The 56,414-nt window shown below is 62.3% G+C and carries 55 protein-coding genes and 1 riboswitch (2 of these 56 cut by a window edge); of the genes, 33 read left to right on the forward strand and 22 right to left on the reverse strand.

Features of this window, described 5'->3' with window-relative positions; all coding sequences use genetic code 11:
- The 3 genes in view from DL86_RS04970 to DL86_RS04980 are tightly spaced (at most 52 nt apart) and all read left to right on the forward strand, a layout consistent with a single transcriptional unit that may run on beyond the window.
- Positions 1-163, forward strand: the end of a protein-coding gene (locus DL86_RS04970; RefSeq protein ID WP_036258867.1) for a hydrogenase 4 subunit F. Its footprint begins 1,298 nt before the window's first position; only the last 163 of its 1,461 coding nucleotides appear in the window; its start codon lies off the left edge, out of view; the stop codon is at positions 161-163.
- Between the two features lie 47 nt (positions 164-210).
- Positions 211-1,722, forward strand: a complete 1,512-nt coding sequence (locus DL86_RS04975; protein WP_036258868.1) for a hydrogenase large subunit — start codon at positions 211-213, stop codon at positions 1,720-1,722.
- A 52-nt stretch (positions 1,723-1,774) separates the two neighbouring features.
- Positions 1,775-2,281 (forward strand): NADH-quinone oxidoreductase subunit B family protein, encoded by a 507-nt coding sequence (locus DL86_RS04980; protein WP_036258870.1) that lies wholly within the window; start codon positions 1,775-1,777, stop codon positions 2,279-2,281.
- Between the two features lie 18 nt (positions 2,282-2,299).
- On the opposite strand, the gene DL86_RS20255 is transcribed toward DL86_RS04980, so the two are convergent.
- Positions 2,300-4,897: a caspase family protein gene (locus DL86_RS20255; RefSeq protein WP_051952724.1), complete on the reverse strand. Its 2,598-nt coding sequence runs from the start codon at positions 4,895-4,897 to the stop codon at positions 2,300-2,302.
- A gap of 340 nt (positions 4,898-5,237) precedes the next feature.
- Between DL86_RS20255 and DL86_RS04990 the strand changes: the two genes are divergently transcribed.
- Complete coding sequence (locus DL86_RS04990) at positions 5,238-5,447, forward strand: cold-shock protein (RefSeq protein WP_012590813.1); 210 nt, start codon at positions 5,238-5,240, stop codon at positions 5,445-5,447.
- 190 nt (positions 5,448-5,637) lie between these two features.
- On the opposite strand, the gene deoA is transcribed toward DL86_RS04990, so the two are convergent.
- The 5 genes from deoA to DL86_RS19665 all read right to left on the reverse strand — a co-directional run bounded on the left by deoA (position 5,638) and on the right by DL86_RS19665 (position 9,834).
- Positions 5,638-6,969, reverse strand: coding sequence for a thymidine phosphorylase (gene deoA, locus DL86_RS04995; protein WP_036259120.1), 1,332 nt, complete (start codon positions 6,967-6,969; stop codon positions 5,638-5,640).
- Positions 6,970-7,003: 34 nt separating this feature from the next.
- Positions 7,004-7,414 (reverse strand): cytidine deaminase, encoded by a 411-nt coding sequence (cdd, locus tag DL86_RS05000; RefSeq protein ID WP_036258871.1) that lies wholly within the window; start codon positions 7,412-7,414, stop codon positions 7,004-7,006.
- A gap of 61 nt (positions 7,415-7,475) precedes the next feature.
- Positions 7,476-8,546: a coiled-coil domain-containing protein gene (locus DL86_RS05005; RefSeq protein ID WP_156964480.1), complete on the reverse strand. Its 1,071-nt coding sequence runs from the start codon at positions 8,544-8,546 to the stop codon at positions 7,476-7,478.
- Positions 8,547-8,972: 426 nt separating this feature from the next.
- A complete protein-coding gene (locus DL86_RS05010; RefSeq protein WP_084572727.1) occupies positions 8,973-9,584 on the reverse strand; it encodes a fasciclin domain-containing protein in 612 nt (203 codons plus the stop codon).
- Positions 9,585-9,618: 34 nt separating this feature from the next.
- Positions 9,619-9,834: a hypothetical protein gene (locus DL86_RS19665; protein ID WP_156964481.1), complete on the reverse strand. Its 216-nt coding sequence runs from the start codon at positions 9,832-9,834 to the stop codon at positions 9,619-9,621.
- Positions 9,835-10,173: 339 nt separating this feature from the next.
- Between DL86_RS19665 and DL86_RS05020 the strand changes: the two genes are divergently transcribed.
- From DL86_RS05020 to DL86_RS05090, 14 genes are all read left to right on the forward strand, one after another.
- Entirely contained in the window at positions 10,174-11,625 is a 1,452-nt protein-coding gene (locus DL86_RS05020) for a circularly permuted type 2 ATP-grasp protein (protein ID WP_051952762.1), read from the forward strand.
- 134 nt (positions 11,626-11,759) lie between these two features.
- Positions 11,760-12,719: an alpha-E domain-containing protein gene (locus tag DL86_RS05025; RefSeq protein ID WP_036258877.1), complete on the forward strand. Its 960-nt coding sequence runs from the start codon at positions 11,760-11,762 to the stop codon at positions 12,717-12,719.
- A gap of 409 nt (positions 12,720-13,128) precedes the next feature.
- Entirely contained in the window at positions 13,129-13,980 is an 852-nt protein-coding gene (gene rimP, locus DL86_RS05035; RefSeq protein ID WP_245276244.1) for a ribosome maturation factor RimP, read from the forward strand.
- Between the two features lie 10 nt (positions 13,981-13,990).
- Positions 13,991-15,592 carry a transcription termination factor NusA gene (nusA, locus tag DL86_RS05040; protein ID WP_036258882.1) on the forward strand — a complete coding sequence of 534 codons (1,602 nt, stop codon included), beginning with the start codon at positions 13,991-13,993 and terminating at the stop codon, positions 15,590-15,592.
- Between the two features lie 9 nt (positions 15,593-15,601).
- A complete protein-coding gene (locus tag DL86_RS05045) occupies positions 15,602-16,270 on the forward strand; it encodes an RNA-binding protein (protein ID WP_036258884.1) in 669 nt (222 codons plus the stop codon).
- 177 nt (positions 16,271-16,447) lie between these two features.
- The gene (gene infB / locus DL86_RS05050; protein ID WP_036258887.1) at positions 16,448-19,105 is read left to right on the forward strand and encodes a translation initiation factor IF-2; all 2,658 of its coding nucleotides are present in this window, start codon (positions 16,448-16,450) and stop codon (positions 19,103-19,105) included.
- Positions 19,106-19,240: 135 nt separating this feature from the next.
- Complete coding sequence (gene rbfA, locus DL86_RS05055) at positions 19,241-19,651, forward strand: 30S ribosome-binding factor RbfA (protein ID WP_084572713.1); 411 nt, start codon at positions 19,241-19,243, stop codon at positions 19,649-19,651.
- Positions 19,648-20,550 (forward strand): tRNA pseudouridine(55) synthase TruB, encoded by a 903-nt coding sequence (truB, locus tag DL86_RS05060; RefSeq protein WP_036258891.1) that lies wholly within the window; start codon positions 19,648-19,650, stop codon positions 20,548-20,550. Before rbfA ends, truB begins: the two co-directional genes overlap by 4 nt.
- An 85-nt stretch (positions 20,551-20,635) precedes the next feature.
- Positions 20,636-23,689, forward strand: coding sequence for an O-linked N-acetylglucosamine transferase family protein (locus DL86_RS05065; RefSeq protein WP_036258892.1), 3,054 nt, complete (start codon positions 20,636-20,638; stop codon positions 23,687-23,689).
- Between the two features lie 136 nt (positions 23,690-23,825).
- Positions 23,826-23,990 carry a hypothetical protein gene (locus DL86_RS20260; RefSeq protein WP_202899164.1) on the forward strand — a complete coding sequence of 55 codons (165 nt, stop codon included), beginning with the start codon at positions 23,826-23,828 and terminating at the stop codon, positions 23,988-23,990.
- Between the two features lie 172 nt (positions 23,991-24,162).
- The gene (purE, locus tag DL86_RS05075; RefSeq protein WP_051952764.1) at positions 24,163-24,699 is read left to right on the forward strand and encodes a 5-(carboxyamino)imidazole ribonucleotide mutase; all 537 of its coding nucleotides are present in this window, start codon (positions 24,163-24,165) and stop codon (positions 24,697-24,699) included.
- 7 nt (positions 24,700-24,706) lie between these two features.
- Positions 24,707-25,804 (forward strand): 5-(carboxyamino)imidazole ribonucleotide synthase, encoded by a 1,098-nt coding sequence (locus DL86_RS05080; RefSeq protein WP_036258898.1) that lies wholly within the window; start codon positions 24,707-24,709, stop codon positions 25,802-25,804.
- Positions 25,805-26,115: 311 nt separating this feature from the next.
- Positions 26,116-26,358, forward strand: coding sequence for a 30S ribosomal protein S21 (gene rpsU / locus DL86_RS05085; protein ID WP_036258901.1), 243 nt, complete (start codon positions 26,116-26,118; stop codon positions 26,356-26,358).
- Between the two features lie 187 nt (positions 26,359-26,545).
- Positions 26,546-27,394 carry a tetratricopeptide repeat protein gene (locus DL86_RS05090; protein WP_156964491.1) on the forward strand — a complete coding sequence of 283 codons (849 nt, stop codon included), beginning with the start codon at positions 26,546-26,548 and terminating at the stop codon, positions 27,392-27,394.
- A 250-nt stretch (positions 27,395-27,644) separates the two neighbouring features.
- On the opposite strand, the gene DL86_RS05095 is transcribed toward DL86_RS05090, so the two are convergent.
- Both DL86_RS05095 and gap read right to left on the reverse strand, forming a co-directional pair.
- On the reverse strand, positions 27,645-28,865 hold the full coding sequence (locus tag DL86_RS05095) for a phosphoglycerate kinase (RefSeq protein ID WP_036258903.1): 1,221 nt from the start codon (positions 28,863-28,865) through the stop codon (positions 27,645-27,647).
- Positions 28,862-29,869 carry a type I glyceraldehyde-3-phosphate dehydrogenase gene (gene gap / locus DL86_RS05100; RefSeq protein WP_036258904.1) on the reverse strand — a complete coding sequence of 336 codons (1,008 nt, stop codon included), beginning with the start codon at positions 29,867-29,869 and terminating at the stop codon, positions 28,862-28,864. The genes DL86_RS05095 and gap overlap by 4 nt, the downstream gene beginning before the upstream one ends.
- Here gap and DL86_RS05105 point away from each other — a divergent pair.
- Both DL86_RS05105 and DL86_RS05110 read left to right on the forward strand, forming a co-directional pair.
- Positions 29,859-30,227 carry a hypothetical protein gene (locus DL86_RS05105; protein ID WP_036258905.1) on the forward strand — a complete coding sequence of 123 codons (369 nt, stop codon included), beginning with the start codon at positions 29,859-29,861 and terminating at the stop codon, positions 30,225-30,227. The genes gap and DL86_RS05105 overlap by 11 nt on opposite strands.
- Before the next feature lie 217 nt (positions 30,228-30,444).
- A complete protein-coding gene (locus DL86_RS05110) occupies positions 30,445-30,735 on the forward strand; it encodes a DUF4164 family protein (protein ID WP_342585853.1) in 291 nt (96 codons plus the stop codon).
- 141 nt (positions 30,736-30,876) lie between these two features.
- Here the strand turns inward: DL86_RS05110 and DL86_RS05115 are convergent, their stop codons facing one another.
- From DL86_RS05115 to DL86_RS05125, 3 genes are all read right to left on the reverse strand, one after another.
- Positions 30,877-32,004: a nickel/cobalt transporter gene (locus tag DL86_RS05115; RefSeq protein WP_245276246.1), complete on the reverse strand. Its 1,128-nt coding sequence runs from the start codon at positions 32,002-32,004 to the stop codon at positions 30,877-30,879.
- A 19-nt stretch (positions 32,005-32,023) separates the two neighbouring features.
- Complete coding sequence (locus tag DL86_RS05120; RefSeq protein WP_036259137.1) at positions 32,024-32,674, reverse strand: DUF1007 family protein; 651 nt, start codon at positions 32,672-32,674, stop codon at positions 32,024-32,026.
- Positions 32,675-32,985: 311 nt separating this feature from the next.
- Positions 32,986-33,495: a globin domain-containing protein gene (locus DL86_RS05125; protein ID WP_036258906.1), complete on the reverse strand. Its 510-nt coding sequence runs from the start codon at positions 33,493-33,495 to the stop codon at positions 32,986-32,988.
- A 313-nt stretch (positions 33,496-33,808) separates the two neighbouring features.
- Between DL86_RS05125 and ykgO the strand changes: the two genes are divergently transcribed.
- A complete protein-coding gene (gene ykgO, locus DL86_RS05130; protein WP_012590802.1) occupies positions 33,809-33,934 on the forward strand; it encodes a type B 50S ribosomal protein L36 in 126 nt (41 codons plus the stop codon).
- Positions 33,935-34,185: 251 nt separating this feature from the next.
- Positions 34,186-34,998 carry a tetratricopeptide repeat protein gene (locus DL86_RS18610; RefSeq protein ID WP_156964483.1) on the forward strand — a complete coding sequence of 271 codons (813 nt, stop codon included), beginning with the start codon at positions 34,186-34,188 and terminating at the stop codon, positions 34,996-34,998.
- 78 nt (positions 34,999-35,076) lie between these two features.
- Here the strand turns inward: DL86_RS18610 and DL86_RS05140 are convergent, their stop codons facing one another.
- The 3 genes from DL86_RS05140 to DL86_RS19670 all read right to left on the reverse strand — a co-directional run bounded on the left by DL86_RS05140 (position 35,077) and on the right by DL86_RS19670 (position 36,602).
- Positions 35,077-35,670 (reverse strand): L,D-transpeptidase, encoded by a 594-nt coding sequence (locus DL86_RS05140; protein ID WP_084572714.1) that lies wholly within the window; start codon positions 35,668-35,670, stop codon positions 35,077-35,079.
- A gap of 145 nt (positions 35,671-35,815) precedes the next feature.
- Positions 35,816-36,244 carry a hypothetical protein gene (locus DL86_RS05145; protein ID WP_156964484.1) on the reverse strand — a complete coding sequence of 143 codons (429 nt, stop codon included), beginning with the start codon at positions 36,242-36,244 and terminating at the stop codon, positions 35,816-35,818.
- A gap of 169 nt (positions 36,245-36,413) precedes the next feature.
- A complete protein-coding gene (locus DL86_RS19670) occupies positions 36,414-36,602 on the reverse strand; it encodes a hypothetical protein (protein ID WP_156964485.1) in 189 nt (62 codons plus the stop codon).
- On the opposite strand from DL86_RS19670, the gene DL86_RS05150 reads away from it, so the two are divergent.
- The gene (locus DL86_RS05150) at positions 36,583-37,098 is read left to right on the forward strand and encodes a DUF1269 domain-containing protein (RefSeq protein ID WP_036258910.1); all 516 of its coding nucleotides are present in this window, start codon (positions 36,583-36,585) and stop codon (positions 37,096-37,098) included. The two genes, DL86_RS19670 and DL86_RS05150, sit on opposite strands and share 20 nt — an antisense overlap.
- A gap of 260 nt (positions 37,099-37,358) precedes the next feature.
- A complete protein-coding gene (locus DL86_RS05160) occupies positions 37,359-38,006 on the forward strand; it encodes a hypothetical protein (protein ID WP_036258915.1) in 648 nt (215 codons plus the stop codon).
- Between the two features lie 71 nt (positions 38,007-38,077).
- On the opposite strand, the gene dctA is transcribed toward DL86_RS05160, so the two are convergent.
- The gene (gene dctA / locus DL86_RS05165; protein ID WP_036258918.1) at positions 38,078-39,403 is read right to left on the reverse strand and encodes a C4-dicarboxylate transporter DctA; all 1,326 of its coding nucleotides are present in this window, start codon (positions 39,401-39,403) and stop codon (positions 38,078-38,080) included.
- Positions 39,404-39,633: 230 nt separating this feature from the next.
- On the opposite strand from dctA, the gene uvrA reads away from it, so the two are divergent.
- From uvrA to DL86_RS05190, 5 genes are all read left to right on the forward strand, one after another.
- Complete coding sequence (uvrA, locus tag DL86_RS05170) at positions 39,634-42,660, forward strand: excinuclease ABC subunit UvrA (RefSeq protein ID WP_084572715.1); 3,027 nt, start codon at positions 39,634-39,636, stop codon at positions 42,658-42,660.
- Between the two features lie 32 nt (positions 42,661-42,692).
- Entirely contained in the window at positions 42,693-44,423 is a 1,731-nt protein-coding gene (locus DL86_RS05175; RefSeq protein WP_245276248.1) for an AAA family ATPase, read from the forward strand.
- 142 nt (positions 44,424-44,565) lie between these two features.
- Positions 44,566-44,665: riboswitch (TPP riboswitch) on the forward strand.
- A 75-nt stretch (positions 44,666-44,740) separates the two neighbouring features.
- Positions 44,741-46,573 carry a phosphomethylpyrimidine synthase ThiC gene (gene thiC / locus DL86_RS05180; RefSeq protein ID WP_036258919.1) on the forward strand — a complete coding sequence of 611 codons (1,833 nt, stop codon included), beginning with the start codon at positions 44,741-44,743 and terminating at the stop codon, positions 46,571-46,573.
- Between the two features lie 216 nt (positions 46,574-46,789).
- Entirely contained in the window at positions 46,790-47,278 is a 489-nt protein-coding gene (locus DL86_RS05185) for an acyl-CoA thioesterase (RefSeq protein WP_036258922.1), read from the forward strand.
- A gap of 25 nt (positions 47,279-47,303) precedes the next feature.
- Positions 47,304-48,161: an oxygenase MpaB family protein gene (locus tag DL86_RS05190; RefSeq protein ID WP_051952730.1), complete on the forward strand. Its 858-nt coding sequence runs from the start codon at positions 47,304-47,306 to the stop codon at positions 48,159-48,161.
- Positions 48,162-48,246: 85 nt separating this feature from the next.
- Here the strand turns inward: DL86_RS05190 and phbB are convergent, their stop codons facing one another.
- Both phbB and DL86_RS05200 read right to left on the reverse strand, forming a co-directional pair.
- Positions 48,247-48,972 (reverse strand): acetoacetyl-CoA reductase, encoded by a 726-nt coding sequence (gene phbB, locus DL86_RS05195; protein ID WP_036258924.1) that lies wholly within the window; start codon positions 48,970-48,972, stop codon positions 48,247-48,249.
- 227 nt (positions 48,973-49,199) lie between these two features.
- Positions 49,200-50,375 carry an acetyl-CoA C-acetyltransferase gene (locus DL86_RS05200; protein WP_036258927.1) on the reverse strand — a complete coding sequence of 392 codons (1,176 nt, stop codon included), beginning with the start codon at positions 50,373-50,375 and terminating at the stop codon, positions 49,200-49,202.
- A 455-nt stretch (positions 50,376-50,830) separates the two neighbouring features.
- Between DL86_RS05200 and phaR the strand changes: the two genes are divergently transcribed.
- Positions 50,831-51,427 carry a polyhydroxyalkanoate synthesis repressor PhaR gene (phaR, locus tag DL86_RS05205; RefSeq protein WP_036258928.1) on the forward strand — a complete coding sequence of 199 codons (597 nt, stop codon included), beginning with the start codon at positions 50,831-50,833 and terminating at the stop codon, positions 51,425-51,427.
- Between the two features lie 151 nt (positions 51,428-51,578).
- Here phaR and DL86_RS05210 read toward each other — a convergent pair whose 3' ends face one another.
- Both DL86_RS05210 and gloB read right to left on the reverse strand, forming a co-directional pair.
- Entirely contained in the window at positions 51,579-52,037 is a 459-nt protein-coding gene (locus DL86_RS05210; RefSeq protein ID WP_036258931.1) for a cupin domain-containing protein, read from the reverse strand.
- A gap of 41 nt (positions 52,038-52,078) precedes the next feature.
- Entirely contained in the window at positions 52,079-52,849 is a 771-nt protein-coding gene (gloB, locus tag DL86_RS05215) for a hydroxyacylglutathione hydrolase (RefSeq protein ID WP_036258932.1), read from the reverse strand.
- A gap of 290 nt (positions 52,850-53,139) precedes the next feature.
- Here gloB and DL86_RS05220 point away from each other — a divergent pair, with 290 nt between their 5' ends.
- The 3 genes from DL86_RS05220 to DL86_RS05230 are packed head-to-tail and all read left to right on the forward strand — an operon-like array spanning position 53,140 to position 55,045.
- Positions 53,140-53,577 carry a universal stress protein gene (locus DL86_RS05220; RefSeq protein WP_036258934.1) on the forward strand — a complete coding sequence of 146 codons (438 nt, stop codon included), beginning with the start codon at positions 53,140-53,142 and terminating at the stop codon, positions 53,575-53,577.
- A 43-nt stretch (positions 53,578-53,620) separates the two neighbouring features.
- Positions 53,621-54,328 carry a dienelactone hydrolase family protein gene (locus DL86_RS05225; protein WP_245276250.1) on the forward strand — a complete coding sequence of 236 codons (708 nt, stop codon included), beginning with the start codon at positions 53,621-53,623 and terminating at the stop codon, positions 54,326-54,328.
- Positions 54,329-54,373: 45 nt separating this feature from the next.
- Positions 54,374-55,045 carry a phosphoribosyltransferase gene (locus tag DL86_RS05230; RefSeq protein ID WP_036258937.1) on the forward strand — a complete coding sequence of 224 codons (672 nt, stop codon included), beginning with the start codon at positions 54,374-54,376 and terminating at the stop codon, positions 55,043-55,045.
- A gap of 16 nt (positions 55,046-55,061) precedes the next feature.
- Here the strand turns inward: DL86_RS05230 and DL86_RS05235 are convergent, their stop codons facing one another.
- The 3 genes from DL86_RS05235 to DL86_RS05245 all read right to left on the reverse strand — a co-directional run.
- Positions 55,062-55,541: a ferritin-like domain-containing protein gene (locus tag DL86_RS05235; RefSeq protein ID WP_036258940.1), complete on the reverse strand. Its 480-nt coding sequence runs from the start codon at positions 55,539-55,541 to the stop codon at positions 55,062-55,064.
- 68 nt (positions 55,542-55,609) lie between these two features.
- Positions 55,610-56,101: a lipocalin-like domain-containing protein gene (locus DL86_RS05240; RefSeq protein ID WP_162180396.1), complete on the reverse strand. Its 492-nt coding sequence runs from the start codon at positions 56,099-56,101 to the stop codon at positions 55,610-55,612.
- A gap of 195 nt (positions 56,102-56,296) precedes the next feature.
- Positions 56,297-56,414 carry the final stretch of a hypothetical protein gene (locus DL86_RS05245; RefSeq protein ID WP_036258944.1) on the reverse strand. 143 nt of this gene lie beyond the right edge of the window, so 118 of the gene's 261 nt are visible here — the last part of the coding sequence; its start codon lies off the right edge, out of view; it ends in the stop codon at positions 56,297-56,299.

Raw genomic sequence — 56,414 nt, forward strand, 5'->3', positions numbered from 1 at the left:
GGCTTTCGGCGCGCCGTCGGCGCGAAGCGTCCCTGCGCCGACATCGCGGCAAGCGTCGCACTTGCCGATGATCGCCCATTTCGCCTTGGTCCTGATGGCCGGGCTCTATCTGCCGCCGCCGCTCGTCGCGTGGTTCCAACATGTCGCGGGCCTGCTCGGATGAAGTTTGCTCGGGTAAGCTGCATAGCGCGGTTGTAAGGAGAGGCAACAATGCCGGCGCTCGCCGAGATGATCGCCAGAGGCCGCCTCATTGAGGCGCATAGGCCCTGCCCGCGGATCGCAGTGGAAGAGGATCTGTGGCGCGCTTTCGCCTCGATGCTGGCGGAGGGCCGCGCGACTCTGCTCGGGCTCTGGGGCGAGGCCGGGGCGGTTCATATGGGCCTTCTCGATGAAGCGGAGAGCGCCGCCTGCATCGTCACGCGCCCGTGCCCCGAGGGACATTTCCCTTCGGTCGGACGCGCGCATCCGCCGGCCATTCGCCTTGAGCGGACGATCCGCGATCTCTTTGGCCTCGAGCCAAGAGGCCTGCCCGATCCGCGCCCCTGGCTCGACCATGGGCGTTGGGGCCTGCGCCATCCCCTGGCAATCCATCCGGCGCCGGTCAGCGCGCCCGAGCCCTATCCATTCCTTACCAGCGAGGGCGAAGGACTGCATCAGATCCCGGTCGGGCCGGTCCATGCCGGCGTGATCGAGCCAGGCCACTTCCGTTTCACCGCGAATGGCGAAGCCATCGTCCGGCTCGAGGAGCGGCTCGGCTACGCCCATAAGGGCGTCGACTCGTTGACAACCGGCGCGCCCATCGAACGCGCCGCGCGCCTCGCCGGGCGGATGTCCGGGGACAGCACGGTCGCCTATGCACTGGCCTTCGCCCGCGCCGTAGAGGCGGCTCTGGCCATCGAAATTCCGCCCCGCGCCATCTGGCTGCGCGCCCTGATGGCGGAGCTCGAACGCCTCGCCAACCACTTCGGCGATATCGGCGCGATCTGCAACGACGTCGCCTTCGCGTTGATGCACGCCCATTGCGGCGTCCTGCGCGAGCGCGTCCTGCGCGCGGCGGCGGCATCGTTCGGGCATCGGCTGATGATGGACTGCATTGTTCCGGGCGGCGTCGGCGTCGATCTGGCTGAGGGCGCCGCCGCGCCGGTCCGGGAACTGCTCGATGTCGCTCGCGGCGCGTTTCCGGCATTGATCGAGCTTTACGACAATACCGCTTCGCTCCAGGACCGGACCGTCGGCGCCGGAGTCTTAAGCATGGCGCTCGCTCGGCAATATGGCTGCGGCGGCTTTATCGGCCGCGCGTCGGGCCGGAATTTCGACGCGCGGCGCAATCTTCCCTATCCGCCCTATGATGCGCTGGCCTTCGAGGTTCCCGCGCTAAGCGATGGCGATGTCAACGCAAGGGTGTGGATTCGCATCCGCGAAGTCGAGCAGAGCCTCTCGCTCGTCGAGCAGATCCTCGACGCCATGCCCGAAGGCCCGATCAGCGTTCCCCTACCAGCCAATAAGAGCGGCGAGGGCATGGCTCTCGTCGAGGGGTTTCGCGGCGATGTTCTCGCTTCTGTGCGCCTTGACGCGGCGGGCCGCGTCGCGTGCTCCCGACTGCGCGACCCCTCCTGGTTTCAATGGCCCCTGCTCGAGGCCGCCATCGAGGGCAATATCGTCGCCGACTTCCCTCTCTGCAACAAATCCTTCAACTGCTCCTATTCGGGGCATGACCTTTGAAAAAGCGCTTCCGCCGGCCTTCCAGCTGGGCGAAAATGAATAGGCTGCCGCCATGCGAAAGATCCTGCTTGAAAGCCTCCTGAAAGGGCCTCTCGCCGAGCCTTCGCCTGGCGCCGAAGACCCGGAGTTGCTTGCCTTCGCCGCCCAAGTCGCCAGCGCCGCTCGGGCCAAACTCGGCCGCAGCCTGTCGATCCGCGAAATCGACGCTGGATCGTGCAATGGTTGCGAGCTTGAAATCAACGCCCTCGGCAACGCGTTCTACGATCTGGAGCGGTTCGGCCTGCGGTTCGTGGCCTCGCCGCGCCATGCCGACATACTCCTCGTGACCGGGCCCGTCACCAAGAACATGGGCGAAGCCTTGCTGCGGACCTATCAGGCGACGCCCGCGCCAAAATGGGTTGTCGCGGCCGGCGCCTGCGCCCTCGATGGCGGTCTCTTCGCCGGCAGCTACGCTTGCCTTGGCGGCGTCGCTGCGGCGATTCCCGTAGACCTTTACATCCCAGGCTGCCCGCCGACGCCGACCGCATTGCTCGAAGGGCTTCTCGCGCTCATGGGGTGATGCCGCGATGTGCGCCTTTCATTGCGGCTGGCCGGGGATCGGCTGAACCCTTCTCTGCTGTTGTTGCGGCGGCGCTTGGATTTGGCGCTGCGGCATTTGTTGTTGCGGCGGCGCCTGAAACTGGCGCTGCGGCATGTGCTGTTGCGGCGGCGCTTGGTACTGACGCTGTTGCATTTGCTGTTGCTGCGGCGCCTGGAACTGGCGCTGCTGCATGTGCTGTTGTTGCGGCGCCTGGAACTGGCGCTGCTGCATTTGTTGCGGCGGAGCCTGATACTGGCGCTGCTGCATTTGCTGCTGCGACGGAGCCTGATGCTGGCGCTGCTGCATGTGCTGTTGCGGCGGAGCCTGGATCTGGCGCTGCTGCTGCTCCATAAGCTGTTGGCGCTGTTGCGTTGCGTTCAGCGGCTGCTGATGAATCTGGCCCTGGCGCGGCGCTGTTTCTTGCAATCGTGGACCGGCATGCGGCTGACCTCCGCCGGCTCCGCTCGACGGCCCTTGCCTGACGCCATGCCCTTGCGGACTGGCGACGCCATCCCTGCGCCCCGCTCCAGCGCCTCGAGCTCGCTGTGCGCCGCTGGCGTCGGGCGGATTGCCAATGGCCTCCGGCGCAGGCTGACCGCTTGCGCCTGGCAAAGCTTGCCCCCTGGCGCTTGAGGGCGGCTGGCCTCTCCGCGCGCTGCTCCCGCGCCTGTGTCCCTGCTCTTGCGAACCAATAAGGCCTTCCTTGGGAATAGCGCCCGCGCCGACGCTTTGAGCATCCGGCGCCCCGCTTGAGCCTGGCCGGGCGCCGATGGTCCCCGGCAGAGGGCGGCCGCCCACTGCCGGCAGTTGATGACCTCGGCGAGCGCCATTCGACAGAGCGTCGTTCTTGGGCAATTCCTTCAGCCCTTGCTCCTTCGAACCGGCGACGCCATCTCTGAGAACCGGGGTCCCGCCTGTTGGCGCATTGAGCGTCCCGCTTGAGCTTGGCAGGTTGCCCCTGGCTCCTGGAGGGGGCTGAAGGCCACCCGGCGGTCGTCCATGCAAACCTTGACCGAAATTGGCGCCGCTCCCCGGCCCTATTCCCGTTCCGAGGCCTGGCGTGGACTGGCCGCGCCCGCCCGCCCTTTCCCGAACAGCAGCCGGCAGACCGACGAAGGGCCGCGCCACAACCGGACCGGGTCCGTTGGGAATGCCGGGCGAAGGCGCTGGGGCGTCGGCGACCGGGGCGGCGACAACCGGCAGATGCCTGTTCCTGAAGTAGAAATCATTGGACGGCGCGGCCACATAAACCGGCGGATTGACATAGACCGGGAGCGGCACAAAGACCGGAACCGGCAGCAGGAAGGGCTGGACCGGCCACGGCGGCGGCGCGATCACGATGACGGTCGGCGGCGGCAGGAAAAAGACCGGCGGCGGCGGCGCGAAATCGTAGAAGGGATCGCTGAAGACGAGCACCGGCCTGTCGACATAGACAATTTCGGCGGGCGGCGGCGGCGCGATGTCGTAGCTCATCATCTCAAAGGAGGGCGGCGGCTCGAGCGCGGCGGAGAAATGCGCCAGCCGGCGGCGCGCGTCGGAGACATGCGGTCCGCGCGGGTAACGCCGCAGATAGGACCAATAGGCGTCGGGACTATCGGCGAGCGCGGTCTGCCGCCAGGTGATCGCCTCACGGCGCGCCGCCAACAGCGCGCGCACCCGCCGCGCCATCGGATCATCCGGATAGGCCGCGAGAAACGCCTCGTAGCCTTGCACGCTGTCACGCTCGAGCGCGGCGGCATAGGCCTCCTGCGCCGGGAAGTCGCGGATGGGCTTCTCTCGCAAGAACGCCGCTTCGGGCCCCGGAGCGGCCACAGGCGGCGCATCGGCCGCGCGTTCGAAAAAGGTGAAGGGCGCGGTGATTTTCGAGGCGTCCCAGGCCACTTGCCCGCCCTTCGTGACCTCGTTGACGCGGAGGCGGACGCGATCGAAAACATCGTCGATCGGAAGCCCGCCCTCGCGCATCATTTCGGCCAACGCCTGCGCATAAGCGCCATAAGCGCCCTCCGTTTGCCCTGGCGCGACCGTCCCGGGCGTCGCGTTGAAAGCGATCAGCGCGCCCGGATCGGGATCGGCCAGCGCGAGTCCGCCGGCGAGCGGCGGTCCCGATTTCGCGAAAGGGTTTTCGCGCGCGGCGTCGAAAACAAAAATGCGCGCCTTGAGCGGGACTGCGGCAAGCGGCTTCGTCAGATCACTAAAGCGGAGCGCTTCGATCGGGACATCGGAAGCGGCTGCGATCCGCGCCCCGATCGGCGCGAAATAATTTTCGCCCTCATATTGCAGGCCGTACCCCGAAAGATAAACGAATACGACGGCGTCGGGACCAGCCTCCGCAGCCTTTTGCAAGAATTCGCGATAGGATTGGCGCAGGACATCATATTCGAGATCGCGGGCGCCCATAACGTCAAATCCAGCCGCCTGCAAGGTTTGCGCGATGAGGCCGGCGTCATTGGCTGCGGTCGAAAGCTTCGCGCCAGGATAGTCGCCATTGCCGACGACGAAAGCGAGCCGCTTCTCGGTTTCCTCGGCGAAAACCGCCGTCGGGCCGAGAAATCCGACCACCAACCCCAACAGCAAAACTGCCAGACTGCCCCGCATTGCGATCCTCCCCGCCCGGCGATGGCGGGCACATTCGACGCGTTATCTGCGTCCCGCCCTGAACCGATCATGAACGATCACTCAAATCAACCCGCAAAGGGCCGGCATCGCCCTACGCGCCCCGCCCTCCTTGACGACCAGCGGCCGGAATCAAAAGTGACGAAAAGCCCCCTTGTTTTGATCTCGATATAGACATATGTTAACGGGTGTCGTGTTTTTGCCGACGACTTGGCCTCGCATTTATGCGTCTGCTGACGACCTCCTCCTTAAAAACAACGATGCAACACAGGCGTCCACATTGATGGGCGCCAGTCTTTTTACGATTCAAGGATAGCCTATTATGACTACGGGAACTGTGAAGTGGTTTAATCCGGACAAAGGATACGGCTTCATACAGCCAGACGACGGCGGCAAGGACGTGTTCGTTCACATCAGCGCCGTGGAGCAATCAGGGTTGCGCCATCTGCAGGAAGGCCAGAAGATCAATTACGAAGTGATTGCCGACAAGCGGACCGGCAAATCTTCGGCGGGCAATCTTCGCGCGGCCTAAGGCACGACGACCCCCCATGCACATGAGCCCTGGCGGCAAAGCCGGGGCTTTTTTTTGCGTTTTTTCTTAGACTCTTCTTGCGTTTTGTCCACGGACGTGCGGGACGCCTTTAGCGGAATCGACTTGCTCCTTAACTCTTTGTTCGACGCATGATCTATCCAAGAAACCGGCGCCTTTTTGGGATCATGCTCTAAATTCCCGCCGCGCCGGCCGGCGCAATGATGCAGGGACGCGGGGCTCGCGGCGCTTCCTCCTCGATTGCATAGGCTTTGACGATCGTTTGCGCCGCGGCGGCGGCCGACTCAGGGTCCGCCGCGTGGATCAGGCAGAGAGGCGCGCCGCTCTCGACGAAGGCTCCTTTTCCCATGATCTCGCTAAGGCCAACGCTCGGATCAATTTTTCCATCCGCCGCGCGCCGCCCGCCGCCGAGGCTCACAACGCAAAGGCCAAGCGCTCGCGCATCGATTTTCGAGACATAGCCGCTCCGGGGAGCAGGGACGGGCGCGACGGTCCCGGCGCGGGAAAAATGGCGCTCCGGCCGCTCAAGAAGATCAGCTGGCCCCCCCAGCGCCGCCGCCATGCGGGCGAAACGCTCCGCCGCGGCGCCGCTTGACAGCGCCGCTTGCACGGATCGCTCGGCTTCCAATGGACTCAGGGCCTTTTTCGCGAGGAGAAGCATCTCGGCGCCGAGATGCAAGACGACCTCGCGCAAACGCAGACCGATTTTTTTCCCGGTCAGAAAGTCGATCGCCACGGCCACTTCGAGCGCATTGCCGGCCGACGAAGCCAAAGGCTCGTCCATGTCAGTGATCACCGCGCGCACCGCCAAACCGGCCCGCCCCCCGACCGAAACGATCGAATCCGCCAGCGCTTGCGCTTCGGCATGGGAGGGAAGGAATGCCCCGGAGCCGACCTTGACATCCATGACCAGCGCATCGAGCCCGGCGGCCAGCTTCTTGGACAGAATCGAAGCGGTGATGAGCGGGATCGACTCCACGGTGCCGGTCACGTCGCGGATGGCGTAAAGCTTCTTGTCGGCGGGAGCGAGATCTTCCGTCTGTCCAACGATGGCGCAGCCGCAGCGCCGCACGACGTCGATGAAGCGATCCTTGCCGGGCTGCGTGCTGTAGCCGGGGATCGATTCAAGCTTGTCGATCGTGCCGCCGGTGTGGCCAAGGCCCCGCCCGGCGATCATCGGGACGTAGACCCCGCAGGCGGCGACTGCCGGCGCCAGGATGAGGCTCACGACATCGCCGACGCCCCCGGTCGAATGTTTGTCCACAGCCGGTCCGGGCAGATCCGCTGCACGCCAATCGATCATGTCGCCCGAGCGCGCCATGGCTCGGGTCAAGGCTGCGCATTCGTCAATGTCCATGCCGCGAAGGCAGATCGCCATCGCCAGCGCCGCGGCTTGCGCGTCGCTGATGCGGCCATGCGTCAATCCAGCAATGAAAGCAGCGATTTCATCCTCGCGCAGCGCGGCGCCGTCGCGCTTCTTGCGAATGATTTCCTGCGGCAAAATCACGCCCGCGGCCCTGGCTGAAATCCCACCGGGCTCATGGCGCATGCGCTTTGGCGATGCCGGGACCAAAGGCCTGGGGCAGAAGCTCGGCTAGGGTGAAGCTGGCGCGAACGCCATTAGGTCCAGCGACATGGATCATGGCGTCGTCGCTGGCGAATTCGCGAACTCTTTGGCGGCAGGCGCCGCAAGGCGTGACCAGGGCTTCTCCCTCGCCCAGAATGAGAATTTCGGCGATCCGCCGCTCCCCCGCGGCGACCATCGCGGAAATCGCGCCGGCCTCGGCGCAGGCCCCGACCGGATAGGCGGCGTTTTCGACATTGGCGCCGGCAAAGATCGCGCCCGACGGCGTGCGGATCGCCGCGCCCACGGAAAACCCCGAATAAGGAGCATAGGCATTGGCCCGCGCCGCCGCCGCCGCGCCAAAAAGCCTCTCGATTTCGCCCATGAGCCGCCTTCCGCGCCAAACATCCGGGCGGCAAGCCGCCGCCGCTTGACGATCGAACCTCTTACTGGACCGAACCGCCGCTCCCGGCCTTGGCCAGGATCCGGCTGGAAGGTTTGCCCGCCGTCTCGGCGAGGACGTCCTCGGGCGGCGGGGTTTCTTCGAGCGCCGGTCCGGCGACGCCGCTCGCCATGCGAATGATAGCCGCTCCAATTTCATTGATGTTCTGGCGCAAAATCGCATTTTCCTCGCGTTCCGAAGCGGCCGGCGCGGAAAATCCAAGGCGCAGCGCCGCCAATTCCCGCGTGAGGCTGTCGCAATTGGCGCGCGAGGCTTCAAGCGCGGCATGGGCGGCGGCTTCCGCGACGCGGAGCCGCTCGACCTTTTCGAGCAGCCTGCGCTCGACGGCGCGCGTCGTTTCGATTTGCTGCTTGCGGCGCCAATGCAAGTCCATTTCCCGGTGCTCGGCGGCCTTGAGCGCCTGCTCGCGGTCCGCCAACTTCGTCGCCGTCGCCTTGAGCGTCGCCAAATCGGCGTCATGTTCGAGCCGCATCGACTGGATCTGTTGTTCGAGGCGGGCGACCGTCGCAGTTTCCGCCACGAGTTTTTTCTGCTGGTCCGCGATGTCGCTCTCCAAAGCAGACATGGCTGTGCGCCGATCGTCGGCCAGCGCTTGCAACGCCCGGAACTCGCTCCACAGAGCGATAAGCTGCGCGTCCCTGCGCTCGAAGAGTCCATGCGCGCCATGGAGCGCCGTTTCCGTCGCGGCGCGTTCAGCCGAGGCTTCCGCCAAGGTGCGCCGCAGCGCCGCGAGTTCTGCGTCCTGTTCGCTCTTTCTCTGGCCGAGCGCAGCGATTTCCGCCTGCTGCGCGACGATCGCCGCAGCCCGCCGCCCGATTTCACTGAGATCCTTGGCGTGGGTCTCGTTGAGGGATTGGGCCTTTTGTTCGAGCCGCCGGCGCTCCACTGCAAATTCCGCCCGAATGAGATCGCGATCGGCGAGGATCTCCCGGGCGGACAGCGGGATCTGCATTTCGATCCGCCGCGTCGTCAGCCGGAGGGCGCGATGCCAAAACGCCGGCGCGATCGCCAGGGCAATCAGCCCTGCGATCAAAAATCCGAGCGCGAATATCATCGCCTGTTCGATCACGCCGCCAAGCCCAATCTGGAACGAAGCATCATCTCCAAAAAGCCATCGCCTGTTTCGGAGAGAATTGATGCTGAGTCAAAAAACGCCGCGCTTGATTGCATCAGCCGGCCGACGCAAACAGCTTAAGAACGCCAAATTATGACATTCCCCGCCAATAGAATCAAAACAAACAGCATGGGAGTGAAAATATTTCACCCTAGGGGGTCTTCCCGATCAGACAGAATCGCTTGATCTCGCCGGGCTCACTCGGATTCCAAGAATTTGAAGATCTCCGAATTGAATAAGTCGATCGCTTCTTAAGGAACATGCTCAAAATTCAGGTTTCGACGCCAATTTCAGCGCAGGATCGTGTCGATTCGGCGCGCTCCCCAGCGCCGCGCTGTTCTGCGCTCGGACCTCAGATCTTAGGCCTCAGATCTTGGGCGAAAGCACCGAGTCGACCACGTGAATGACGCCATTCTTCTGATTGACGTCGGGGATCGTCACGATCGCCTTGCCGCCCCTGGCGTCGATGACTTCGAGCTTGCGGCCGTTCTGCTCGACGGTCAGATCCTCCCCTTCAATAGTCGTGAACACAGCCTTGCCGCCGGCCTTCTTGACCGCCGCTACAAAATCGGCCACGGAATATTTGCCGGGCACGACGTGATAGGAAAGGACGCCCGTCAGGGCGGCCTTGTTCTCCGGCTTCAGGAGATTGTCGAGCATCCCTTTCGGCAGCTTTTCAAACGCTTTGTTCACTGGAGCGAAAACCGTGAACGGGCCGGCGCCTTGCAAAGTGTCGACGAGATCGGCCGCCTTCAGCGCCGCCGCCAGAATCGTGTGGTCCTTCGAATTAACCGCGTTTTCGACGATGGTCTTCGATGGATACATCGGCGCGCCGCCGACCTCGACGCTCATTTCCAGACCGGGCGCCAAAAGTTGCGGCGCCCGGTCTTGGGGCGCGGCCGCGTCTTCGGCGATGGCTACCCCGGCGAGCGCGGCCAAGCTTCCGGCGGCTAAAGCTGCGATGCGAATAAATCTCATGGACAGCTCTCGCTCTTTGTCTTGTCGCGCGTCCCTAATGCGAACCGGCATCCGCTTTGCTCGAAAATGCGTCCGCGCCGGCGAGCGCGGCATGGCCCACGCGCGGCAGCATCGCCAAGCCAATGGCGAACGCCATAAGGGCGACAATGAAGACAACGCGCAAGACCTGTCCCAGCGAATTGCCCTTGGCCCGCCTGCGCAGGGATTCCTCACCAAAGACGGCGGCTCTTGTCATCTGCGCGAAACTCATCGCTGCGCTCCTTCTGCTGGCTGTGAGGAGACGAGGCGCAAAGCCATCGCGCGCCGGCGTCTCGTCGGTCGGCGAAGGACTAGAGGCGAAGGGTTTCCGAATTGTTAACCATAAGCGCCCGGCTTCCGGTCCGATGCGCCAGCGCAAGTTTGGCGCAAGCTCGGCGCTCTCCCGCGAAAGCTCGGCGCAAGTTTGGCCCTTCGCTGCGCGTCCATGACGCTGACAATTACGCCAGCCTCTGGTATGCAAAATGCTTCGTCGTCAATAATCCTGACCAATAGCCGGGTGGGTCTCGAACAGGAGCGCAAGCGATTGCAGCAAAGCCGGTGCTTCGATGAAATGACCGTGGCGGACGGCGCGATCCGCGCGGTCTATGGCAAGATCGCCCGCTGGCTCGCGGCGACTCCGGCCGAAACGCTGGCCTCCCGCCGGTCGCAAGCCGAACTCCTGTTTCGCCGCATCGGCATTACTTTCGCGGTCTATGGCGAGAAAGACGCGGGCGAGCGCCTGATCCCCTTCGACATCATTCCGCGCGTGATGCTGCGTTCGGAATGGTCCCGAATCGAGGCCGGCCTCGTGCAACGGGTCAAGGCGCTCAACCTGTTCCTCGCCGATATTTACGGCGGCCAGGACATCATCAGAAGCGGGAAAATCCCGGCGGACCTTATTTTGCGCAATCCGCAATTCCGGCCGCAAATGGCGGGACGGCGAATCCCGCATGATATTTACGTCCATATCGCCGGGATCGATATCGTCCGCACTGGCGAAGACGATTTCTACGTGCTGGAAGACAATGTCCGCACGCCCTCCGGCGTCTCCTATATGCTGGAAAATCGCGAGGTCATGATGCGCCTCGTTCCGGATCTTTTCGCGGAGCATCGCGTCGCCCCGGTCGAGAATTATCCGGACGCGCTGCTCGCCTCCTTGCGCTCGGTCGCCCCAATCGCCGCCGCCGAGGAGCCGACGATCGCGCTGCTGACGCCCGGCCGGTTCAACTCCGCCTATTACGAACATTCCTTCCTCGCCGATAAGCTTGGCGTTGAACTGGTCGAAGGCCGCGATCTCCTCGTCAACGACGACAGGGTCTATATGCGCACGACGCAGGGGGCCAAGCAGGTCGACGTGCTCTACCGCCGCATCGACGACGACTTCCTCGATCCGGAGACGTTCCGGCCAGATTCGATCCTCGGCGTCCCCGGCCTGATGCGCGCCTATCTTGCCGGCAATGTCACTCTCGCCAACGCCGTCGGGGCGGGAGTCGCCGACGACAAGGCAATTTACACCTACATGCCCGAGATCATTGAATTCTACCTCGGCGAAAAGGCGATTTTGAAAAATGTCCCGACCTGGCGCTGCCGGGAGCCGGCGTCGCTCCGCTATGCGCTCGACAATCTCGCTGAGCTCGTCGTCAAGGAGGTCAATGGCTCCGGCGGCTATGGGATGCTCGTCGGGCCGCATGCCACAAAAGCGGAACGCGAGGTTTTCGCGGCCAAGCTTGCCCATGATCCGGATAATTTCATCGCCCAGCCAACGCTCGCCCTATCCACCGCGCCGACTTTCTTCGACGCCGGCATCGCGCCCCGCCACGTCGATTTGCGGCCCTTCGTTCTCACCGGCGCGAATGGCGTGCGCGTCGTGCCCGGCGGTTTGACGCGAGTCGCCTTGATCGAGAATTCGCTCGTCGTCAATTCCAGCCAAGGCGGCGGCACCAAGGATACCTGGATCGTCGACGATGCGATTTTCGACGAAGCGGCTCCCTGGCAAAGCCAGCTCCAAAACCAGGCCGGATGATTTGCCGAAGCCAAGGGCGCTTGGCGCGCTTTCGTGACAGCGGAACAGAAACATGCGCGAAGTTCCCGCTTTATGTCTTAGTCTGGCCCGGAAGCGGGTTCCGCTTCGCTTGAAAATGAACTAGAAGCAAAGCGATGCTTTCCCGTACAGCCGACCATTTATTCTGGCTTGCGCGCTACGTGGAGCGCGCCGATTTCCTTGCCCGCATTGTAGAGGCGACGCAAAGGCTCGCCGCATTGCCGATGAGCTATTCGGGAACCGGCACCGAATGGGAAAGCGCTCTTGAATCCTCTGGCGCCGCCGACGGGTTCCACGCGACCCGCGCCGCCGCCGAAGAGGCCAGCGTCGTCGAATATCTCACCTTCGCGCCCGATAACCCTTCATCGATCCGCAATTGCATCGAATTCGCCCGCGCCAATGCGCGCGCGGTGCGCACCGCCTTGACGGTCGAGATTTGGGAAGCGATCAACAGCGCCTGGATCGAACTCAAGCGGTATGAAAACAGCAATATCGCGCGCGGCCGCTATGACCGCGAGGAACTGTCGCGCTTCCTCGAATTGGTGAAGAAGACCTCTCTCGATTATGACGGCTCGACCGATCGGACCATGTTGCGCAACGACGCCTATTGGTTCTCGCGCCTCGGCCTCTATATCGAGCGGGCGGACAACACCGCGCGCATTCTCGACGTGAAATACCATGTGCTTTTGCCCATGGACGAAGCGGTCGGAGGATCGCTCGACTATTTCCAATGGACAGCGATTTTGCGCGCCGTCTCCGCGCTCACCGCCTATCATTGGGTATATCGCGAAAACATCAAGCCATGGCTGATCGCCGACCTCCTGATCCTCAAGATGGAAATGCCGCGATCCCTGATCGCCTGCTACGACAATATCGTCCGTTTCCTCGATGCGATCGCCAAGGCCTATGGCCGCCCGGGGGCGTCACAACAGCAGGCCCACGAGGTCATGACCAAGCTCGAAAGCGCGACGACGAAGGAAATTTTCCGGATTGGGCTGCACGAATTCATCACCGACTTCGTCGAAGACAATGATCGTTTGGGCCGGACCATCACCGAGCAATATTTGCTGTATTAAATCATGCGCCCAAAATTCGCGGAATTTTGGATGAGATCATGACTTGAAAAGACCAAAAAGCCCGATCGATTGACGCTGCGCCTCTTGCGCTTTGTTGTGGCTTCGTCGGAGCGGACGCCCGCCGAGGTCTCGAGGGCGATCCTCGCCGCCCCAGCTTTCGAGCCCCGTTTGCCCGCCGCGGCCCGGCTCGGGCTTGCCCCTTGCGCAGGGCGCCCGAATTCCCTATATTGCAGTTTCATCCTTCTCATAACGTTTGTCTCAGTGAGACCATCGCTATATGGAGAGTGGGCCCTGCCGGACCCGCTCTTTTTTATTGCCTTCGAAGCATGGTTTCATGCGTCTTGAAGGCAAGAGCGAACCGGCCGAGGCCGGGAGGGATGGAAATCGATTAGATTGGGATCGGCCAAGTTTGGATAAAGACAGCAAGGTCTTGGAGCAGGAAACGCAAAATCTCGTCGATGAACCTCGTTTCGTCGAAGAGACTGGCGTGGCCGCCCGGGTCGCGCATATCGCCCAACCGGTTCTTGCCGGACTCGGCTATCGGCTGGTGCGGGTGAAACTTTCGGCGCAGGCGGGGATGACCGTGCAGATCATGGCCGAGCGGCCGGACGGGTCGATGAATGTCAATGATTGCGAGGCCGTGAGCGCAGCTCTTTCCCCGGTCCTCGACGTCGAGGACCCTGTGAAACAGGCCTATCGGCTTGAGATTTCCTCGCCCGGGATCGACCGCCCCCTGGTGCGCCGTTCTGATTTTCGCCGCGCTGTGGGGCAGGAGGCGCGCATCGAATTGAGCCACGGCGTCGATGGACGCAAGCGCTTCCGCGGCTTCATCGGCTTACTTGAAGGCGAGGGCGCCGCCGCGATCGTGAGGTTCGAGCGCAACGACGCCAAGCCCGGCGAAACCGCGGATGTCGCGCTGCCCTTGCGCGACATCGCCGAGGCAAAGCTCGTCTTGACCGAAGCCCTCATCCGGCAATCGCTGCGCGCGGCGAAGGCCGCGCTCGACGAGGATCGCGGGCTGGAAAGCCAAGAAGACGAAGGCGATCTCGGCGGCCTTTCCGGCGGCTCCGGCGAGGCCGAACCGCCGCCGCGCGGCCCCGGCCGGTTCAAAGCGCGGAACATGGCCAAGGCCAAACCCGTTTTGCCGGCGGGAGTGAAGACCGAATTCAAGCAGTCGAAATTGAAGAAAACGCCGGACGGCAAGCCGGGACGGCCGCAGGGGCCCGCATCGCGCGGTCCGCTTCGCCCGTCGCCGAAATAGGAGAGACAGAATGGCAGTCAGCGCCAACAGGCTCGAACTTTTGCAGATTGCCGATGCGGTCGCGCGGGAGAAGTCGATCGACCGGCAGATCGTCCTCACCTCGATGGAGGACGCCATCCAGAAAGCGGCGCGCTCCCGCTACGGTCAGGAAACCGAAGTCCGCGCCGAGATCAATCCGAAAACCGGCGAAATCCGGTTTTCACGGCTGCTTCTCGTTGTCGACGAGATCGACAATGACGCCATCCAGATCACCGTCGCCGAGGCGCGCAAAAAAAACCCGGCGGCCCAGGTCGGCGACTGGATCGCCGAAACCTTGCCGCCGTTCGATTTCGGCCGGATCGCCGCGCAGTCGGCGAAGCAGGTCATCGTTCAAAAAGTCCGCGAAGCCGAGCGCGACCGGCAATATCAAGAATATAAGGACAGGATCGGCGACATCGTCAACGGCGTCGTCAAGCGCGTCGAATATGGCAATGTGATCATCGATCTTGGCCGCGGCGAGGCGACCATCCGCCGCGACGAGATGATCCCGCGCGAGGTTTTCCGCCCCGGCGACCGCGCCCGGGCCTATGTCTACGACGTCCGCCGCGAGCAACGCGGACCGCAGATTTTCCTCTCGCGCACGCATCCGCAGTTCATGGCCAAGCTGTTCCGCCAGGAAGTGCCGGAAATCTACGACAATGTCATCGAGGTGAAGTCGGTCGCGCGCGATCCCGGCTCGCGGGCCAAGATCGCGGTGGTTTCGCGCGATGCGTCGATCGATCCGGTCGGCGCCTGCGTCGGCATGCGCGGCTCGCGGGTGCAGGCGGTCGTCAATGAATTGCAGGGCGAAAAGATCGACATCATCCCCTGGTCGCCGGACGCCGCGACTTTCATCGTCAACGCCCTGCAGCCGGCCGAGGTCGTCAAGGTCGTGCTCGACGAGGATTCCGCGCGGATCGAAGTCGTCGTCCCCGACGATCAATTGTCTTTGGCGATCGGGCGGCGCGGCCAGAACGTGCGGCTCGCCTCGCAGCTCACTGGCTGGGACATCGATATCCTGACCGAGGCCGAGGAATCGGAGCGCCGCCAAAAGGAATTCGTCGAACGCACGAATATCTTCATGAAAGCGCTCGACGTCGATGAAGTCGTCGGCCAATTGCTCGCCTCCGAAGGATTCCGGTCGGTCGAGGAACTGGCGTTCGTAGAGACGGGCGAACTTGCGACGATTGAAGGGTTCGACGAGGACACGGCCGCCGAAATCCAGGCCCGCGCGCATGATTACCTCGCCAAACTCGAAGCCGAGCAGGACGCCCGGCGCATTGAACTTGGCGTTTCCGACGAACTCCGGGAAGTCGCCGGCGTAACGACGGCGATGCTTGTCAAATTCGGCGAAAACGACGTCAAGAGCGTCGAGGATCTCGCCGGCTGCGCCACCGACGATCTCATCGGCTGGAGCGAGCGCAAGGACGGCGAGACGATCAAGCACGCCGGCATTCTCGACGGATTCGAGATTTCGCGCGAGGAGGCGGAGACTCTCATCATGACTGCTCGCGTCAAGGCGGGCTGGATCGACGCCCTGCCGGAGCCGGAGCCGGCGGCGGAGGAAGCCTTCACCGACGAGACCGGGCAATAGGAGGACTCCATGCTGGCGAAGGCCGAGCGCGGCGATGCGGAAGCTGGCCCCGAGCGAACCTGCATCGTCACGCGGACGAAAGGCGCGCCCGAGGACATGATTCGTTTTGTCGTCGGGCCGGGCGCCGTCGTGGTTCCGGACATCCGGCGCAAGTTGCCGGGGCGCGGGGTTTGGGTGACGGCCAGCGCGGATCGGGTCAACGAGGCGGTGAAGCGGCAGGCTTTCGCGCGGGGGTTCAAGACCAAGGTCACCGCCTCGGCGGCCCTCGCAGCCGAGACCGAGGCCCTTTTGGCGCAAGATTGCTTGCAGGCCCTTTCGATCGCCAATAAGGCCGGACAAGTCGTCACCGGGTTCGGTAAAGTCGAGGAAACGATCGCCGCGGGGGCGGTCGCCGGCCTTGTTCATGCGTCTGGATGCGGCGCCGACGGCGTCCGCAAGCTCGGACAAAGCTTGCGGCGCCGTTTCGGGAGCGAGTCCGCCAGGCCAAGAATCGAACTCTTCGAATCCGGCCAATTGGATTTGGCATTGGGGCGGGCAAATGTGATACATGCTGCTCTGATCGCCGGCCCAGCGAGCGAAGCGTTCCTTGGGCGATGCCGCAGATTGGCGCTCTACCGGTCAGCGCCGCCCGTGGCGGGAGCGTCGAATCCGTCCGATTTGGAACAGGACGGAAATTGAGGCTGGAGCTTTTTCGTGTTTTCGTGGAAACACGAAAAAGCTCCAGGAATTTTAGATAGGCGCATTTTCGGTCGCGAACCGGCGGCGGCTTCGCCTGAAAAAGCGCATTCGGGCCGGACCTCCGCGTTCCGGCGTGACGAAATTTGAATGGGCGCGAGCCCTGGGAACGCAAGACTGATGAGTGAAACCAAGAACCCCGGTGACCATACGCTGACTGTCGCTCCGACCAAGACGCTGTCCTTGAAGCGCCCGGTCGAAGCTGGCGTCGTGCGCCAGAGCTTTTCGCATGGGCGCACGAAAGCGGTCGTCGTCGAGAAGGTGAAGCGCCGCGCGGTCGTGGTTGGCGAGCCCCATCCCCATGCGCGCGAGGCCGCCGCCGCGCCCGAACCGGCGGCGCCGGCTCCCGCGCCCCAGCCGCGTCCGCAGCCCAAGGTCGCCCGCCCGCCAGCCGCTCCGCCGCGTTCGGCGTCCGGCGTCATCCTGCGTTCGCTGACGGAAGAAGAGCGCGAAGCCCGTTCCCGCGCCCTCTCTGGCGCGCATGAGCGCGAGGTGGAAGACCGCAAGCGCGCCGAGATCGAGGCCAAAGCGCGCGAAGAGCGGGAAGCCCGCGAACGCGAAGAGCGCGCGGCGGCCGAGGCCCGCAAGCAGGAGGAGGAGGCGCGGCGCACGCAGGAGGCGGAAGCCAAGCGCCGCTCCGAGCAGGAGGCCAAGCGCCGGCTGGCCGGCGGCGAACCCGCGCCCGCGCCAGCCCCATCGGCCGCGCGCAAAGCGCCGGGCGCGGTCGTCGCTCCATCGCCGGCCAACGCCTCGCCCAGCGCTCCGGTCGGCCTTACTCCGGCAGCGCGGCCCGCGACCGCGGAGGAAGAGGAAGCCAAGCGCATTGTTCGCCGTCCCGGCATGCCGACGAAGGTCATCGTCGCCCGCCCGGTCCGACCCGCGGAGCAAAAGAGCCGCGGTCGCCTGACGGTCGCCAACGTCACCGGCGAAGAGGATGAACGCACCCGCTCGATCGCGGCTTTCCGCCGGCGGACGCAAAGGCTCAAGGGTCATGTCAGCGAGGTCAAGGAAAAGCTCGCCCGCGAGGTGATCCTGCCCGAAACGATCACGATCCAGGAACTCGCCAACCGCATGTCGGAGCGCGGCGTCGATGTCATCAAGCTCTTGATGAAACAAGGCCAAATGGCGAAGATCACCGATGTGATCGACGCCGACACCGCGCAGCTCATCGCCGAGGAGCTGGGCCATACGGTCAAGCGCGTCGCCGAGTCTGATGTCGAGGAAGGCCTGTTCGACACTCCGGACGACCACGGCCATCTCCTGCCGCGCCCGGCGGTGGTGACGATCATGGGCCATGTCGATCATGGCAAGACCTCGCTGCTCGATGCGATCCGCCACGCCAATGTCGTTTCGGGCGAAGCTGGCGGCATCACCCAGCATATCGGCGCCTATCAGATCGTCGCTCCCAATGGCGCGCCGGTCACTTTCATCGACACGCCCGGCCACGCCGCCTTCACCGCGATGCGCGCCCGCGGCGCCAAGGTGACCGACATCGTCGTGCTGGTCGTCGCCGCCGATGACGGCGTCATGCCGCAAACCGCCGAGGCGATCGCCCATGCGCGCGCCGGTCATGTTCCGATCATCGTGGCCATCAACAAGATCGACAAGCCGGACGCCAAGCCGGAGCGCGTGCGCAGCGAATTGCTGCAATACGAGGTTCAGGTGGAGTCCCTCGGCGGCGACACGCTTGAGGTCGAGGTTTCAGCGACGAAGAACATAAACCTCGACCGGCTGCTCGATCTGATCGCATTGCAGGCCGAGTTGCTCGACCTCAAGGCGAATCCGTCGCGTCCGGCGGAAGGCACCGTCATCGAGGCGCGGCTCGACAAAGGCCGCGGCCCGGTCGCAACCGTGCTGGTGCAGCGCGGCACCTTGCGGGTCGGCGACCTCATCGTCGGCGGTTCGCAATGGGGCCGGGTTCGCGCCCTGCTCGACGACCAAGGCGAGAACCGGCAGGAGGCCGGCCCCTCGATGCCGGTCGAAGTGCTCGGCTTTTCCGGCTCGCCCGAGGCGGGCGATCGCGTCGCCGTGGTGGAGAGCGAAGCGCGGGCCAGGGAAATCACCGAATATCGCGAGCGGCAGAAACGGGAAAAGGCCGCCGCCCGCGGCAGCCTGGCGCGCGGGTCGCTCGCCGACATGATGAGCCAGTTGAAGACGGCGGGCCGCAAGGAATTTCCGCTCGTCATCAAAGGCGATGTGCAGGGCTCGGTCGAGGCGATCATCGCGACGCTCGAAAAGCTCAATACCGAGGAGGTCGCCGCCCGCGTCATTCACGCCGGCGTCGGCGGCATCACCGAGTCGGACGTCACCTTGGCGGAAGCTTCGGGGGCTGCCCTGATCGGCTTCAACGTGCGCGCCCACAAGGAAGCGCGCGCTCTTGCCGAGCAATCGGGTCTTGAGATCCGCTATTACAACATCATCTATAATCTCGTGGATGATGTGAAGGCGGCGATGTCGGGCCTTCTCGCGCCGACCTTGCGCGAAGAAATGCTCGGCAATGCGGAGATCCTCGAAGTCTTCAATATTTCGAAGGTCGGAAAGGTTGCCGGCTGCCGGGTCACCGACGGAACGGTGCAGCGCGGCGCCAATGTGCGGCTCATCCGCGACAATGTCGTCGTGCACGAAGGCAAGCTATCGACGCTCAAGCGCTTCAAGGACGAGGTCAAGGAAGTGGTCGCCGGCCAGGAATGCGGCATGGCTTTCGAGAACTACCAGGACATGCGCCAGGGCGATGTCATCGAATGCTACACCGTGCAGGAGATCAAGCGCTCGCTGTAAGGCGGGCGCTGCGGCCCCGGCGTTTCACGACACAACGCGAGAGAAAGAAGCAATCCGCGCTATCGAGCGGTCGATTGCTATTTAGGGTGACATAAAACCCAAGATATCAGCGCCGCGAAGGCGCCGGAGTTCTTCATGTCTAGAGTCCATCAACAGGGCGGCCAGCCGTCGCAACGGATGCTGCGCGTCGGCGAACTTGTCCGCCACGCGATGTCCGAGCTCTTAACCCGCTCGACGATCAACGATCCTGTCCTCGACGGCCAGGTCGTCACGGTTCCCGACGTCCGCATGAGCCCCGATCTCAAGCTCGCGACGGTCTATGTCATGCCGCTCGGCGGCAAGAATGTCAGCGACGTCCTGGCTGCGCTCGACCGGCACAAGAAAGTTCTGCGCGGCGAGATCGCCCGCCGGGTCAATCTCAAATTCGCGCCCGACGTCCGCTTCAAGCCCGATCCCAGCTTCGAATATGGCGCGAAGATCGACGCCCTGCTCGATTCGCCCGCTGTGAAGCGCGATCTGGACAAAGAGTCGGATCACGTGGAATGAATGCGCCGGCGTCCAAACGAACCGAAGTCAATGGCTGGGTCGTGCTCGACAAGCCGGTCGGGATGACCTCGACCCATGCCGTCTCGCGGCTCAAGCGCATTTTCAACGCCAAGAAGGCCGGCCATGCGGGCACGCTCGACCCGCTCGCCTCGGGCATTTTGCCGATCGCTTTCGGCGAGGCGACCAAGACCGTGCCATTCGTCCAGGACGGCGAAAAGGCCTATCGCTTCACGGTGCGCTGGGGCGCCGAGACCGACACCGACGATTCCGACGGCAAGGTCACGGCGCAATCCGACATTCGCCCGGCGCAAGCGGCAATCCTTGATCAGCTGCCGCAGTTCATCGGGACCATCCAGCAAAAGCCGCCGGCCTTTTCCGCCATCAAAATCAACGGCGAGCGCGCCTATGACCTCGCCCGCGACGGCGAGACTCCCGATCTCGCCTTCCGTCCGGTGACGATCCACAGCCTCGATCTCGTGCATGCGGGCCCGGACGAAGCGATCTTCGAGGCGCGCTGCGGCAAGGGCACCTATGTCCGCGCGATCGCGCGCGACCTCGGCCGGCTGCTCGGCTGCTTCGGTCATGTCACGGCCTTGCGCCGGACCCGCGTCGGGCCCTTCGTCGAGGCCGACGCCGTCGCCTTAGCCGATCTCGCGGAGGGTCCGATCGAGGCTCGAACCTTGCGCCGGGTCGAGGCCGGGCTCATGGAAATGCCGCGCGTCGTGGTCGATCGCGACGCCGCGGCAAAATTGCGGCGCGGCCAATCCGTGCTGTTGCGAGGCCAGGACGCGCCGCTGGACGGCTCCGCCTATGCCGCCTGCGGCGGCGTGGTGATCGCCGTCGGCGCGGTGGAAAAAGGCGAACTGGTCCCCGGCCGCGTCTTCAACCTGCCCTTTTAATCCCGCGCCGGCTCGGCACGTTTGAGGCAAGCAAGACCTCGTATTCCTTGCGCTCTCCGATCAAATCTCGGCGCAGGAAACGGCGATGGCAGCGATCAAATGCGAATTGGAGTCCGCGGCGAGACAGGACGCGAGCGCGTCCGCTTCGCCTGTTTTGGATTTACTGCGGCTCGCCCTCGAATATTTTCGCGCGGGCCGAATCGATGAAGCCTCGGACATCTATGCGCAGGTCCTTGCTGACGAGCCCGATCATTTCCTCTGCCTGCATCATCTTGGCCTGATCGCGCATCGGCGCGGCGACCTTGAGAGCGCGGAAAGATTGATCGCCCGAGCCGTCGCCGTCAAACCCGATTATGTCGAGGCGCTCTCGAACCTTAGCGCAATCTATCGGGCCCTGGGCAAGACCGATGGCGCCCTCTCCGCGGCGCGGCGGGCGATCGCGCTGGAGCCGGCTTTCGCGCACGCCCACTCCAATCTCGGCAATGCGCTCGAGGATCAAGGCCTTCTAAACGACGCCTTGGCGGCTTACCGGCGGGCGGCTTCGCTCAATCCAAGCTTTGTCGAGGCGCATTCGAACACGGCCAATATTTTGCGCAAACTCGGACGCCGCGAAGAGGCGATCGCGGCCTGCGAGGGCATCATCGCTCAAAGGCCCGATGCGGCCGAGCCCTATTTCAGCCTCGGCAATATTCTGAAGGAGCTCCATCAGCCTGGACAGGCGATTCTGGCCTATCGGCGAGCGATTGCGCTGCGGCCGAATTTCGCCGAGGTCTACGCCAATCTCGGCAACGTTCTGCAAGGCGAGAAAGCCTTTGAGGAAGCGGTCGAGGCCTATCGAGAGGCTCTGGCCTTGAATCCGTCGCTCTCCGAAGCCCATGCCAATATGGGCGCCGCGCTCGAAAACCTCGGCCGGCTGGGCGAAGCGATTGCGTCCTATGCAACCGCCGTCAAACTCAATCCGAAACTTGTCGCGGTGCGGGTCTGGCTGCATCATAAGCGGCGCCTCATCTGCGATTGGGATGGCGTCGAAGCCGACGAAGCCGAGTTGCGCGCCCTGATGGAGTTTGCGCCCGAGCCGGCGCATCCTTTTCCGACGCTCAGCATGGCGACGACGCCGGCCGAGCAGTTGCGCATCGCCCGCCAATACGCCGCGGGATTCCCGGTTGCTGACCGGGATTTTCGCTCCCGCCAAGGAGACCGCACGCGCAAGCTGCGGATCGGCTATCTCTCCGCCGATTTCCGCCGCCATGCGACGGCGATGCTCATGGTCGAACTAATCGAGCGCCACGATTCCTCCCGGTTCGAGGTCGCCGCCTATTCGCATGGCCCCGATGACCACAGCGAGTTGGGAACGCGCTTGCGCAGGGCGTTCCACCGCTTCGTCGACCTTCAGGAAATGAGCGATGAAGAAGCCGCCGAGCGCATCCATGCCGATCGAATCGATATTCTCATCGAATTGAAAGGCTACACCAAGGATGCTCGCACGGGGATTTCGGCGCGAAGGCCAGCGCCGGTGCAAGTCAGCTTCATCGGATTTCCGGCGACCATGGGGGCTGGCTTCATCGACTATGTGCTCGCCGATCCCTTCGTGCTGCCAATGGATCAGCAAGCCGCCTTCTGCGAAAAGATCGTGCACCTGCCCCATTGCTACCAGCCCAACGACAGCCAAAGGCTGATTTCCGACGCGACGCCGACGCGCGCGCAATGCGGCCTTCCCGACCAAGGCTTCGTCTTCTGCTCTTTCAACAATACCTACAAAATCACGCCTGAATTTTTCGACATCTGGATGCGTCTTCTACACGCGGTTCCAGGCAGCATCGTCTGGCTTCTCGACGCCAATGATCTCGTCAAAGCCAATCTCCGCAAGGAAGCGGCCAAGCGCGGCGTGGATCCGGATCGCCTCGCGTTCGCGCCAAAGCAGGCCTCGCCCGAGCATCTCGCTCGGCACCGGCTGGCTGACCTTTTCCTTGATACATTGCCCTATAACGCGCATACGACCGCGAGCGACGCTTTGTGGGCCGGACTTCCGGTGCTGACTTGCGCGGGCGAGACTTTCGCGGGCCGGGTCGCCGGCAGCCTCCTCCATGCGGTCGGCCTGCCGGAACTCGTCGCCTCTTCGACCCGCGACTACGAGGCCATGGCCTTGCGGCTCGCGCGCGAACCCGGCCTGCTGCAAGGTTTGCGGCACAGGCTTCTCGGCAATCGACTGACGGCCCCCTTGTTCGACAGCGCTGGCTATGCGGGAAGCTTCGAGGCGGCGCTGACGCAGATGTGGGAAATTTTCGCGAAGGGCGGCGAGCCGCGCGGCTTCGCGGTTTCGCCTTCGCTGCTTCCGAACCCGCCGGTCGAGGGCCCAGCTCCCCTACAAAGGCTGGCCTATCTCGCCTGCCCGCTTTGTGAAGGCGAGGATGCGCCCCTTGTGATCAGCGCCGATTGCTCGAGACATGCGCTCTACCAGCCGCGGATTCCGGCAATGATGAACTGGCGCGAATGCCGCGACTGCGGCCATGTTTTCACCGACGGCTATTTCGACGCGCCCGCCGCCGCCGTCGTCTTCGCCAAGACGCATCCCAATCAGACGGTCGGCTACGACATGGAGCGGCAGCGGCCGGTTTCGGCGAAGATCGTCGCGCGCGTTGCCCGCCACGCGCCGAGTGGGAGCTGGCTGGATGTCGGGTTCGGCAATGGCTCGCTGCTCTTCACGGCCGAGGAATGGGGCTATGCGCCGGTCGGACTGGATCTCCGCAAGGACAATGTCGACGCCATGAACCTGCTCGGCTTCGAGGCCTATTGTCTGCCGATCGAGGAGCTTGCTCACGACGCCCGCTACAGCGTCGTCAGCATGGCCGATGTGCTTGAACACCTGCCCTTCCCGAAAGCCGGGCTCGTCGCCGCCCGCTGGCTGCTGCGCCCCGGCGGCGCTCTTTTTCTCTCGATGCCGAACATGGACAACATGGTCTGGCGGCTATTGCACGCCAATAACGTCAATCCCTATTGGGGCGAAATCGAGCACTACCACAATTTCACCCGCAAGCGGCTCTACGCCTTGCTGGAGGAGCACGGGTTCCAGCCGGTCGAGTATCATGTCAGCGAACGCTACCGCGTCTGCATGGAAGTGATCGCCGTCAAGCGGGACTGAGCAATCCTTCGTCCGCTGGGAAAGGCGCTGCATCGAGGGTTCTACCCGCCAAAGCCCTATGGTATGGAGGAATGGTCGCGGAGGACTGGCGCAGGCCAGCCCATTTTTCGATGGATCACGGGCCAAGGAGACAAGGTTGGGATTTATCGTTCGGCTGCTGTTAGGGATCGGCGCGGCGATTACAGGCTTGTTCGTGGCCGAGGACGCGCCCAATTTCGGCGTGGTGCAAGGAATGGTCACGATAGGCGTGCTGGCGGCGATTGTTTTCGTCGTCGCGCTATGGCCAAAGCGCTGGACTTAAAGCATTTTCGAGTGAAGCGACCGCCGGTTCGCGTAAAAAATGCGGATCCGCAAGCATTCGAAAGCCGCGGGCTCGGCGCAAGGCGCTCGATCCGGCGCAACCTTTCTGGCCCATGCTGGGTCCATCCAACGGCCTCATTCGCGGCGCCTTGCGCGCCGCCCCCCCTTCGTCTATGCCGCAGCCTTCGCCGGATCAATTTTTGGGCCGCCATTTGTCCGCCACCGAAAAACCCGTCTCCATCATTATGGGTAGCGAATCGGATTGGGAGACGATGCGGCACGCCGCCGCGCTCCTCGACGAACTCGGGATCGGCTATATTACCTTGATCATTTCGGCGCATCGCACGCCCGATCGGCTTTTCGCCTTCGCCAAGGGCGCCAAGGCCGCAGGGGCAAAAATCATCATCGCCGGGGCGGGCGGAGCGGCCCATTTGCCAGGGATGACGGCCGCGCTGACGGAACTTCCGGTGCTCGGCGTGCCGATCGAAACCAAGGCTCTGCACGGGCAGGATTCACTTTACTCCATCGTTCAAATGCCTGCCGGCGTTCCGGTGGGAACCCTAGCGATCGGCAAGCCTGGCGCGATCAACGCCGCGCTGCTCGCGGCGGCGGTCCTCGCCTTGGCCGACCCCGCAATCGAAGCGCGGCTGTCCGCCTGGCGCGCGGCCCAAACCGAAGCAGTCGCCAAACGTCCCTCGAGCGAGGATTGACCGCGCCATGCCGTTTTCACTCGCTCCCGGCGCGACGGTCGGAGTCCTGGGCGGCGGCCAATTGGGGCGGATGCTCGCGCTCGCGGCGGCGCGTCTCGGGCTCAAGACGCATATTTATACGAATGAGCCGGATAGCCCGGCGTTCGACGTCTGCAGCGCGCGAACCATCGCCGGCTATGAGGACGCTGCGGCCTTGGCGGAGTTCGCCGACAATGTGGACGTCGTGACCTATGAATTCGAGAACGTGCCCGCCCGCGCCGCGGCGATCCTCACAGAGCATTGCCTCGTGCGCCCCGGCCCGGAGGCTCTGGCGGTCTGCCAGGATCGCCTCGCGGAGAAGGAGTTCTTGGGCGCCAACAGGATCGCGACGGCGCCCTATATGCGGGTCGACGACGCTGGATCGCTCGCCAGGGCCGTAGCCCAGGTCGGCCGGCCATCGATCCTCAAGACGCGGCGCTTCGGCTATGACGGTAAAGGCCAGGTCCTCGTCCGCGAAGGCGCCGATCTCGCGGTGACGTTCCGCTCGCTTGGCGGGGCGCCGGCGATCCTCGAGGGCGTCGTGCCATTCGCCAAGGAGATTTCGGTCGTCGCGGCGCGCGGCCAGCGGGGTGAATTCGCCGCCTATGACGTCTGCGAGAACAGGCACGAGAATCATATCCTGAAATTCACCCGCGCCCCCGCGCTTCTGGCTCCGGAGAGCGCCGTCGAGGCGGTGCGGATCGCCAAGGCGATCGCCGATGCGCTCGATTATGTCGGCGTTCTTGCTGTGGAAATGTTCGTCGTCGAGGAAGCCGGGGCGCCGCCGCGGCTGATCGTCAACGAGATCGCGCCACGGGTTCACAATTCCGGCCATTGGACGCTCGATGGGGCCCTCACCTCTCAATTCGAACAGCATATCCGCGCCATCGCCGGCTGGCCCCTTGGCGCTACGAACCGCCACGGCGCGCATGTCGAAATGTGGAACCTGATCGGCGAAGAGGTCCTGGCTTTCGAGCAGATCCTGCGCGAGCCCGGCGCGAGCCTTCACCTTTACGGCAAGGCGGAAGCGCGGCCGGGCCGCAAGATGGGCCATGTCACACGCATCGCGGCCAAGGCCGAAGGGTGATCGCCGCCAGGCCAGAGCCGCAACATGAGGGTCGCGATTTGGCCTTTTCACGGCGGCGACCCTAGAGCGCGTTCCGATTGGATGGAATCATCCAATCGATAAGAACTCGCTCCAGATCAATAAGTTGGAGCATGTCCTGATCGAAAAGTCGGTCAACTTTTTCGGGACATGCTCTAGACAGAAACCGACTTGTCTGGTATCGGCTGTTTTCCAATGTCCCGGTGCTTTTCAGCGCCGGGCTTCGTGTTCCATGAAATCAGTCAAGTTTGTCGCGTGAAGCGATGGCGTGACGCCACATCAAGGACTTATGCGTGCAAGTTCTCGTTCGCGACAATAATGTCGATCAGGCTCTCAAAGCGCTCAAGAAAAAGATGCAGCGCGAAGGCATTTTCCGCGAGATGAAACTCCGCGGCCATTATGAAAAGCCTTCGGAAAAACGAGCCCGCGAGAAAGCCGAAGCGGTGCGCCGCGCCCGCAAACTGGCCCGCAAGAAAATGCAGCGCGAAGGACTCTTGCCGATGAAGCCCAAGCCCGTTCTAGGGGCGCCGCGCTGATTTCTTGCTATTTCTGCAAGACGCGATCGAGCCGGCGGCGAGGGCCTTTAGAGCGCCCCCTTCGTCTAGAATTGCCCCGCGCATGAAACGAGGCCGCGCCGCAATCGCAGGGATGCGCGCCTATCCTTGGATGGCGGACAAGGATGACCGGATAATGGCCTTCGCAACGATGTCGGTCAAAAGCACAATGCGGGAGCGGCGGCGCGCGGCCTCGCGCGCAATGATCCTGATTGCGGCGACCGTCCTTGCTGGGTGCGAATCGACCAACAATATCATCGCAAGAAGCGGAACCGGCGTCGCCGAGGTCGCCACCCAGTCGCCGCAAGAGGCCTCCGCCAATATCGCCTCGCTGACCGAGGTCGTGCAACGCAACCCAAACAGCGCCGAAGCCTTCAATACGCGCGGCGTCGCCTATGCCCGGATTGGGAAGTTTCCAGAGGCGATCGCGGATTTCAACCAGTCGATCAAGCTCGCTCCCAACAATGCCGCCTCCCTCACCAATCGCGCCCTAGCCTATCGGCAGGTGAACCGCAATGACGCCGCCCTGGCCGATTTCAATCGCGCCATCGCGGCGGACCCAGGCCATGCGCCGGCCTATCTCGGCCGCGCCAATCTGCTTCGCGCCCAGGGCAATCTCGAAGAGGCGCGCGTTGATCTCGATCAGGCGATCAAGCTCAATCCGGAAAGCGCCCAGGCCTTCCACGCCAGAGGCTTGATCTACCAGCGCGAAGGCAACCACCCGCAGGCAATCACCGATTTCGACAATGCGATCGATCGCGATCCCTTCGCCGGAGCGCCCTATCTGGCGCGCGGTCAAAGCCTCCTCGCCATCGGCAAGAGCGACAAGGCGATCGAGGATTTCAACGCCGCGCTCAATGTCGACAATAAGAACCCCGATGCCTGGGCTGGCTTGGGGCTGGCTTATGAAAAATCCGGCAATCGCGCCAAGGCGGCGGAATCCTACCAGCGCGCGCTGACCTTCGATCCAAACAACCAGCTCGCCAAGGACGGCGTCGCGCGCGTCGGCCGGGCCTAAGGGCCGTTTCGGCGGAAACCGCCCCTAGAGCCGGATGATTTTGGACGGAATCGCGACGCGATCTCGTCCAAAGTCTGAATCCGCCTCTCATCAAAGAGTTAGAGCATGATGTCGTCCGAAAACCGGTTCCCACTTTTCGGCATCATGCTCTAGAGCACGATTCCTTTAAGCGAAATCGAACTCATTCTCGATCGCTTTGTCTTGATGCATGACGTCATCCCAAACGTCTGCGGCTTTTTGGCATCATTCTCTAAGCCGCCTTCGCTCCGCGCAACGCTTCCACGCCGGGCAGGAGCTTTCCTTCGAGCCATTCGAGAAACGCGCCGCCGGCGGTCGAAACATAGGTGAAATCATCATAGGCGTCGGCCTTGTTGAGCGCCGCGATCGTGTCGCCGCCGCCTGCGATCGTCTCGAGGGCGTTTACCTTGGTGAGCTGCGCCGCGACCTTGGCGATCGTCACGGTGCCAACATCGAAAGGCGGAATTTCAAAGGCGCCGACAGGCCCGTTCCAAACGACGGTCCGCGCCGCGGCGAGAATGCCGACGACCTTCGAGATCGTGCGGGGGCCGATGTCGAGGATCATGTCATTTTCGCCGACCGCGTCGATGTCCACGGCGTGAGAGGGCGCATTCGCCTCGAGCTTCGCGGCGACGATGGCGTCGACCGGCAGCACCAACTGGCAATGCGCCGCGTCGGCGTCGGCCATGATTTTTCGGGCGACATCCGCAAGCTGCATCTCGCAGATCGATCTGCCGATCGCATTTCCGCTGGCGGCGAGGAACGTATTGGCCATGCCGCCGCCGATGAACAAATAGTCGACCCGGCGCATCAGGTTGCCGAGCAGTTCGAGCTTGGTCGAGACCTTGGCGCCGCCAACGATGGCCGCCAGGGGCCGCTCCGGATCCGCCAGCATGCTGGTCAGCATTTCCAGCTCGTGCTGCATCGTGCGCCCGGCGAAGGCGGGCAGTTTGCGCGCGATTCCCTCCGTCGAGGCATGGGCGCGATGCGAGGTCGAGAACGCGTCATTGACGTAAAGATCGCCAAGTTCGGCGAGGGCGGCGACGAAGGATGGATCGTTCTTGATCTCGCCCGGATGGAACCGGGTATTTTCCAGCAGGAGGATGTCGCCGTCGCGCAGGGCTCTGACCGCGGCTTTCGCGACATCGCCGACGCAATCGGAGGCGAAGGACACCATGCGGCCGAGCGCATGCTCGATCGCCACCGCCACCGGCTTGAGCGAAGTCTCCCGTTCGGGACCCTTCGGCCTGCCGAGATGCGACAGGATGATGACCTTGCCGCCCTTTTGAGAAATCTCGCGGATATTGCCGAGAATTCGCTCGATGCGGGTGGTGTCGGTGATCCGGCCATCCTCCATCGGCACATTGAGGTCGACGCGGACGAGGACCCTTTTGCCGTTCACCACGGCATCGTCGAGAGTTGGAAAAGGAGACAATGGCGCGGATTTCGTCATGCAAGCTTCCCCATTGCGACAGCGGTATCGACCATGCGGTTCGAATAGCCCCATTCGTTGTCATACCAGGACACGACGCGGACGAAGGTCCCCGACATCACCCTTGTCTGATCGGTATGGAATATCGATGAATGCGAATCATGGTTGAAATCGATCGACACATTGGGGCTGTCGGTGAACCCCAAAATCCCTTTCAATTGCTGCGCGGCGGCGCGTTTCACGATTTCCGCGACCTCCTCCACGCTCGTCGCCCGGCTGGCGACGAATTTGAGATCGATGACCGAGACATTGGGCGTCGGGACCCGGATCGCCGCGCCATCGAGCTTGCCATTGAGTTCGGGTAGGACGAGGCCGACGGCCTTGGCGGCGCCTGTCGATGTCGGGACCATCGAAAGAGCGGCGGCGCGGGCCCGATAGTGATCCTTGTGCATGGTGTCGAGCGTCGGCTGGTCGCCGGTATAGGAATGGATCGTCGTCATGAAGCCTTGCTCGATGCCGATCGCATCGTTCAACACTTTCGCGATCGGCGCGAGGCAATTGGTGGTGCAAGAGGCGTTGGAGACGACAAGATGATCCTTGGTGAGCTTGTCGTGATTGACGCCGAAGACGACCGTGAGATCGGCCTTGTCGCCGGGGGCCGAGATGAGGACGCGCCTGGCGCCCGCCTTCAAATGCGCGGCGGCTTTATCCCTAGAGGTAAAAATGCCGGTGCATTCGAGCGCAATATCGACGTCCAGATCCTTATGCGGCAATTCGTGCGGATCCCGGATTGCCGTGACCCTGATTGGCCCGCCGCCTATATCGATCGAGTCGCTGGTGACTTTGACTTCGCCCGGAAACCGGCCATGCACGGAATCGAAGCGCAGGAGGTGGGCGTTGGTCTCGACTGGACCGAGATCGTTGATCGCCACGACCTGAATGTCCTTGCGTCCGGATTCGGCGATGGCCCGCAAGACATTGCGGCCGATGCGACCGAAACCGTTGATAGCGACTTTGACCGCCATCCGTGCTGCTCCTTTTCCGCCGGCGGATCGAACCTCCGGCCTGATGATGGAATTGATTTTATGGCTCGGCCGCGATGCCGGTCAACTAATGCTGCGCCGCAGCGCAAGCTTCGGCTACATCTTTTCGGGCATATCCCAAGATGTGCGATCTTTATTACAAGGCGCTGACGCCGAAACTCTTCGATTCCGGTCAAAAATCATTTTCGCCGCCAATCTGGTCCAGGGTTTCGTCCGGGAACTTGTCTCATGCCTGCCGCTTCCCATAATCCTAGGGCAAAAACAAGACCCTGCGAGGTCAAAGCGCCGTGGAAATAGGCTGATTGGACAATATGGCGCGGATCCGCCGCCATTTCGATAGAGCGCCTCCCGATCGGATGGACTTATCTGATCGAAAGGGAGTCGCTCAGATGCATAAAATCGGCGCATATTCGAAAAAGCGCCGACCTTTGGATAAGTTCATGCCGGAACGCCGCCGCTGCCGAATATAGCGATCAACAGCGATCGAACGCTTTTATCGACCCGAGAAACGTGCAAGCAAATTGACGGCGCCAACGGACTTCAAAGCGACGATGATCATGCCCGAACCTCTCCAGGCCGCGCTCAGGCGGCTCGCGGCCGCGCTCGATCAACTTGAGGCCGCAAGCGAGCGGCGCATCAAGGCTGATGTCCTGCGCGCCAATCTCGAAGAAGAGCTGGCCGTCATGCAGGACGATCGTTCGCGCCTGGCGGTTGAACTCGATGGCGCCGTCGCGCGATCGAACGCCCTGGAGCTGGCGAATGAGGAGGCGGCGCGGCGCCTGAAGGCCGCGAGCGCAGCGATCAAAACGGTGTTGAGCGACGCGGACATAGATTTGAGCGAAAGCTAAAGCGCTTTCAGAATCCGTTGCAAAACAGGTCTCGTTTTTTAATTTTATAGCATTTTCTGAACGCGAGCCGGCATCCCCTTCGCTCGAAAACGCTCTTGAGCATGACGGCAAAGACCGGCGACTTCTTTATCGAAATAGGGGTTACCCCCCAGGGCCGGCGCCGGACAGAGTTGCGAGGAGCAAGGCGAGCCCCAAAAACATAATGGCCAGGGCGGCGGCGACCTCGAACAGACGTCCCGCGATCATGACCCGCCAAGATTGAGGGTTCGAATAGCGCGCCGCCGTTTTCTTGGCGAGCACGGCCATAGCCGCCAGCGCTCCCGTGGTGATCGCGGCGCCAAGCGACATCGCCAGGACAGCGCCGATTCCAGCAAGAAAAATCCCCTGGGCCAGAGCGAAGACGAGGACGAGAATGGCGCCCGAGCAAGGGCGCGACCCGGCGGCCAGCACCGTGAGCGAAGCGCTTTTCCAGGCAAAACCAGCGTCGAGCGTGCTTGGATCGGGCGCATGAAAATGGCCGCAGCCGGGACCGTGGACATGATCGGCGCTGCAATCGTCGGCCAGGAAGCGCGACGGCATCCCGCCGGCCGGAAGCGCGCGCGGGGCCCCGACGGGCGAGGGCGCCGCCCGCCAGGCCGAGCGCAGGGCTGCGCCCTTGGCGACGGCGAGCGTCCCGCCAAGAGCAACAATGCCGATATAGCTGGCGATCTCGACCACATTCGCGGCGGCGGTCATTCGTTTTGCGCCAACGCCCAAGACCAGCGCCGCCACGCCGACGATCGCAATCGCGACAAGGCCTTGCAGCAGCGCCGCGGCCAGGGAAATCACCAGGCCGCGGCGCAGAATCTTTTCATTGGCGAGCATATAGGAGGCGATCACCGCCTTGCCGTGGCCCGGGCCGGCGGCGTGGAAAACGCCATAGGCGAAGCTAAGGCCAATGAGGCCCCATGCGGCCGCGCCGCTCTGTTTCGTCGCGCGGATGGCTCCCGTCAGCAGGCGGTAAAATCCGCTTTGCTGGGCGAGAATCCAGCCGCTGACGCCGCTCAAGTCCCCCGCCGCGCCCTCATTGACGCCGACCGCGAAGGGATGGCGCGCGCCTTGCGCGAGCGTTGATGAGGACAGAGTCAAGGAGGCGACACTAACGGAAAGAACGAGGAGGCCGACGAAGAGAGCAAGCGGAGCGATCCCGGCTGCGCGATTTCGCAGGACCTCGACGCGAGGTTCCAGGGCGCGCCGCAGGCGATGCCGCAATAGAGAAAAAGCGGACAAGACCTGAGTCAATCCAGCCTCACGGACAGGCGATGATGACGGGGGTCGCCAGTTTGACGCCGAAATCGGCGCCCGGCGAGAGCCCGCTGAAAAAAGATTCCGACAGCTTCTTGGTCTCTTCGGCGGCCAAAGGTTTCGATCCGAGCACGTTCGCGGAGCAGCCCTTGGGCGCGCCGATGAAGGCGACCGGATCTTCCGCGACCAATTCGAAAGCGACGAAATAGGTCGGATCATAGACCTGCAAAGTGAAGGCTTTCGATGCGCTCGCGGGGGTTTTCAACGGTAGGGTGAAGCGCAGGACCACGCGCTTGTCCTCCCGCTCCTCCAGCGAATAGTCGAATGGAGCGCCAAATTCCACTTTCCCATTCGCGGTCTTGGCATGGGTGAAAAAGCCGAACTCGACCAAGTCCTCGACATTGGACTTGGCGAGCGGCGCCAGCTCTTCCTTGGTCATGGGCTTGCCGTCTTTCCCCTGCCCCTCGGTCACGAAGGCGGAATACATTTCATCGAAGACCCAGACGTGGCGGACCGCTTCGATCTGGCCCTTTGCTCCGAAAACCACCTCCTCTTGCGCCGTTACCCAGACATGCGGATGCGCGGCTGCGTCAGCGGCGAAGCCCGCCGCAAAAGCCGCCGCCAGAAAAAGCCGCGCGCATAAGCGCTCCCGCATGCGTTGCTCCAAGGGACGCCAAGATAGGACTTCGAGGCCGGGCTCGGCGCATTTCTCGGCGCTGCGAGGCCGCGCTGGCGGCATTGACGCCCCCGACCATCCGCCACATTGAACCTGGAAGTCTGGCCAAAGCGAGGCAAACGAGGCCTATGAGCGCGCCTCGAAAGAACCTGGCCGCCGCGGCTGCGCCGGTGAGGCCCGCTATCACGCCCTTGTGTTGGACCTTTGCGTCATTGTTGCAAGCTGGACGGGAGCGAAAAGCTGAACTTGGTCGGAAAAGCCGCCTTTGCGGCGGAACGCCTGGAGGACGCTCAGCCGCCGGCCGAGCCTTGCGGGACTTCGATGCCGCGCGCCTCGGGATAGGCCGCGTTGCACATGATGCCGCAGATTCGCGACAGCACCGCGATATAGGCCTTGGCCACGTCTTCGTTAAAGACCTCGTCGCCCAGCTGCTTCTTTAAGGTCCACAGCAACGCGGCGACGAAGGGCTGATAATGCTCAAGCTTCACGCCCGCTTTCCAGTGGGTGACGCCGAGTTCCTGCATCGTGTTGACGGTGTCATGCAGCCGGTTCATGGAGCGGAACAGCATGGGCAGCACTTCGGCGAATTTCTGCTTGGTCTTTTCCAGGTCTTTGAACAGCGCCTCGGTTTCCGGCGCAATTTCGAAAAGGCGCGCGAAGAAGACATCGCCGAAAGCTTTGGCGGCGTCGAATTTGATCTTCTCATAGCGCTGGAGAATCATTTCGCTGGTGCCCTCAGGGCGCGGCGGAAGCACCCTGACGATCGTCCGCTTGACGATTTCCACTTGTTCGTTGGTCATTGATCGTTTCTCCGCATTTTGCGCTCCGCGACTTGACGCTTGCCCGGCGCGGCGATTTTGTTCAAGGGACCCGCACGCTTCGCGCCCCGGCCAAGTCATCAACTCATGTGAGGACTGCCTTGCCGCCTTTTGCCTGGCAGCCAAGCACATAATGTGCCTGCTCCGGCTCCGCGTCGCGAAGGGCGTTCGGCGCGCATGCAACAGGCGCAATGAGCGTTTTTGGGTTGATCGCGGGCCGGCAATAGGGCATAGGGTCGGCAGCTCATTTGAAACCGGCCGTCAGGGCCGGTCGTTTTTTTCCGGGGTCCGTCCGATGAAAGTCCGTAATTCCTTGAAATCGCTGCGTGGCCGGCATCGCGACAATCAGCTCGTGCGCCGCAAGGGCCGCGTTTATATTATCAACAAGACGCAAAAGCGCTACAAGGCGCGGCAGGGCTGAAGAATTTTTAAGGTTGGGCTGGCGCTTGACGCGCGCGCCGCGCACAGCTCCCGCCCGTAAGCATTATCCAAGAAGAAGGCTGAGCTGCTTTCGGTTTCCTGCGGATCTGACAGCGCTCAAACTCCAGGCGAAATGGAGCTTGTTCATGCCCCATCGCCGTTGGTTGGCCGCGCCATGCGCATGGACCCGTTCCCGCTTTGACCTTTGGGTCCGGTTCATCTAAGCTGGGCATCATGCGCGGATGGCTCGTATTGTCTGCAAGCTTGGCCTGCTTGATCGGCGCCAGCATCCACGCCCCGGCGCTGGGCGGCGGCCCTGCCGCCGCGCCCGAGCCCTTCCCCGAGGGTTGGAGAGAACTAGCTCCCGGCGAATCGCCCTTTTCCAGCCTGCCATTTTCGAGCCCGCCGTTTGGCCGACGCGATCTCGGCCTTGATGGCCTTGGGAAACGGCCGGTCGACGAATTGGCGAAGCCTTCTGGCCCTACGAGAGAAACGGCGGCCGCGCGGGTGCTCCGCTCCAAGGCCGAGCGGGCCGAGAGGCTCAAGAAGGCATTGGCGGCGCGGCCCTCACCAGCGACTGTCCGGCAGCAAATGCTAGACGACCTCTTCACCCGCTTGCATTCCGCCGTCAGCCCCGACGAGGCGCAAGGCGTCGCGCAAGCCATCGAGCGGATTTGGCTGCATTCTCGCTCCGACACCGCCAATCTCCTTATGGAGCGGGCTTTAAGCGCGATAAAGGACCAGCATTATCCACTCGCGCTGACGCTTTTGGATAGGCTGGTGAGCCTGGAGCCGGACTGGGCGGAAGCCTGGAATCAACGCGCGACGACGCGGTTTCTGGCCGATGACGTCAACGGCGCCATGGCGGATATCGATCAGGTGATGAAATTGGAGCCGCGCCACTTTAGCGCCCTCGCGGGCATGGGCATGATCTTGCAACGCGCCGGCCTTGAGAAAAGAGCGTTGGAGATCTTCAAGCGGGCGCTCGAAATCTACCCGCAGCAGCCCGATCTTGAAAAGAGCGTCGAAAAGCTTACGCTCGAAATTGAAGGCCGCGACATTTAGAGCCCGCTCAAGGAAAGCTATGGCCGGGGTGGGGTTGCATCGCGCCCGCGCCCAGCAAAGCGCCCACCCGTCGCCTTCTCATTGATAGCCTTCCCCGAAGAACGGCGACCTGAATACGGGATTGATGATCTGCCGGGCCGTGGCGGCGATCGGACCGCGCCGCATCGGCGCATAGGCGAGCACGCCATCGCGCCGGAGACGCGCATAGGTCGTCATGTGTTTGCGCCGATGCGCGTTGGCATAGACAGACCTGCGCGGCGGCGCGCCGGAGATGCTGATCGATCCCCCTTCCATCTGCACCATGCTGTAGAGCCGCGCGGCATTGCCGGGGGCGAGGCGGATGCAGCCATGCGAGGCGGGACGGCCGAGCTGCGATGTCGAGTAGGTGCCGTGGATCGCATAGCCGCCATTGAAAAAGATCGAATGCGGCATCGGCGACATATGATATTTGCGGGAATAATGCATGCGCTGCAAGTGCGTTGGCCTGTAGTGGCCGCGCGGCGTCGCATAGCCTGAACGGGCGGTCGAGACCGGCCAGTCATATTGCCCGCCGTTCCCGTTTACATGCATTGTCTGCGTCGTTAGATCGATGTGGATTCGAACGGCGGCGCCTGCGCCTGACGCCGTCAACATGCCGCAGATGAGCGCGCAGGCCCCGGCAAAGATGCGCATGACAAGCCCCCGTATGTAAACGACAGACCCGGTGTTAAACAGACTCTCGCTTTGTAAGTTTCATATAACTCGAAAAGATTTGGTAATTTTAGCGGTGAGGCGCCGCTTGCGCCGGGAAGATCGATGAAGCCATCGCGCGTCATGGTTAATTTTTCTGGCGATCCAACACCCGCATCTCAACCCCTGCTGTACCGTTGTGAGCATGTTCCGACCGCGGAATTCGCAGTGGCGGCCAATAGCGGCAAACGAAAAATGCGGCCGCGTTCGCGCTTGCGATATGGCCTCGCTCATCGGCTTGGACCTGGATCGCGTCTGCAAGCATCTTCAACTTTGTGCGGTAGGTCTTGTAGTCGCTGGGCAGGCGGGCCGCCTCGGTCTTGGCGCCTCTGGCCTGATCGAGAGCGCCGCCATGGTTCTGGATTTTGTGGCGCAGCGCGGCCGCGCTGGCTTGCCTTGGCGCGAGGGAGGGGGCGGGCGCCGCGCTTGCGGCAAGGCTCGGACCAAGGCTTTCGGCCAGATGCTGCGCCGCGCAGCGCCGCGCGGCGCCCGCCAGCGATAGGTGCGGGCGGACCAACCGCCTCTCCGTTGCGTCACTCGGCGGCGGGCCGGACTTATCGCTCCGAGCAAACTTGATCAGCCAACGAACCAGACCTTGATCCACTCTTTGACCTATCCCATGGCGGCGACCATGCTAGGCGCTAAAATTTAAATGATTTATGTCATATTGGCCTGACACATGCGCCTTAGAAACGATTATCTTTCGAGATCATTCCGATGACGCGATATGGCGTCAGGCCTTCGATTTCGAAAGTCTTGCGATCGGCGCCTCGCTGACGCAACCCGCCCCGCGACCCCGGACAACGCCGGCGCACCAGACGGTTCGCCGCCAGCATCCCTAAGAGGTTCAGCACCATGAACGACTTGCTTGTCATCGCCTTTCCTTCCGAGCAGAAGGCCGAGGAAGTCCGCGAGAAATTGCTTTCCCTGCAAAAGGATTACGTGATCGCGCTCGGCGACGCCGTCGTCGCCGTCAAGCAGGCCGATGGTCAGGTCAAGCTCAATCAGCTGATCAACACGACAGCGGTCGGCGCGGTGTCCGGCGCATTCTGGGGCACGCTCGTCGGCTTGATTTTCCTAATGCCCGTCATCGGCGCCGCGGTTGGGGCGGCCTCGGGCGCGCTTGGCGGAAAACTGTCCGACTTCGGCATCAACGATCAGTTCATGAAGGACGTCGCCAATGCGGTGCCCCCCGGCGGCGCGGCCCTGTTTCTCCTCGTCAAGAAAATGACCACGGACAAGGTCCTTGAGGATCTGAAAGGCGTCGGCGGCACAATTTTGCGTTCCTCCTTCGACAAGACCCAGGAAGAAGCCATCAGGGCGGCGCTGAACGCGCCGGCCGGCCCCGAAACGCCGCCTTCGGCCGCGTAACCGCAACCCTGCCGCTCGGATGGACTGCGGCCCGCATCGTCAACGAGACTGCCTGAGCATATTCATATGCTCAGGCAGTCCGAATCGGTGCGATTCCTTTTCGATCGGATGAGTCCATTTGATCGGAAAAGCGCGCCAACCACCGATGAAAAAACGCGGGCGCCGGCGCGATCGGATGGCAGCCGGCGGCATCTCGATCGCGGATCGAGGTTCGATTTGCAACGCCACAATTTGCTCAATCGACTAGGAAGGAACTGTAGATGAAGAACGCCTTGATCTCCACCTGCGCGGCCTCGGCTCTCGTCGCTCTCGGCATGTCCGCTGGAATGATTCAACCGGCCGCCGCGCAACTCGGCGAAGTCACCGGCGTCGATGCGGTGGCCATTCTCGGCACGGTCGTTTCGGTCGACAAGACGACCCGGAACGTGACCTTGAAGGGACCAAATGACAATGTATTCGTTGTTCACGCCGGTGACGAGGTCCGCAACCTTCCCCAGGTGAAGAGCGGGGATGTGGTGACTCTCAGCTATCGCGCGGCGATCCTCACCGAACTGCGCAAGGCTCGCCATCACGTCAAGCCGAGCGTGACCGTCGACGACGCTGTGGCCCGCGCCAAGCTGGGCGATAAGCCCGCCGCCGAGAACGTTCGCCTCGTGACGATCGTCGGCGAGATCGTCCACATCGATCCGGCTGAGAATGCGCTGGTCATCGAGGGGCCGCTTGGCGAGCGTCACAAGGTTAAGCTGCAGAAGGACGACCAGAAGAAGCTGCTAGGGACACTCAAGGTCGGCGAACTTGTCGAAGGCGCCTATATGGAAGCCATCACCCTGGCGGTGTCGGCGCCCGACGCTCCTGCGCCCGAGCCAAAAGCGGCTACGAAACCGCCCGCGGCGCCCGCCGCCAAGTGACCTTTCGCAAGGTTTGAAACTGCGCCCAATGGCGCGCGGAGGCGGCGGGCGACTTCGGAAACCTTGCCGCCTCAGCCCGTAGAAACGCCGGTGGCGATATCGGATGCGTCGACGCTTCTGTTCAACGCCGCCGCGAGTTTATCGTGATCGAGTTCGCCTTCCCACCAGGACACCACCACAGTCGCGACCCCATTGCCGATGATATTGGTCAAGGCTCGGCATTCGCTCATGAATTTGTCCACGCCAAGGACTATCGCCATGCCCGGCACAAGGGCCGGACTGATTACCGCGAGCGTTGCCGCGAGGGTGATGAAGCCGGCCCCGGTAATGCCGCTCGCCCCCTTCGATGTCAGCATCGCGACGACAAGGATGGTAAGCTGCTGACCGAATGACAATTCGACGCCCATGGCCTGGGCGATAAACAGGGTCGCCAGGGTCATATAGATGTTGGTGCCGTCAAGGTTGAAGGAATAGCCGGTCGGCACGACAAGCCCGACGACCGGCTTCGAACAGCCAAGCCGCTCGAGTTTTTCCATGAGCGCCGGCAGCGCGCTCTCGGACGAGCTCGTGCCAAGCACGATCAGGAGTTCGGCCTTGATATAGCTGAGGAATTTGAAAATGCTGAAGCCCGCGACGCGGGCGATGGCGCCGAGGACCAACACAATGAATAGGGCCGCCGTCGCGTAAAATGTTGCGATCAGGCCGACGAGATTGCCAAGCGATTGCGGACCATATTTGCCGACCGTGAAGGCCATCGCGCCGAAAGCGCCGATCGGCGCCGCCTTCATGACGATCGCGATCACTCCGAAAATGGCGTGCGCCAGATCGTCGATCGAGGCGAGCAGGATTCTTCCGCGTTGGCCAAGCGCCATCAGGGCGAAGCCGAACAGAATCGAAAACAGCAGAACCTGGAGAACGTCGCCCTTGGCGAAAGCGCCGACGACGCTGTCGGGAATGATGTTGAGCACGAAATCGACCGAACGATGGGCCTCCGCCTGTTTGGCGAAGCCGGCGACCGCCGCCGCGTCGGGCTTGCCCGAGAAACCGGCGCCCGGACGCACGAGATTTCCGATCAACAGCCCGAGCCCGAGCGCGAAAGAGGAAACCAGCTCGAAGTAGATCAGCGCCTTGAGCGCGACGCGACCAACCTTTCGCGCATCGGAAATATGCGCGATGCCCGAAACGAGGGTGCAGAAAATGATCGGCGCGATCACCATCTTGATGAGTTTCACGAAGCCATCGCCGAGCGCCTTCACCCACTCGTTCGTCGCCCATTCCGGCAGGAGCCAGCCAAACAGCGCGCCAAGGATGATCCCGGCGAGAACTTGAACGTAGAGAACTTTGTAAAAAGGCTTGGTTGGGCTGACGACGCCGGATTCGGGAGAAATCGCAACCATGAGGTTTCCTCGGCGTCAGGACCGGTTTCCGGCCTAATAGTTCTTTGTCCGCAACTATAGGGTCTGGACGCCAAGCTGATCAAGGCGGAGGACGCTTGACGCCGCATTGCCCCCCGCGAAGGCTTCGCCAAATATCGATGGCAAAGCCCGCGCGGCCGGTTAAATTGGCCGAGCCATGCCGCTGAAACAAGCTTCTGGCGCTTTCGATCCCCTTAATTCAGATCGCATCGATGAAGACACCGAGACCGCCCGCCAACCCCGAGCCGAAAGGGAAATCAGCGCCCCGCGCGCCAAGTCTCGCCGCGTCGCCCGCGTCGAAAAAGCCGCGGGCGCGGACAGGCTTGGGCCCGGCAGAACCGGCGGAAAGAAGCTTCGCCGGCCGCACGATCGTCATCCGCGGCGCGCGCGAGCATAATCTCAAGAACGTCGATCTCACCCTGCCGCGCGACAAGCTGATCGTCTTCACCGGCCTCTCTGGATCGGGCAAATCCTCGCTGGCCTTCGACACGATCTATGCCGAAGGACAGCGCCGCTATGTCGAATCGCTTTCGGCCTATGCGCGCCAATTCCTCGAATTGATGCAAAAGCCCGATGTCGACCAGATCGACGGGCTTTCGCCGGCGATCTCGATCGAACAGAAAACCACATCGAAAAACCCGCGCTCCACGGTCGGCACCGTCACCGAAATCTACGATTACATGCGGCTGCTTTTCGCCCGCATCGGGATTCCCTATTCGCCGGCGACGGGCCTGCCGATCGAAAGCCAGACGGTGAGCCAGATGGTCGATCGCGTGATCGCTTTGCCCGAGCGCACGAGGCTCTATCTGATCGCGCCGGTGATTCGCGGCCGCAAGGGCGAGTATCGCAAGGAAATCGCCGACTTCATGAAGCGCGGGTTTCAGCGCCTGAAGATCGACGGGCAATTCTATGAGATCGCCGATGCGCCCGCGCTCGACAAGAAGCTAAAGCATGACATTGATGTCGTCGTCGACCGGATTGCGGTGCGCCCGGACATCAAGTCGCGGCTTTCGGAGAGTTTCGAGACCGCGCTCGAACTCGCCGACGGGATCGCGATTTGCGAATATGCCGACGAAGCAGACGAAAAAGGCGCGCCCAAGCGCATCGTCTTCTCGGCGAAATTCGCTTGTCCCGTATCCGGCTTCACTATCCCCGAGATCGAACCCCGGCTGTTTTCCTTCAACAATCCTTTCGGCGCCTGTCCTCATTGCGGCGGGCTCGGTTTTGAACAAACCGTCGACGCCGAGTTGATCGTCCCCGATCCGAAGCTGACCTTGCGCAAGGGGGCGATCGCGCCCTGGGCCAAATCGAGTTCGCCCTATTATCAGCAGACCCTCGAGGCGCTCGGCCGGCATTTCAAATTCCGCCTCGATGCGCGGTTCGAGAGCCTGCCGGAAGAGATCAAGAATGTCCTTTTCTATGGCTCCGGCCAGGACTCCGTGCGGTTTTCCTATGAGGACGGCCTGCGCTCCTATGAGGTGAACAAGCCCTTCGAGGGCATCATCCGCAATCTCGAGCGGCGCTATCGCGAGACCGAGAGCGAGTGGGCGCGCGAGGAGATCGGCCGCTTCATGACCGCGACGCCCTGCGGCGTTTGCGAGGGCAACCGGCTGCGCCCGGAGGCCCTGGCGGTCAAGATCGACGGCTGGCACATCGGCCAGGTCACCGCGCTTTCGGTCCGGGCGGCGCATGCCTGGTTCGAGGCATTGCCGCGAAAGCTCGACTCCAAACGCAATGAGATCGCCAATCGCATCCTCAAGGAGATCCGTGAACGGCTCTCCTTTCTCGTCGATGTCGGCCTCGATTATCTGACCCTTGGCCGCGCGGCCGGAACCTTGTCCGGCGGCGAGAGCCAGCGCATCCGGCTCGCCTCGCAGATTGGCTCCGGCCTCACCGGCGTGCTTTATGTGTTGGACGAGCCTTCGATCGGGCTGCATCAGCGCGACAATGCGCGGCTGCTCGACACGCTGCGGCGGCTGCGCGATCTCGGCAATACCGTCATCGTCGTCGAACATGACGAGGACGCGATCCTCACCGCCGATTATGTCGTCGATGTCGGCCCCGGCGCCGGCATTCATGGCGGCGAGATCGTCTCGCAAGGGACGGCCGCTGAAATCATGGCGGACCCGCACTCGCTGACCGGCCAATATCTGACCGGCGCGCGGACGGTCTCGGCGCCGCGCCCGCGCCGCAAGCCGGAGCCCGCCCGCAAGCTCGCCATCGTCGGCGCGCATGGCAACAACCTGAAAAACGTCACGACCTCGATTCCGCTTGGCCTCTTCACCTGCATCACCGGGGTGTCGGGCGGCGGCAAGTCGACCCTCATTATCGATACGCTCTACAAGGCGGCGGCGCGGCGCCTCAATGGCGTGTTGGTGGAGCATCCCTCGCCGCATGAGCGGATCGATGGGCTGGAGCAGCTCGACAAGGTCATCGACATCGATCAATCGCCGATCGGACGCACGCCGCGCTCCAACCCCGCGACCTATACCGGCGCCTTCACGCCGATCCGCGAATGGTTCGCTGGATTGCCGGAGGCGAAAGCGCGCGGCTACCAGCCGGGGCGCTTTTCCTTCAACGTCAAGGGCGGACGCTGCGAAGCCTGCCAGGGCGATGGCGTCATCAAGATCGAGATGCATTTTCTGCCCGACGTCTATGTCACCTGCGACGTCTGCAAGGGCAAGCGCTATGATCGCGAGACGCTGGAGGTGAAATATCGCGATAAATCCATCGCGGATGTGCTCGACATGACGGTGGAGGAGGCCGCCGGCCTGTTCAAGGCGGTGCCCGCGATCCGCGAGAAAATGGCGACTCTCGCCCGCGTCGGCCTGAACTATGTCAAGGTCGGCCAGCAGGCGAATACTTTGTCAGGCGGCGAGGCGCAGCGGGTCAAGCTCGCCAAGGAATTGTCGAAGCGCTCGACCGGACGCACGCTCTATATTTTGGACGAGCCGACGACCGGCCTGCATTTTCACGATGTCGCAAAACTGCTCGAAGTGCTGCATGAGCTTGTCGATCAGGGCAATACGGTCATCGTGATCGAGCATAATCTCGAGGTGGTGAAAACCGCCGACTGGATCATCGACCTCGGCCCGGAAGGGGGCGATGGCGGCGGCGAGATCGTGGCCCAAGGCCCGCCCGAGGCCATTGTGAAAGAGAAGAGAAGCTACACCGGCCATTATCTGCGCGAGGTGCTGGACCGCCGGCCGGCGGCGAAGGGGAAGGCTGCGGCGGAATAGAGGCACCATATAACGTATTCCATGGTGCGACATTGAGCGGAAATTTATTAATGAAACCAAACATATTAGATGAAACCAAACAAAATACGCCATTTATTTTTTCGATTCCGAGCCCAGGCGACCAAACCGAGATCAGTGTTCAGCCTGGATCGTCCGTGATTTTTGTGGGCGCTAACGGAGGGGGAAAAACTAGGCTTGCCGTTCTTATTGAGGTTGGCTTTGAGCTGAATGCTCACCGTATCTCGGCACACCGAGCGCTGACGCTTAATCCAAGTATCGCCAAAACCAGCGAGCGGGTAGCGCTGTCCGGCTTAAGGACCGGCTATGCCGGCGAAGGCGCCAGCGTTGGCCATCGAGCCGGTAGCCGATGGCACCGCAATATGGCCACTACGCTCCTTAACGACTTCGACTTCCTAATTCAGGCGCTATTCGCCGATCAGGCCAACAGGTCGCTGGAAACGCACCAAAAAGTTCGCGACCCTGGCTTTGTTGAGACACTCATCACTGATCAGGCGAAAAAGGCCCTAGAAAAGCAGGGTGGTGCATGCAACCTCATGCTGGCGAATCCCACAAAATTCGAGCGTCTCGTCGAGATTTGGGATCGCCTGCTGCCACATCGTAAACTCCATATTTCGGGGGACGACATTCAGGTCAGCGTTCAAGGTTCGGGAATGCGTTACAAGGCGTCCGAAATGAGCGACGGCGAGCGTGCGATCTTCTATATGATTGGCCAGACGCTTGCCGCTGCTGAGAATTCGCTTCTAATTTTCGACGAGCCCGAACTCCACGTACACCGTTCGATTATGGCGAAGCTCTGGGACGAACTGGAAGCCGCTCGCCAGGACTGCGCCTTCGTCTTCATCACCCACGACCTGGAATTTGCCGCTTCTCGCGTAGCCCAGAAGTTCGTTATCCGTTCCTACGACCCCGCTCCTCATTGGAATATAGAAGTAGTTCCGGAAAACACCGGGTTTGACGAGGAAGTCACAACTCTTATCCTCGGCAGTCGGCGGCCTATTCTCTTCACCGAGGGGACTGAGACCAGCCTCGATCTGGCTATCTATCGGTGCTGCTTTTCGGACTGGACCGTTATTCCTCGGGGATCTTGCGAGGAGGTTATCCACTCTGTTGTGACGATGAGGCGCAACCAGGAGCTTACCCGCGTAACTTGCTCGGGGATCGTGGATGCCGATGCTTATGAGGCTGATGACGTTTCGTATCTAGGGGAACTAGGTATTGTGGTTTTGCCGGTTTCTGAGATCGAAAACATCATCCTTCTGCCGACGGTAAGCAGAGCCATTGCTGAGATCGAAGGCTACCAAGGAGCTGATCTCGAAAGTCGCTTGGACGCCTTGAAGGCGGCAATTTTCAAGACTCTGAATTCACCGGAAGCCATCGATGCGGTAGTTACACGATATTGCAGACGCAGGATCGATGGGCTTTTAAAGAAAATCGATCTTGGTAATTCCAGCAACGTTGCCGATATTACGGCAGAATACGTCCGTCATACAGCCGCGCTTGATATTGCGGACATCGCTCGGAGAGCCGAAGCCCGTATTCAAGAGGCATTGCACGACGGCGATCTTCCAAAACTTCTTGCGAACTACGACAACAAAGGTCTTGTAGCGCTGGCTGCCACGCACCTGAAAAGGTCGAAGAAGATTGATTTCGAGAATTGGCTCACGAGGGTCTTGATCAATAAAAAGCATCCTGCGCTGATCAAAGCCATTCGCGATTGCGTCCCGGCTGTTCAGCCACAGTGAAATGCACCTCATTTCCCTGTTCCAGCAGTTAATCCTTCATCTGCCTCCGTTCGGAAGGGCTGCTCCTCTGGTGCGACTCCGCCAAAATTCACCCCCACCGCCCCCCCCCGCCTGCTCAATCCTCCGCCCCGCCCTATGTTACCCGTTCGCCTTGGGGTGCTGCCGGAAACGGCGGCTGAGATCACACCCATTGAACCTGAATCTGGGTAATGCCAGCGCAGGGACCGGCACAGCGGAAACCAGACTCTTATTCCCGTTTTCGCCTCCCCGCCCCTGCTCCCTGCCAAAAAGCGCCGGATCGAGCGGAGGATTGCGCGATGAACATCCAGGACAGACCCGAAACCCTCGTTCCGCAAAGCGTCACGACCGGCCCCCTCCCCGGCTCGCAAAAGGTCTATCATCACCCCCAAGGCCGGGCCGACATTGCCGTGCCGTTCCGCGAAATCGCGCTCGACCCCTCCGCCCATGAGCCGCCGGTGCGGGTCTATGACGCCTCGGGGCCCTATACGCAGGCCGGCGTCGCCATCGATCTCTCGGCCGGGCTTCCCCGCATTCGCGAGCCCTGGCTCAAGGCGCGGCAAGGCCTCGACGTCTATGCCGGCCGCGCCGTGCGGCCCGAGGACAATGGGCTTGTTGCGCCCGACCGCCTCGTGCCGCCCTGTCCGGCCAACGCCGCGCCGCGCAAGGCCCGCGATGGCGCCCTCGTCACCCAATATGAATTCGCCCGCGCCGGGATCGTCACGGAGGAAATGATTTTCGCCGCCGCGCGGGAAAATCTCGGCCGCGAACAAATGGTCGAGGGGGCCGAGGGGCGGATCGCGGACGGCGAGAGTTTCGGCGCCTCGATTCCCGCTTTCGTCACGCCGGAATTCGTGCGCGATGAAATCGCCAGGGGCCGCGCGATCATCCCCGCCAACATCAATCATCCCGAACTGGAGCCGATGATCATTGGCCGCAATTTTCTGGTGAAGGTCAACGCCAATATCGGCAATTCGGCGGTGACCTCCTCGGTCGCCGAAGAGGTCGAGAAAATGGTCTGGGCGATCCGCTGGGGCGCCGACACGGTGATGGACCTCTCCACGGGGCGCAATATCCACAATATCCGCGACTGGATCCTGCGAAATGCGCCGGTTCCGATCGGCACCGTGCCGATCTATCAGGCGCTCGAAAAGGTCGATGGCGATCCGACCAAGCTCAGCTTCGAGGTTTTCCGCGACACTTTGATCGAACAGGCCGAGCAGGGCGTCGATTATTTCACCATCCACGCCGGCGTGCGCCTCGCCCATGTGCCGCTGACCGCCAAGCGCACCACCGGCATCGTCTCGCGCGGCGGCTCGATCATGGCGCGCTGGTGCCTCGCCCATCACAAGGAAAGCTTTCTCTACGAGCGCTTCGACGAGATCTGCGACATCATGCGGGCCTATGACGTCTCCTTCTCCTTGGGCGACGGCCTGCGCCCCGGCTCGATCGCCGACGCCAATGACAGGGCGCAATTCGCCGAGCTGGAGACGCTGGGGGAACTGACCAAGATCGCCTGGGCCAACGGTTGCCAAGTGATGATCGAAGGCCCCGGCCATGTGCCGATGCATAAGATCAAGATCAATATGGAAAAGCAGCTTAAAGAATGCGACGAGGCGCCCTTCTATACGCTCGGGCCGCTGACGACCGATATCGCGCCGGGCTATGATCACATCACATCAGGGATAGGCGCGGCGATGATCGGCTGGTTCGGCTGCGCCATGCTCTGCTATGTGACGCCGAAGGAGCATCTCGGCCTGCCCGACCGCGACGACGTGAAGGTTGGGGTCATCACCTATCGCATCGCCGCCCATGCGGGGGATCTCGCCAAGGGCCATCCGGCGGCGCAGATCAGGGACGACGCCGTCTCGCGGGCGCGGTTCGATTTCCGCTGGCAGGATCAGTTCAATCTCGGGCTCGACCCCGAGACGGCCAAGCTGTTCCATGACGAGACCCTGCCGAAGGAAGCGCATAAGACCGCGCATTTCTGCTCCATGTGCGGGCCGCAATTCTGCTCGATGAAGATCACCCAGGACATCCGCGAGGAGGTTTTGGCGATGGCCGAACGCGACAAAGGGATGGCGGAGAAAAGCGCGGAATTTTTGGAGAAGGGCGGGAGGCTTTACGTGTGAGGCAGACGTTTCGCCGCTCCCCTCGGCGGCTACGATGCGCCAGCCAAGCCAGACCGAGGCCCATGTAGGAAGCGTGACGCTTATGCCAGCTTGCCGGCAGAATCAGCGGCCGCTTTTGTTCGGCGGCTTCGTTTTGTGGTATAAGCTCTAGCCGAGCCGGCAGGCCGCGATCGGATCCTTGTCTTGGCCCTGGCCGCGAGTTGCGAGCAAACTTCCATGAGCAAACAAGAAAAGTCGCTGTTCATGACCTTTCTCATGACCCCCGACATGTCCAATTTTTCCGGCCACGTCCATGGCGGCGTCATCTTGAAGCTGCTCGATCAGGTGGCCTACGCCTGCGCCGCGCGATATTGCAAAAACTACGTGGTGACGGCGTCGCTCGACCAGGTGATCTTCAAGCAGCCGATCAAGGTCGGCGAGCTGGTGACCTTCAAGGCCAATGTCAATTACGTCGGCAGGACCTCGATGGAGATCGGCATTAAGGTGATCGCCGAGAACCTGACCACCCAAGACATCCGCCATACCAATTCATGCTATTTTACCATGGTCGCCCGGAAGGAGGACGGCAGCCCCTGCATCGTCCCGCCTCTCGAAATCGAGACCGAGGTCGAACGGCGGCTCTTCGAGGCGGGGAAAATGCGCAAGGAAATGCGCAACGAGATCATGGAGCGAAATAAATCGCTGCACGTCGGCATCCCGGATTGAGATCGCCTCATTGGAGCCAGCGCGGATGGTCGATCATGCTGGGATCAATTCGCCGTGCGCGGAAAACGCCGACGCCCTTTGCAAGGCCGAGGCGACGGCCAGGCGTCTTTACCAGGTGGATTTCCCTTGGGACATCAACAAGTCGCTCGAATTCGCGCTGCTGCGCACCTATGCGGTTCCGTCCATTTCCGCGCTGCTCGACTATACCAATGAAACGGTAGGGCGGCCGCGCAAGCGCTACGACGACACCGTTTTGATCATCAGCGAAATCCTGAACAATGGCCTCGATTCGCCGCGGGCGAAACGCGCCTACGCGCGGCTGAACGACATGCACGGGCGCTATGCGATCAGGAACGACGATTTTCTCTACGTGCTCTCGACCTTCATCTTTTCGCCGATCGACTGGGTCGCGAAATATGGCCGCAGGCCATTGACCAACGAGGAAACGCAGGATTGGTTCGTCTTCTGGCGCGCGTTCGGAGAACGCATGGGGATCGCGGATATTTTTCCTACGCTGGAGCGCTTTCGCGATTTTTCGAAGGATTTCGAGAGAACGCGTTACGCGCGTTCGAAGGCCAACGCCAAAATCGCCAAGGCCTCCATGAATGTCGTGCTGTCAGGCTCGCATGTGCCGGCGTTTCTTCGGCCGGCCGGGCATCGGCTCGTGATGGCGTTCTGCGAGCCGCATCTTGTCGACGCGCTCGGCTTTCCGCCTCCATCGCACATGCTGCGCGGCTTTGTGGCCTTGCTCATGGAGTTTCGCCGCAGGATCCTGCGGCTGACGCCCCCGAACAAATCCGCCAAACCACCGATGAAGGGGTCGAAGACCTATCCGGAAGGATATGAGATCGAAGAACTCGGCACATTCAAGCCGCCGCGTTAACCACGGCCATCTGATCGAGCGGCCGAACGCGACTTCACGCGACGGGACGCAGGGGCGCGCTGGCCCTTGCGCCCGCAACCAAAAATCAAATCATATATTGGCCGCCATTGACGCTGAGAGTCGAGCCGGTGATGAAGCCCGACTCCTCCGCGACAAGAAAGACCACGACGCGGGCGACTTCCTCGGGCTCCCCCAGCCGCCGCAGCGGAATGAGCGGCAGGACGGATTTCTCCAGCACCTCTTTTGGCACCGCCTTGACCATATCGGTTGCGATATAGCCGGGGCAAACTGCATTGACGGTTATTCCCTTGCCGGCGTTTTCCTGGGCGAGCGACTTGGTGAAGCCGATATCCCCGGCCTTCGACGCCGTGTAATTGGTCTGGCCCATCTGGCCTTTTTGGCCATTGATCGACGAAATATTGACGATGCGGCCGAACCCGCGTTCGCGCATCCCCTCGATCACCGGGCGCGTCATGTTGAAAAGCGAATTCAGATTCGTGTTGATCACATCAAACCATTGTTCCGGGGTCATTTTGTGGAACATGGTGTCGCGGGTGATCCCGGCGTTGTTGATCAGGATTTCGATCGGGCCAAGGTCGTCGCCAACTTTCTTGAGGCCTTCGGCGCATTCCTTATAGTTTGAAACATCCCATTTATAGACGGGGATGCCTGTCTCCGCCTTGAAATTCGCCGCCGCTTCGTCATTGCCAGCGTAGGTCGCCGCGACCTTATATCCGGCCGCGTGCAATCCCTTGCTGATGGCGGCGCCTATCCCGCGCGAACCGCCGCTCACTACCGCTACCCGAGCCATTTGCGTAACCCTCCAAAATCCCGCCGCCGCGGCGCCCGCTTCCGTCGCGCCTCAGGCAGCCATGACGCCCGCGCGACAGCTTGCTGGCCGCCAGTTCCTCCATGACATGAAGGAGCTTTCAATTCTTGATCTATCGCATTTTCTGACTGCAAACAGATTTTCACTTTGCAGAAAGCGCCTTTGCGGTCGGCGCGCCGGTCTGATTGGCGGGCGCGCCGTTCGCACTCTCACCGTTCAACGGTCAACGCGATGCCCATTCCGCCGCCGATGCAAAGCGTCGCCAAGCCCTTCTTGGCGCCGCGGCGCTGCATTTCATGGAGAAGGGTGATGAGGACCCGCGCGCCGGAGGCGCCGATCGGATGTCCGATTGCGATCGCGCCGCCATTGACGTTCACGATGGCTGGGTCCCACCCCATGTCCTTATTGACCGCCAGGGCCTGCGCCGCAAAAGCTTCGTTCGCCTCGACGAGGTCGAGGTCTTTGACCTTCCAGCCGGCCTTTTCGAGGGCCTTGCGCGACGCCGGGATAGGTCCAGAGCCCATGAGGGCCGGGTCGACGCCGGCGCTCGCCCAGGAGGCGATGCGCGCGAGCGGCGTCAATCCGCGCGCCGCGGCGTCCTTGGCGCTCATCAGCACGAGGGCCGCGCCGCCGTCATTGATGCCGGACGCGTTTCCCGCCGTGACCGTGCCATCCTTAGCAAAGGCCGGCTTCAATTTGGCCAGCCCGTCCAGCGTCGCGCCGAGCCGGATATATTCATCGGCATCGATGACCACGTCGCCTTTCCGGCTGGTGACCGTGAAGGGCGCAATCTCCTCCTTGAACCGCCCCTCCTTCTGCGCCGCCTCGGCCTTGTTTTGCGAGGCGAGCGCGAAGCGGTCCTGCTCATCGCGGGTGATCTGCCATTTCGCCGCGACGTTTTCGGCGGTCTGGCCCATATGGTAGCCATTGAAGACGTCGGTCAGGCCATCGCGCAGCATGGTGTCGACGAATTTCAGATCGCCCATCTTGACGCCGGAGCGCAGATAGGCGCCGTGCTGCGACTGCGACATGCTCTCCTGTCCGCCGGCGACGACGATCTCCGCGTCGCCGGTTGCGATCTGCTGCGCGGCCAAGGCCACGGCGCGGAGCCCCGAGCCGCAGACCTGGTTCAGGCCAAAGGCCGTCTTTTCTTGGGGAATGCCCGCCTTTATCGCCGCCTGGCGCGCCGGATTCTGGCCCTGGCCAGCGGTTAGCACCTGGCCCAGGATGACTTCGTCCACGTCGGCGGCATCGATTTTGGCGCGATCGAGCGCAGCCTTGATCGCGGCGGCGCCAAGCTCGTGCGCAGGCGTCGCGGCAAAGGCTCCGTTGAAAGATCCAACGGCAGTGCGCGCCGCGCTCACGATTACGATCTCACGTGACATAGGGATTCCTCCTTGGGTGCGGGCCTGGGGCGGGGCTTCCCCGGCATGGTTTCCAACGTTAACACACTACAGATGGCGTTCGCGAGCCCGGCGCTCCATACAAATGACGCGTGGAGCATCGCCGGGGCGTGAATTGGCGCTCGAAATTGGTTTTCGCTTCGAAATAAAGCGCTTATCCTGAACAAACGGTAAGGCGGCGGGCTAGCGCCGTTTCACGGCGGCGAACGGCGAGGCAAAGCGATGGAGCGATTTCGTGACAAGCGCAAGACGGTTCAGCGGCCAAGCTCCCCGCGATGGCGCCTTGCGGATTCGTTCCTAGGGGGTGCATTCTTGGGGGGTGCATTCTTGCGATAGATGAGGCTTGACGGCCACGTTTTGATTTTGTGGATCGAGTTTCTGGGTCGAGCAAGATCCACTGGGTTCCGAGATGACTTCCTCCAGGCGGGCAATCGACCATGGCCAATGAAAAACAACCGATCACGATCAAGAAATACGCCAACCGGCGCCTCTACAACACCGGCACAAGCGCCTATGTCACGCTCGAGGATCTCGCCGTCATGGTCAAGAAAGGCGAGGATTTCGTCGTTTTCGACGCCAAGAGCGGCGACGACATCACCCATTCGGTGCTGACCCAAATCATTTTCGAACAGGAAGGCAAGGTTGGCCAGAGTCTTTTGCCCATAACATTCTTGCGCCAGATCATCCGCTTCTATGGCGACAGCATGCAGATGCTGGTGCCGAGCTATCTCGAATTCACAATGGACAAGCTGACAAGCGAGCAAGGCAAGTTCCGCGACAAAGTCGCCGGCGGTTTCGGCGCCCCTTTGGCGGGGCCGGTTTTCGGCTCGATTGAGGAGCAGACCCGCAAGAACATGGCCCTGTTCAACCAGGCCCTCGCCATGTTCAGCCCTTTTGCGCCTCCAGCGGCGCCGACGGCTGAAAAACCCGCCGAGGAGCCAACGGAGCCTACGGCCAAGAGCGACATTGAGGAAATGAAGCGCCAGCTCGACGAGTTGCAGAAGCGGATCGAGGGCATCGCGTCAAAGGAGTGAATCGGCGCTCTCGCGTCGCTAAAGCGGGATGCGAAAAAGTGGAATCCGGTTTTTCGCGTCAAATCCCGCTCTCTTCTCAACAATAGATTACGTTTCATGCTTTTGGATGTTTCCATCTAAAAGCATCGTGATTTATGTCCGGGCTGCCCGCCTAACCACCGGGCGGACCTGGCCGCCAGCCTGGCGGCGCAAGCTCGAAGCCCGAAAACGCGAAACCAGGCGCGACGGTGCAGCCGACAAGCGTCCAATCTCCAAGACTGCGGGCGTTCTGCCACCAATGGGCTGGAACAACGAACTGCGGCCGCTCCCCCGCGAAAAGATCGGCACCGAGCCGATGCGCGCTGGCCTCGGCGCCGTCACGCGACGCCATGATCTCCAGAGGCGCGCCAGCGTAAAAATGCCAGACCTCCGCGGCGTCGACCTTGTGCCAATGCGAAACCTGGCCGGCTTCGAGAAGAAAATAGATCAGCGTCGAGGCGGCGCGGCCCGCCGCCGTTTGCGCGTCATCGCGGAAGGTTTCACGGAAGAAACCGCCCTCAGGATGCGGCCGCAGGTCGAGCAAATGAATGATTTCGGCGGCGATTGCTCCGCCCGAATGAGTGATCGGCATCGTTGACCAAGCCTCCCGCTCTTTCACGCTCTTGGATGGGTTCAAGCTCTGTTCTTGCGTTCCCGCAACGCGGCGAAAACCGCGGCGGGATCGGCGCCGCGCATGCCGATCGCGGCCTGGACCTCGGGGTCGCCGGCGCGAAGGAAGGGATTGGTTTCGAGTTCGATCGCAATCGTCGTTGGAAGCGTGAATGCGTCGGCGGCGCGCAGATCCGCGACCTCCTGCGCGCGTTTTTTCAACGTCGCGTTGTCGGGATCGATGGTCAAAGCGAAACGGGCGTTCGCCATCGTATACTCATGGCCGCAATAGATCTTCGTTTGCGGCGGGAGCGCTGCGAGCTTCATCAAGGACCTGTACAAAACCGCCGCCGGCTCCTCGAAACCGCGGCCGCAGCCCATGGCGAATAAAGTATCGCCGGAAAAAGCAATTTCTTCTTCCTCGAACCAATAGGCGACATGCCCCGAGGTGTGCCCCGGAACCTCGATGACCCGCCCCTCGAGCGCGCCGATCGCGACGCGGTCGCCTTCGCTGACGGCAATGTCGAGGCCGCCGATCGCAACTGCCTCCTTGCGCGGTCCGACCACCCGGGCATGAGGAAACGTCCGCTTGAGCCCGGCGATTCCCTGCACATGATCGGCATGGTGATGGGTGATCAGAATATCGCTCAGCTCCCAATCCTTCGCCGCCAGCGCCGCCAAGATCGGCGCCGCCTCGGGCGCGTCGATCGCTGCTGTAGCGCCCGTGCGCGGATCGTGAACGAGGACCCCAAAATTGTCCTTAAGGCACAGGAATTGATGAATAGAAACGGCCATGGCCTGGTTTCCCTTGCGCCGCCCAGCGTTGCAAAATCCTCTAGAGCCGGATGATTTTGGACGGAATCGCAACGCGATCTCGTCCAGAGTCTTAAATCCGCCTCTCATCAAAGAGTTAGAGCATGATGTCGTCCGAAAACCGGTTTCCACTTTCGGCATCATGCTGTAATCAAGTCAGCCCGCCGGGTCAAACCGCTTCTCTCTTATGTGATTTGAGGGAAATCAAACCTTTGCGGCGCCCATGGCGTATTTAGATAAGGCAGTACCGCAACGATCGGAGCCCATCTCTCATGTATAAAAACATTCTCCTTCCCACCGACGGCTCCGATCTATCCAAGAACGCCGTTCAGCATGGCATCCAATTGGCCAAAGCGGTGAAGGCCAAGGTCACGAGCGTCACGATCATCACGCCGAGCCAACTTTTCATGCTGGAGCCGGAAATCGTTACGGAAACGCCGGAAGATTATATGAAGCATATGGTGAACTTCGCGAGCAAATGCCTCGATCAGGTGAAGGCCGCGGCATTGGCGGAGGGCGTGAGCTGCGACGTGCTTTATTTGGAGCATGACAGTCCCTATGAGGCGATCATCGAAACCGCGAATAACCAGCATTGCGACCTGATCGTCATGGCCTCGCACGGACGGCGGGGGATTTCCGCCATCGTGCTCGGCAGCGAAACCGTCAAGGTGCTCACCCACAGCACGATTCCGGTCCTCGTCTATCGCTGATTTGGGCAGGCAGAAGCAAAGCGATTGATCTGGAGGGATGCCGATGGATCGCGGACCATCCGCAACGCGGCCCGGCCCTTTTGAAGCCGCCGGGACTCGCGATCGCGCGGCGGAGCCGCGCGCCGTCTGCATCCCGCCCCTCGGCCTTGCTGGCGCCTTGTGCATTCCAAAGGGCGCCGCGGCGCTTGTCGTCTTCGCGCATGGCAGCGGCTCCAGCCGTCTCAGTCCGCGCAACATGGCGGTCGCACAGGCGCTGAACGCGCAGGGCATGGCGACGCTCCTGTTCGATCTTCTGACCGTTGAAGAGGAGGCCGACCGCACCAATGTCTTCAACATTCCGCTCTTGGCCGGACGAATCGTCGAGGCGCTCGATTGGCTTGGCCGCGAGCCGGATGCACAAGACCTTCGCCTCGGCCTCTTTGGCGCCAGCACGGGAGCGGCCGCGGCGCTGGTCGCGGCGGCGCGGCTCGGCGATCGCGTCGGCGCGATTGTTTCGCGCGGGGGGCGACCCGACCTTGCAGGCGAGGCGCTCGATCGCGTCCACACGCCGACGCTCTTGATCGTGGGCGGCGCCGATTTCGTCGTGATCGATCTCAATGAACAAGCCTTCGCTCGGCTGCGCGGACCCAAAGCGCTGGAAATTGTCCCCGGCGCCAGCCACCTGTTTCCAGAGCCAGGAGCGCTGGAGGCGGTGATCGATCACGCCGCGCATTGGTTTCAACGCTATCTCCACGCGCGCGCGCCGGATTGAAACCGCCCGTGGAACCTCGGCGCGAAAAATCGCCAGGAGGCCAAAATGAGTTTCAGGAACCGGGTGGACGCGGGACGCAAGCTGGCCGCGGCCCTTGCAAGCTACAAGGACCAGGCGCCGGTGATCCTCGCCCTGCCGCGCGGCGGCGTTCCCGTCGCGGCGGAAGTCGCCGCGGCGCTCGACGCGCCTCTGGACCTCATTCTCGTCCGCAAGATCGGCGTCCCGTCGCAACCTGAATTGGCCATGGGCGCAGTCGTCGATGGCGACTCGCCAAGGATCGTGCGCAATGAGGATGTGATTCGATTAGCCGGCGTGGACGAGGCTGAATTTGACGCCGTTCGCGATCGGGAGTTTGCCGAAATCGAGCGGCGGCGGCGGCGCTATTTCGGCGGACGCGAACGGATCGACGTCAAGGGACGCCTCGTCATCGTCGTCGACGATGGCGTCGCGACGGGCGCGACGACGCGCGCCGCCTTGCAGGCGATGCGCATGCGCCAGCCGAAGAAGCTCGTGCTCGCCGTGCCTGTTGGCCCGACAGATACGATCGAGGCCATGCGGGAGGAAGCCGATGAGGTCCTATGCCTTGAGGAATATGAAATCTTCGGCGCCATCGGCTATTTTTATGACGATTTCCGACAGACGACCGACCAGGAAGTGATCGATCTTCTAGCCCGCTTTTCCGAACGCGGGCCGGATGAGGCGGCTCGTTCGCATTGAGTCTGCGCGGAAGGGTTTACCGATTGACTGGGAGCGGCGCGCCGGCCTTGTGCGCGGCGATCCATTTTTCGAGTTCGGCGACATGCCCGGTCTCCTCCTCGACGAATTCCTGCGCGAGAAGCTGGATTTCCGGATCGTCGGTGGCCTCGAGAATTTTCGCGTAATAATCGAGGCTGGCCTGCTCGGCGTCACGCGCGATTTCCAGCGCCTGTTCGCGACCGATGAACGGATCGGCAGCCCAGATCGCGGCCGATTCCGGACTCTCGAAGTCCGGCCATTCGAACGCCTGCGGCTTCAAGTCAGGGACATCGCGAAAGGCCGACCGAGACCGCGCGTCCGCAAGATGCAGCCTGGAATAATCCGAAAGGCGCCGAAACAGCTTTCCGACTTCGCTATTGCCGCAAGTCTGCATCGCATCGGCCAGCTCCCCGAATCGGATCGCCGCTTCCTCCTCGAGCTTCACGGCATAGGCGAGAAACTCCTCGACGGATCGCATGTCATACCCCTCTTGTGGCGAAATTGGCGAAACGAGCCGGAGCGCGCCGAAGGCTTTGCATTCGGCGATCAGCGCTCTTGCTTCGTTCTTTCGAACTTTACGGTGACCGCTCCCGCCGGACCCTGCGGGCCCTTCACCGTCAGGCGATCGCCCTCCAGCGAAACGAAGCGAATGATGCTGGCGCCGGTCATCGCCGGGTTCCAGGAAACATCGGGGCGAAGCGTGATCTTCAAGCCGTCGGCATGATCCTCATAGGTGAAGGGCGCCGAATAGCTGATCATGCTCTTCACCAGATTGGCGTAGCCCTCGTCGTCTTGCGCTGGCTTGCGGCCTTGCCCGACCACGATCTGCGTGCAGCGATGATCGCCGCCTATGACAAGATAGCCGCTTGGGTGCTCGCCCAAGGGATGTTCCGTCTTGCCGGCGGCCTCGTGAACGTAGGAAACAATTTTCCACGTTCCGACAATGTCGTTGGGCGTGAGGGCATAGGCCGGAGACTGAATTCCAAGAACGCCAGTTGCAAGAAAGGCGATCAGCGCTGCTTTCAGTTTTGCTTTCATGGACGTTTCCATAGGGACTCGATCCTCCGCGCGGATTCCCATCACGCCAGAGCGCTCTCGGGGAAGCTGAAAGCAACTCTAGCTTTTATAGTATCTTCTTGACGCGACCCGGTTTCCACTTCGCTCGAAAAATATTCTGGAGCATGTTCTGATCGACTTCTTCAATCAGATGACTCCATCTGATCGGGAAGCGCTCTAGCGAAACCCGCCTATGCCGTCGCACCGGCCGTCTTCGGTCTTGAAATAGATCGGATCACAGGGGCTGAAATCATTCGGGCACAATGGCTCGCACTTGGGGTTGTACGGCGGCCCT

The organism is Methylocapsa aurea (assembly GCF_000746085.1).
Lineage (GTDB): Bacteria > Pseudomonadota > Alphaproteobacteria > Rhizobiales > Beijerinckiaceae > Methylocapsa > Methylocapsa aurea.

Bases quoted from the DNA above. Each gene is read 5' to 3' on its own strand.
- DL86_RS04975 (WP_036258868.1), top strand. From the start codon at position 211: ATGCCGGCGCTCGCCGAGATGATCGCCAGAGGCCGCCTCATTGAGGCG.
- DL86_RS04980 (WP_036258870.1), top strand. From the start codon at position 1,775: ATGCGAAAGATCCTGCTTGAAAGCCTCCTGAAAGGGCCTCTCGCCGAG.
- DL86_RS20255 (WP_051952724.1), bottom strand. From the start codon at position 4,897: ATGCGGGGCAGTCTGGCAGTTTTGCTGTTGGGGTTGGTGGTCGGATTT.
- DL86_RS04990 (WP_012590813.1), top strand. From the start codon at position 5,238: ATGACTACGGGAACTGTGAAGTGGTTTAATCCGGACAAAGGATACGGC.
- cdd (WP_036258871.1), bottom strand. From the start codon at position 7,414: ATGGGCGAAATCGAGAGGCTTTTTGGCGCGGCGGCGGCGGCGCGGGCC.
- DL86_RS05005 (WP_156964480.1), bottom strand. From the start codon at position 8,546: ATGATATTCGCGCTCGGATTTTTGATCGCAGGGCTGATTGCCCTGGCG.
- DL86_RS05010 (WP_084572727.1), bottom strand. From the start codon at position 9,584: ATGAGATTTATTCGCATCGCAGCTTTAGCCGCCGGAAGCTTGGCCGCG.
- DL86_RS19665 (WP_156964481.1), bottom strand. From the start codon at position 9,834: ATGAGTTTCGCGCAGATGACAAGAGCCGCCGTCTTTGGTGAGGAATCC.
- DL86_RS05020 (WP_051952762.1), top strand. From the start codon at position 10,174: ATGACCGTGGCGGACGGCGCGATCCGCGCGGTCTATGGCAAGATCGCC.
- DL86_RS05025 (WP_036258877.1), top strand. From the start codon at position 11,760: ATGCTTTCCCGTACAGCCGACCATTTATTCTGGCTTGCGCGCTACGTG.
- nusA (WP_036258882.1), top strand. From the start codon at position 13,991: ATGGCAGTCAGCGCCAACAGGCTCGAACTTTTGCAGATTGCCGATGCG.
- DL86_RS05045 (WP_036258884.1), top strand. From the start codon at position 15,602: ATGCTGGCGAAGGCCGAGCGCGGCGATGCGGAAGCTGGCCCCGAGCGA.
- infB (WP_036258887.1), top strand. From the start codon at position 16,448: ATGAGTGAAACCAAGAACCCCGGTGACCATACGCTGACTGTCGCTCCG.
- rbfA (WP_084572713.1), top strand. From the start codon at position 19,241: ATGTCTAGAGTCCATCAACAGGGCGGCCAGCCGTCGCAACGGATGCTG.
- truB (WP_036258891.1), top strand. From the start codon at position 19,648: ATGAATGCGCCGGCGTCCAAACGAACCGAAGTCAATGGCTGGGTCGTG.
- DL86_RS05065 (WP_036258892.1), top strand. From the start codon at position 20,636: ATGGCAGCGATCAAATGCGAATTGGAGTCCGCGGCGAGACAGGACGCG.
- purE (WP_051952764.1), top strand. From the start codon at position 24,163: ATGCCGCAGCCTTCGCCGGATCAATTTTTGGGCCGCCATTTGTCCGCC.
- DL86_RS05080 (WP_036258898.1), top strand. From the start codon at position 24,707: ATGCCGTTTTCACTCGCTCCCGGCGCGACGGTCGGAGTCCTGGGCGGC.
- DL86_RS05090 (WP_156964491.1), top strand. From the start codon at position 26,546: ATGCGGGAGCGGCGGCGCGCGGCCTCGCGCGCAATGATCCTGATTGCG.
- DL86_RS05095 (WP_036258903.1), bottom strand. From the start codon at position 28,865: ATGACGAAATCCGCGCCATTGTCTCCTTTTCCAACTCTCGACGATGCC.
- gap (WP_036258904.1), bottom strand. From the start codon at position 29,869: ATGGCGGTCAAAGTCGCTATCAACGGTTTCGGTCGCATCGGCCGCAAT.
- DL86_RS05110 (WP_342585853.1), top strand. From the start codon at position 30,445: ATGCCCGAACCTCTCCAGGCCGCGCTCAGGCGGCTCGCGGCCGCGCTC.
- DL86_RS05120 (WP_036259137.1), bottom strand. From the start codon at position 32,674: ATGCGGGAGCGCTTATGCGCGCGGCTTTTTCTGGCGGCGGCTTTTGCG.
- DL86_RS05125 (WP_036258906.1), bottom strand. From the start codon at position 33,495: ATGACCAACGAACAAGTGGAAATCGTCAAGCGGACGATCGTCAGGGTG.
- ykgO (WP_012590802.1), top strand. From the start codon at position 33,809: ATGAAAGTCCGTAATTCCTTGAAATCGCTGCGTGGCCGGCATCGCGAC.
- DL86_RS05140 (WP_084572714.1), bottom strand. From the start codon at position 35,670: ATGCGCATCTTTGCCGGGGCCTGCGCGCTCATCTGCGGCATGTTGACG.
- DL86_RS05150 (WP_036258910.1), top strand. From the start codon at position 36,583: ATGAACGACTTGCTTGTCATCGCCTTTCCTTCCGAGCAGAAGGCCGAG.
- DL86_RS19670 (WP_156964485.1), bottom strand. From the start codon at position 36,602: ATGACAAGCAAGTCGTTCATGGTGCTGAACCTCTTAGGGATGCTGGCG.
- DL86_RS05160 (WP_036258915.1), top strand. From the start codon at position 37,359: ATGAAGAACGCCTTGATCTCCACCTGCGCGGCCTCGGCTCTCGTCGCT.
- dctA (WP_036258918.1), bottom strand. From the start codon at position 39,403: ATGGTTGCGATTTCTCCCGAATCCGGCGTCGTCAGCCCAACCAAGCCT.
- uvrA (WP_084572715.1), top strand. From the start codon at position 39,634: ATGAAGACACCGAGACCGCCCGCCAACCCCGAGCCGAAAGGGAAATCA.
- thiC (WP_036258919.1), top strand. From the start codon at position 44,741: ATGAACATCCAGGACAGACCCGAAACCCTCGTTCCGCAAAGCGTCACG.
- DL86_RS05185 (WP_036258922.1), top strand. From the start codon at position 46,790: ATGAGCAAACAAGAAAAGTCGCTGTTCATGACCTTTCTCATGACCCCC.
- DL86_RS05190 (WP_051952730.1), top strand. From the start codon at position 47,304: ATGGTCGATCATGCTGGGATCAATTCGCCGTGCGCGGAAAACGCCGAC.
- phbB (WP_036258924.1), bottom strand. From the start codon at position 48,972: ATGGCTCGGGTAGCGGTAGTGAGCGGCGGTTCGCGCGGGATAGGCGCC.
- DL86_RS05200 (WP_036258927.1), bottom strand. From the start codon at position 50,375: ATGTCACGTGAGATCGTAATCGTGAGCGCGGCGCGCACTGCCGTTGGA.
- phaR (WP_036258928.1), top strand. From the start codon at position 50,831: ATGGCCAATGAAAAACAACCGATCACGATCAAGAAATACGCCAACCGG.
- DL86_RS05210 (WP_036258931.1), bottom strand. From the start codon at position 52,037: ATGCCGATCACTCATTCGGGCGGAGCAATCGCCGCCGAAATCATTCAT.
- gloB (WP_036258932.1), bottom strand. From the start codon at position 52,849: ATGGCCGTTTCTATTCATCAATTCCTGTGCCTTAAGGACAATTTTGGG.
- DL86_RS05220 (WP_036258934.1), top strand. From the start codon at position 53,140: ATGTATAAAAACATTCTCCTTCCCACCGACGGCTCCGATCTATCCAAG.
- DL86_RS05225 (WP_245276250.1), top strand. From the start codon at position 53,621: ATGGATCGCGGACCATCCGCAACGCGGCCCGGCCCTTTTGAAGCCGCC.
- DL86_RS05230 (WP_036258937.1), top strand. From the start codon at position 54,374: ATGAGTTTCAGGAACCGGGTGGACGCGGGACGCAAGCTGGCCGCGGCC.
- DL86_RS05235 (WP_036258940.1), bottom strand. From the start codon at position 55,541: ATGCGATCCGTCGAGGAGTTTCTCGCCTATGCCGTGAAGCTCGAGGAG.
- DL86_RS05240 (WP_162180396.1), bottom strand. From the start codon at position 56,101: ATGAAAGCAAAACTGAAAGCAGCGCTGATCGCCTTTCTTGCAACTGGC.